The 57,671-nt window shown below is 43.5% G+C and carries 57 protein-coding genes and 1 pseudogene (2 of these 58 running past the window's edge); 23 read left to right on the top strand and 35 right to left on the bottom strand.

Annotated features, from left to right (window positions below; genetic code table 11):
• The 10 genes and pseudogenes from ureG to DBR43_RS31715 all read right to left on the bottom strand — a co-directional run.
• Window positions 1–105, bottom strand: partial view of an urease accessory protein UreG gene (gene ureG / locus DBR43_RS31670; RefSeq protein WP_124587365.1) — the start only. Its footprint begins 510 nt before the window's first position; 105 of the gene's 615 nt are visible here — the first part of the coding sequence; the start codon lies at window positions 103–105; the stop codon falls past the left edge of the window.
• A 9-nt stretch (window positions 106–114) separates the two neighbouring features.
• The gene (locus DBR43_RS31675; RefSeq protein WP_124587366.1) at window positions 115–801 is read right to left on the bottom strand and encodes an urease accessory protein UreF; all 687 of its coding nucleotides are present in this window, start codon (window positions 799–801) and stop codon (window positions 115–117) included.
• A gap of 1 nt (window position 802) precedes the next feature.
• Complete coding sequence (locus tag DBR43_RS31680) at window positions 803–1,294, bottom strand: urease accessory protein UreE (protein ID WP_124587367.1); 492 nt, start codon at window positions 1,292–1,294, stop codon at window positions 803–805.
• A 1-nt stretch (window position 1,295) separates the two neighbouring features.
• The gene (ureC, locus tag DBR43_RS31685; RefSeq protein WP_124587368.1) at window positions 1,296–3,146 is read right to left on the bottom strand and encodes an urease subunit alpha; all 1,851 of its coding nucleotides are present in this window, start codon (window positions 3,144–3,146) and stop codon (window positions 1,296–1,298) included.
• Window positions 3,147–3,233: 87 nt separating this feature from the next.
• Window positions 3,234–3,530, bottom strand: a pseudogene (ureB, locus tag DBR43_RS31690) (urease subunit beta); the annotation flags it as partial.
• An 18-nt stretch (window positions 3,531–3,548) separates the two neighbouring features.
• Window positions 3,549–3,851: an urease subunit gamma gene (gene ureA, locus DBR43_RS31695; protein WP_124587370.1), complete on the bottom strand. Its 303-nt coding sequence runs from the start codon at window positions 3,849–3,851 to the stop codon at window positions 3,549–3,551.
• Between the two features lie 44 nt (window positions 3,852–3,895).
• On the bottom strand, window positions 3,896–5,092 hold the full coding sequence (locus DBR43_RS31700; protein WP_124587371.1) for a porin: 1,197 nt from the start codon (window positions 5,090–5,092) through the stop codon (window positions 3,896–3,898).
• 93 nt (window positions 5,093–5,185) lie between these two features.
• Window positions 5,186–6,568 (bottom strand): sensor histidine kinase, encoded by a 1,383-nt coding sequence (locus DBR43_RS31705; RefSeq protein WP_124587372.1) that lies wholly within the window; start codon window positions 6,566–6,568, stop codon window positions 5,186–5,188.
• Window positions 6,552–7,259, bottom strand: a complete 708-nt coding sequence (locus tag DBR43_RS31710; protein ID WP_124587373.1) for a response regulator transcription factor — start codon at window positions 7,257–7,259, stop codon at window positions 6,552–6,554. The genes DBR43_RS31705 and DBR43_RS31710 overlap by 17 nt, the downstream gene beginning before the upstream one ends.
• Before the next feature lie 282 nt (window positions 7,260–7,541).
• Complete coding sequence (locus DBR43_RS31715) at window positions 7,542–7,976, bottom strand: Hsp20/alpha crystallin family protein (protein WP_124587374.1); 435 nt, start codon at window positions 7,974–7,976, stop codon at window positions 7,542–7,544.
• Between the two features lie 76 nt (window positions 7,977–8,052).
• On the opposite strand from DBR43_RS31715, the gene DBR43_RS31720 reads away from it, so the two are divergent.
• Window positions 8,053–8,544, top strand: coding sequence for an acyl-CoA thioesterase (locus DBR43_RS31720; protein WP_124587375.1), 492 nt, complete (start codon window positions 8,053–8,055; stop codon window positions 8,542–8,544).
• 119 nt (window positions 8,545–8,663) lie between these two features.
• On the opposite strand, the gene DBR43_RS31725 is transcribed toward DBR43_RS31720, so the two are convergent.
• The 6 genes from DBR43_RS31725 to DBR43_RS31750 all read right to left on the bottom strand — a co-directional run bounded on the left by DBR43_RS31725 (window position 8,664) and on the right by DBR43_RS31750 (window position 14,446).
• Window positions 8,664–9,596 (bottom strand): bestrophin family protein, encoded by a 933-nt coding sequence (locus DBR43_RS31725; RefSeq protein ID WP_124587376.1) that lies wholly within the window; start codon window positions 9,594–9,596, stop codon window positions 8,664–8,666.
• A 19-nt stretch (window positions 9,597–9,615) separates the two neighbouring features.
• Window positions 9,616–10,098, bottom strand: a complete 483-nt coding sequence (locus DBR43_RS31730) for a hypothetical protein (protein ID WP_124587377.1) — start codon at window positions 10,096–10,098, stop codon at window positions 9,616–9,618.
• Between the two features lie 237 nt (window positions 10,099–10,335).
• Entirely contained in the window at window positions 10,336–11,697 is a 1,362-nt protein-coding gene (locus tag DBR43_RS31735) for a sensor histidine kinase (RefSeq protein ID WP_124587378.1), read from the bottom strand.
• Window positions 11,698–11,699: 2 nt separating this feature from the next.
• The gene (locus DBR43_RS31740) at window positions 11,700–12,410 is read right to left on the bottom strand and encodes a response regulator transcription factor (protein ID WP_124587379.1); all 711 of its coding nucleotides are present in this window, start codon (window positions 12,408–12,410) and stop codon (window positions 11,700–11,702) included.
• 142 nt (window positions 12,411–12,552) lie between these two features.
• Entirely contained in the window at window positions 12,553–13,950 is a 1,398-nt protein-coding gene (locus DBR43_RS31745) for an FAD-binding oxidoreductase (protein ID WP_124587380.1), read from the bottom strand.
• 109 nt (window positions 13,951–14,059) lie between these two features.
• Entirely contained in the window at window positions 14,060–14,446 is a 387-nt protein-coding gene (locus DBR43_RS31750; RefSeq protein ID WP_124587381.1) for a dihydroneopterin aldolase, read from the bottom strand.
• A 134-nt stretch (window positions 14,447–14,580) separates the two neighbouring features.
• On the opposite strand from DBR43_RS31750, the gene DBR43_RS31755 reads away from it, so the two are divergent.
• On the top strand, window positions 14,581–15,771 hold the full coding sequence (locus DBR43_RS31755; RefSeq protein WP_124587382.1) for an acyl-CoA dehydrogenase family protein: 1,191 nt from the start codon (window positions 14,581–14,583) through the stop codon (window positions 15,769–15,771).
• 18 nt (window positions 15,772–15,789) lie between these two features.
• A complete protein-coding gene (locus DBR43_RS31760) occupies window positions 15,790–16,170 on the top strand; it encodes an SRPBCC domain-containing protein (protein WP_124587383.1) in 381 nt (126 codons plus the stop codon).
• 398 nt (window positions 16,171–16,568) lie between these two features.
• On the opposite strand, the gene lysA is transcribed toward DBR43_RS31760, so the two are convergent.
• The gene (lysA, locus tag DBR43_RS31765; protein ID WP_124587384.1) at window positions 16,569–17,726 is read right to left on the bottom strand and encodes a diaminopimelate decarboxylase; all 1,158 of its coding nucleotides are present in this window, start codon (window positions 17,724–17,726) and stop codon (window positions 16,569–16,571) included.
• A 1-nt stretch (window position 17,727) separates the two neighbouring features.
• On the opposite strand from lysA, the gene DBR43_RS33115 reads away from it, so the two are divergent.
• Window positions 17,728–17,904, top strand: a complete 177-nt coding sequence (locus DBR43_RS33115) for a hypothetical protein (RefSeq protein ID WP_158622652.1) — start codon at window positions 17,728–17,730, stop codon at window positions 17,902–17,904.
• Window positions 17,905–17,914: 10 nt separating this feature from the next.
• Here the strand turns inward: DBR43_RS33115 and DBR43_RS31770 are convergent, their stop codons facing one another.
• Window positions 17,915–19,228 carry an aspartate kinase gene (locus tag DBR43_RS31770; protein ID WP_124587385.1) on the bottom strand — a complete coding sequence of 438 codons (1,314 nt, stop codon included), beginning with the start codon at window positions 19,226–19,228 and terminating at the stop codon, window positions 17,915–17,917.
• Between the two features lie 200 nt (window positions 19,229–19,428).
• On the opposite strand from DBR43_RS31770, the gene DBR43_RS31775 reads away from it, so the two are divergent.
• Window positions 19,429–21,162: a phospho-sugar mutase gene (locus tag DBR43_RS31775; protein ID WP_124587386.1), complete on the top strand. Its 1,734-nt coding sequence runs from the start codon at window positions 19,429–19,431 to the stop codon at window positions 21,160–21,162.
• A 9-nt stretch (window positions 21,163–21,171) separates the two neighbouring features.
• On the opposite strand, the gene DBR43_RS31780 is transcribed toward DBR43_RS31775, so the two are convergent.
• The 5 genes from DBR43_RS31780 to proB all read right to left on the bottom strand — a co-directional run bounded on the left by DBR43_RS31780 (window position 21,172) and on the right by proB (window position 26,276).
• Window positions 21,172–22,185 (bottom strand): LacI family DNA-binding transcriptional regulator, encoded by a 1,014-nt coding sequence (locus DBR43_RS31780; protein WP_124587387.1) that lies wholly within the window; start codon window positions 22,183–22,185, stop codon window positions 21,172–21,174.
• A gap of 31 nt (window positions 22,186–22,216) precedes the next feature.
• Window positions 22,217–22,654: a response regulator gene (locus DBR43_RS31785; RefSeq protein WP_124587388.1), complete on the bottom strand. Its 438-nt coding sequence runs from the start codon at window positions 22,652–22,654 to the stop codon at window positions 22,217–22,219.
• A 71-nt stretch (window positions 22,655–22,725) separates the two neighbouring features.
• Entirely contained in the window at window positions 22,726–23,832 is a 1,107-nt protein-coding gene (locus tag DBR43_RS31790; protein WP_233603300.1) for a sensor histidine kinase, read from the bottom strand.
• Window positions 23,833–23,983: 151 nt separating this feature from the next.
• Window positions 23,984–25,234, bottom strand: coding sequence for a glutamate-5-semialdehyde dehydrogenase (locus tag DBR43_RS31795; RefSeq protein WP_124587389.1), 1,251 nt, complete (start codon window positions 25,232–25,234; stop codon window positions 23,984–23,986).
• Between the two features lie 7 nt (window positions 25,235–25,241).
• On the bottom strand, window positions 25,242–26,276 hold the full coding sequence (proB, locus tag DBR43_RS31800; protein ID WP_124587390.1) for a glutamate 5-kinase: 1,035 nt from the start codon (window positions 26,274–26,276) through the stop codon (window positions 25,242–25,244).
• 408 nt (window positions 26,277–26,684) lie between these two features.
• On the opposite strand from proB, the gene DBR43_RS31805 reads away from it, so the two are divergent.
• Window positions 26,685–27,272: a GNAT family N-acetyltransferase gene (locus DBR43_RS31805; RefSeq protein WP_124587391.1), complete on the top strand. Its 588-nt coding sequence runs from the start codon at window positions 26,685–26,687 to the stop codon at window positions 27,270–27,272.
• A gap of 29 nt (window positions 27,273–27,301) precedes the next feature.
• Here DBR43_RS31805 and DBR43_RS31810 read toward each other — a convergent pair whose 3' ends face one another.
• The gene (locus DBR43_RS31810; protein ID WP_124587392.1) at window positions 27,302–27,712 is read right to left on the bottom strand and encodes an OsmC family protein; all 411 of its coding nucleotides are present in this window, start codon (window positions 27,710–27,712) and stop codon (window positions 27,302–27,304) included.
• Between the two features lie 192 nt (window positions 27,713–27,904).
• On the opposite strand from DBR43_RS31810, the gene DBR43_RS31815 reads away from it, so the two are divergent.
• Window positions 27,905–28,432, top strand: a complete 528-nt coding sequence (locus tag DBR43_RS31815; RefSeq protein ID WP_199757185.1) for a GNAT family N-acetyltransferase — start codon at window positions 27,905–27,907, stop codon at window positions 28,430–28,432.
• 47 nt (window positions 28,433–28,479) lie between these two features.
• On the opposite strand, the gene DBR43_RS31820 is transcribed toward DBR43_RS31815, so the two are convergent.
• The 6 genes from DBR43_RS31820 to DBR43_RS31845 all read right to left on the bottom strand — a co-directional run bounded on the left by DBR43_RS31820 (window position 28,480) and on the right by DBR43_RS31845 (window position 34,911).
• On the bottom strand, window positions 28,480–28,944 hold the full coding sequence (locus DBR43_RS31820; RefSeq protein WP_124587393.1) for a ubiquinol-cytochrome c reductase iron-sulfur subunit: 465 nt from the start codon (window positions 28,942–28,944) through the stop codon (window positions 28,480–28,482).
• A gap of 16 nt (window positions 28,945–28,960) precedes the next feature.
• On the bottom strand, window positions 28,961–29,899 hold the full coding sequence (locus DBR43_RS31825; protein WP_124587394.1) for a DUF5777 family beta-barrel protein: 939 nt from the start codon (window positions 29,897–29,899) through the stop codon (window positions 28,961–28,963).
• Between the two features lie 8 nt (window positions 29,900–29,907).
• Window positions 29,908–30,468 carry a YceI family protein gene (locus DBR43_RS31830; RefSeq protein ID WP_124587395.1) on the bottom strand — a complete coding sequence of 187 codons (561 nt, stop codon included), beginning with the start codon at window positions 30,466–30,468 and terminating at the stop codon, window positions 29,908–29,910.
• Window positions 30,452–31,768 (bottom strand): hypothetical protein, encoded by a 1,317-nt coding sequence (locus tag DBR43_RS31835; RefSeq protein WP_124587396.1) that lies wholly within the window; start codon window positions 31,766–31,768, stop codon window positions 30,452–30,454. Before DBR43_RS31835 ends, DBR43_RS31830 begins: the two co-directional genes overlap by 17 nt.
• Window positions 31,769–31,815: 47 nt before the next feature.
• The gene (locus DBR43_RS31840) at window positions 31,816–32,346 is read right to left on the bottom strand and encodes an RNA polymerase sigma factor (RefSeq protein ID WP_124587397.1); all 531 of its coding nucleotides are present in this window, start codon (window positions 32,344–32,346) and stop codon (window positions 31,816–31,818) included.
• A 120-nt stretch (window positions 32,347–32,466) separates the two neighbouring features.
• Window positions 32,467–34,911 (bottom strand): AsmA-like C-terminal region-containing protein, encoded by a 2,445-nt coding sequence (locus DBR43_RS31845; protein WP_233603301.1) that lies wholly within the window; start codon window positions 34,909–34,911, stop codon window positions 32,467–32,469.
• A 150-nt stretch (window positions 34,912–35,061) separates the two neighbouring features.
• On the opposite strand from DBR43_RS31845, the gene DBR43_RS31850 reads away from it, so the two are divergent.
• Both DBR43_RS31850 and DBR43_RS31855 read left to right on the top strand, forming a co-directional pair.
• On the top strand, window positions 35,062–35,928 hold the full coding sequence (locus DBR43_RS31850; protein WP_124587398.1) for an ABC transporter ATP-binding protein: 867 nt from the start codon (window positions 35,062–35,064) through the stop codon (window positions 35,926–35,928).
• 5 nt (window positions 35,929–35,933) lie between these two features.
• Window positions 35,934–37,508 carry a hypothetical protein gene (locus DBR43_RS31855; protein WP_124587399.1) on the top strand — a complete coding sequence of 525 codons (1,575 nt, stop codon included), beginning with the start codon at window positions 35,934–35,936 and terminating at the stop codon, window positions 37,506–37,508.
• A gap of 60 nt (window positions 37,509–37,568) precedes the next feature.
• Here the strand turns inward: DBR43_RS31855 and DBR43_RS31860 are convergent, their stop codons facing one another.
• The 3 genes from DBR43_RS31860 to DBR43_RS31870 all read right to left on the bottom strand — a co-directional run bounded on the left by DBR43_RS31860 (window position 37,569) and on the right by DBR43_RS31870 (window position 41,305).
• The gene (locus DBR43_RS31860; RefSeq protein WP_124587400.1) at window positions 37,569–38,132 is read right to left on the bottom strand and encodes a hypothetical protein; all 564 of its coding nucleotides are present in this window, start codon (window positions 38,130–38,132) and stop codon (window positions 37,569–37,571) included.
• 140 nt (window positions 38,133–38,272) lie between these two features.
• The gene (locus DBR43_RS31865) at window positions 38,273–39,319 is read right to left on the bottom strand and encodes an NAD(P)-dependent alcohol dehydrogenase (protein ID WP_124587401.1); all 1,047 of its coding nucleotides are present in this window, start codon (window positions 39,317–39,319) and stop codon (window positions 38,273–38,275) included.
• Between the two features lie 480 nt (window positions 39,320–39,799).
• Window positions 39,800–41,305 carry a malate:quinone oxidoreductase gene (locus tag DBR43_RS31870; RefSeq protein ID WP_124587402.1) on the bottom strand — a complete coding sequence of 502 codons (1,506 nt, stop codon included), beginning with the start codon at window positions 41,303–41,305 and terminating at the stop codon, window positions 39,800–39,802.
• 620 nt (window positions 41,306–41,925) lie between these two features.
• On the opposite strand from DBR43_RS31870, the gene DBR43_RS31875 reads away from it, so the two are divergent.
• The 3 genes from DBR43_RS31875 to DBR43_RS31885 are packed head-to-tail and all read left to right on the top strand — an operon-like array spanning window position 41,926 to window position 44,444.
• Window positions 41,926–42,393, top strand: a complete 468-nt coding sequence (locus DBR43_RS31875; RefSeq protein ID WP_124587403.1) for a DinB family protein — start codon at window positions 41,926–41,928, stop codon at window positions 42,391–42,393.
• Between the two features lie 9 nt (window positions 42,394–42,402).
• On the top strand, window positions 42,403–43,038 hold the full coding sequence (locus tag DBR43_RS31880) for a M23 family metallopeptidase (protein ID WP_124587404.1): 636 nt from the start codon (window positions 42,403–42,405) through the stop codon (window positions 43,036–43,038).
• 32 nt (window positions 43,039–43,070) lie between these two features.
• Window positions 43,071–44,444 (top strand): NAD-dependent succinate-semialdehyde dehydrogenase, encoded by a 1,374-nt coding sequence (locus DBR43_RS31885; protein WP_124587405.1) that lies wholly within the window; start codon window positions 43,071–43,073, stop codon window positions 44,442–44,444.
• Between the two features lie 10 nt (window positions 44,445–44,454).
• Here the strand turns inward: DBR43_RS31885 and DBR43_RS31890 are convergent, their stop codons facing one another.
• Complete coding sequence (locus DBR43_RS31890) at window positions 44,455–44,886, bottom strand: hypothetical protein (RefSeq protein WP_124587406.1); 432 nt, start codon at window positions 44,884–44,886, stop codon at window positions 44,455–44,457.
• 113 nt (window positions 44,887–44,999) lie between these two features.
• The gene (locus tag DBR43_RS31895; protein WP_124587407.1) at window positions 45,000–45,659 is read right to left on the bottom strand and encodes a YEATS-associated helix-containing protein; all 660 of its coding nucleotides are present in this window, start codon (window positions 45,657–45,659) and stop codon (window positions 45,000–45,002) included.
• Between the two features lie 549 nt (window positions 45,660–46,208).
• On the opposite strand from DBR43_RS31895, the gene DBR43_RS31900 reads away from it, so the two are divergent.
• The 11 genes from DBR43_RS31900 to DBR43_RS31950 form a co-directional block, all read left to right on the top strand.
• Window positions 46,209–46,967, top strand: a complete 759-nt coding sequence (locus tag DBR43_RS31900) for a polysaccharide biosynthesis/export family protein (protein ID WP_124587408.1) — start codon at window positions 46,209–46,211, stop codon at window positions 46,965–46,967.
• A gap of 32 nt (window positions 46,968–46,999) precedes the next feature.
• Window positions 47,000–49,309, top strand: coding sequence for a GumC family protein (locus DBR43_RS31905; RefSeq protein ID WP_124587409.1), 2,310 nt, complete (start codon window positions 47,000–47,002; stop codon window positions 49,307–49,309).
• A 93-nt stretch (window positions 49,310–49,402) separates the two neighbouring features.
• Window positions 49,403–49,942, top strand: coding sequence for a UpxY family transcription antiterminator (locus DBR43_RS31910; protein ID WP_233603302.1), 540 nt, complete (start codon window positions 49,403–49,405; stop codon window positions 49,940–49,942).
• 11 nt (window positions 49,943–49,953) lie between these two features.
• Window positions 49,954–50,940, top strand: coding sequence for an acyltransferase family protein (locus tag DBR43_RS31915; protein WP_124587411.1), 987 nt, complete (start codon window positions 49,954–49,956; stop codon window positions 50,938–50,940).
• The gene (locus tag DBR43_RS31920) at window positions 50,931–52,373 is read left to right on the top strand and encodes a lipopolysaccharide biosynthesis protein (RefSeq protein WP_124587412.1); all 1,443 of its coding nucleotides are present in this window, start codon (window positions 50,931–50,933) and stop codon (window positions 52,371–52,373) included. The genes DBR43_RS31915 and DBR43_RS31920 overlap by 10 nt, the downstream gene beginning before the upstream one ends.
• A complete protein-coding gene (locus DBR43_RS31925) occupies window positions 52,370–53,533 on the top strand; it encodes a DegT/DnrJ/EryC1/StrS family aminotransferase (protein ID WP_124587413.1) in 1,164 nt (387 codons plus the stop codon). Before DBR43_RS31920 ends, DBR43_RS31925 begins: the two co-directional genes overlap by 4 nt.
• An 11-nt stretch (window positions 53,534–53,544) precedes the next feature.
• Window positions 53,545–54,402, top strand: coding sequence for a glycosyltransferase family 2 protein (locus DBR43_RS31930; protein ID WP_124587414.1), 858 nt, complete (start codon window positions 53,545–53,547; stop codon window positions 54,400–54,402).
• Entirely contained in the window at window positions 54,396–55,514 is a 1,119-nt protein-coding gene (locus DBR43_RS31935; protein ID WP_124587415.1) for a glycosyltransferase family 4 protein, read from the top strand. Before DBR43_RS31930 ends, DBR43_RS31935 begins: the two co-directional genes overlap by 7 nt.
• A gap of 12 nt (window positions 55,515–55,526) precedes the next feature.
• Window positions 55,527–56,765 (top strand): DegT/DnrJ/EryC1/StrS family aminotransferase, encoded by a 1,239-nt coding sequence (locus DBR43_RS31940; RefSeq protein ID WP_124587416.1) that lies wholly within the window; start codon window positions 55,527–55,529, stop codon window positions 56,763–56,765.
• A gap of 11 nt (window positions 56,766–56,776) precedes the next feature.
• Complete coding sequence (locus DBR43_RS31945; RefSeq protein ID WP_124587417.1) at window positions 56,777–57,379, top strand: sugar transferase; 603 nt, start codon at window positions 56,777–56,779, stop codon at window positions 57,377–57,379.
• Window positions 57,380–57,409: 30 nt separating this feature from the next.
• A protein-coding gene (locus DBR43_RS31950) for a glycosyltransferase (protein ID WP_124587418.1) crosses the window boundary here: on the top strand, window positions 57,410–57,671 show its 5' portion. Its footprint extends 821 nt past the window's final position; 262 of the gene's 1,083 nt are visible here — the first part of the coding sequence; the start codon lies at window positions 57,410–57,412; its stop codon lies beyond the right edge, outside the window.

Raw genomic sequence — 57,671 nt, forward strand, 5'->3', positions numbered from 1 at the left:
GCTGTAGTCTCCACACATTGTTCTTGTCAACCTTTCAATAAGGGCAGTCTTTCCGGATCCTACCGGACCTGCCACCCCAATTTTCACATATTTTCTCTTCGCCATTTGATATCGTTATGAAATGTAAATCCTTGTGTATAATTTTTCATGCTGCATGCACCTGATGTCCTGGGCAATGCAACAACTCCCGAGCATTTCCTCCGGCATCTGCTCCTGTGTTTCCTGCAAACGTTCGATCAAACCCTGAAGCTGGAACAAAATCTTCTGGGCATCCATCTGACTGATCGGTACGAGTTTCGCACAATTGGTCAGGATCCCGTTGAGGGTATTGTAGTAAAAAGCATGTAAAGCATCCTTCATCGGGATCTTGGCCGCATGCGCATACATGGCAAAGGCCATGGCATAATGCCCGTTTACTTCACCATTTTTAATCGCCTGAAGGTATTTTGTACAGCGCGGCACGGACTTGAAATTTCCGGTCACCTTTAAAAAACGGATGCCGAGCTTTTTGCTGGCTTCCCTGATTTCATAAGGCGCTTTATAGGCGCTGATCAAATCGTCCAGCTCCCGCACCTTAGCCTTTGTGGCATTGCCCTCGCACATCTTCCAGGCCAATACAAAAAATGCAGCATCGTTGTAATAAAAATTGTGCTGCAGCATGGTCTCAGCGTATATTTTGACGGTTTTACTGTCCTTTACAATCCCTTTGCTCACATACGTCTCCAACCCATAGGATTGCGTAAAGCTTCCGATCGGAAATGCAGAATCATTAATCTGTAACAGTGTCAGTAATGCACTCATCTTACTTGCTTTCTAAAGAAATCACCTGCCCTGATGAACTCCATTTGTAGATCATCAGGGTGGAGGTTCTCTCAATTATTCTATTTTCTTTGCGCGGTTCAAATCCTCCCCTTTTCAGAAACTGATAGAGGGGGGATTCAAATGCGATGATGACTTCTTTGTCCTTATTGATAAATATCGGGGTGTGCTTATTGCCAATTTCAAAACAGACAATCGCCATATCCCTCAGCGTCAGCGGCTGAAATACGATGCAAAGACAGGGTATGATCTGAACCACGATGATATCCCTGTCCTCATGGTACACAATGTCACCATGATAAAGCTGCTCCTGATCCAGATGATGAATGGCGATTTCCCGCCCGTTATCCGTGAAAAGGCGCACTATTTTTTTCGTCGCATCATACCAGTCCAGCTGCAGAATGTCTATTTTGCAACTGGAATAACGCTGGCTGTCGGTATATAGGTTCGCAATAACCCGATCTGTTTTGATCATGTTAAAAAAGGAAATAACGTTGTGCCATAGGCAATACTGCCAGCGGTTCGCAGGTGGCAATCACGCCATCCACCCTTACATCATAAGTTTCCGGATCTACGGTAATGTCGGGGGTCGCATCGTTATGCACCATATCCTTCTTCATCACTGTTCTGCATCCCTTTACCGGAAGACTGGTCCGTTCCAGTCCCAATTTTGCGATGCTTCCGTTTTCCAATGAAACTTTGGAAACGAAGTTATAGCAGATATTGGCCAGCGCCTTTCCGTAATTTCCAAACATCATCCTGTAAACGATAGGCTGAGGTGTAGGAATCGAGGCATTGATATCGCCCATCTTCGCACCCAGGATCATTCCTCCCTTGATGATCAGCTCGGGTTTTACCCCAAACATTTCCGCTTTCCAAAGAATCAGATCGGCAAATTTGCCCGGCTCAATCGAACCTACATAGGTGTCAATTCCATGTGCTTTGGCCGGATTGATGGTGTATTTAGAGATGTATCTTTTTACCCTGAAGTTGTCATTACCTGATCCCTGATCTTCTTTCAAAGCTCCTCTTTGGACCTTCATTTTATGGGCAGTCTGGAAAGTTCTGGAGATTACTTCACCTACCCTTCCCATGGCCTGACTATCAGAACTCATGATACTGAAGACGCCCATATCCTGAAGAATATCTTCCGCAGCAATGGTCTGAGGACGAATTCTGGAATCCGCAAAGGCCACATCCTCTTTTACATTCTTATCCAAATGATGACAAACCATCAGCATGTCCAGATGCTCTTCGGCAGTATTGATCGTATAAGGTTTTGTTGGATTTGTCGAGGCTGGTAAGATATTAGGATACATTGCAATTTTCATAATATCCGGAGCATGTCCCCCACCGGCACCTTCCGTATGGAAAGTATGGATCACACGGCCATCAATTGCGCGAACAGTATCTTCCAGGAATCCCGCCTCATTCAAAGTATCAGAGTGGATCGCCACCTGTACATCATATTTATCAGCCACTCTCAGGGCCATATCTATTGTCACCGGCGTAGCACCCCAGTCTTCATGGATTTTAACACCTAATGCGCCCGCTTCCACCATTTCTTCAATAGGCCTCATCGTCGAGACGTTACCTTTACCGAAGATGCCGACATTGATCGGCAAGGTCTCAAAAGCCTGCAGCATCTTTTCGATGTACCACTTTCCTGAAGTAACCGTCGTTGCATTGGTACCATCAGCTGGTCCCGTACCCCCGCCGATAAAGGTGGTTACTCCGCTATACAAGGCAGTTTCTACCTGCTGTGGACTGATAAAATGGATATGCGTGTCAATTCCGCCTGCAGTAAGGATCATTCCGGCGCCACTGTGTACCTCTGTGGAGGCACCAATGATCATTCCTTCCGTCACCCCGTCCTGAACATCCGGATTTCCTGCCTTTCCTACCCCTACAATTTTTCCTCCTTTAATCCCGACATCGCCTTTAACGATACCCCAGTGATCGATCACGATGACATTGGTAATGCAAAAATCCAATACCCCTTCATCGCCCAATGCACGGGCAGATTGCCCCATCCCGTCACGGATGGTTTTACCTCCGCCAAACTTGTTCTCTTCTCCATATACGGCGAAATCTTTTTCAATCTCGATAAACAATTCCGTATCCGCCAGGCGCACTTTATCCCCTGTGGTAGGTCCAAACAGGGCTACATATTTCGCCCTCGGAATGTATAGCTCACCATCAATATATTTTACAGAACCGGCTTCCAGGCCCAGCTTATCCAGTCCTAAAGACCTCAAACCAACTACGCTGCCCAGGGCAGTCAGGCCGACTACCTTAATCCATTCTCTTCTATTCCACTCTGCCATAATATCTTATTTTAATTTTACGGTTTTATACTTTTCTGCTTTCATCTTTGCGATGGCAGCGGTTTTCACTTTCTCGTTGGTGTATTTGCCATTGGTCAGGCCATTGAATCCATGAATCTCCCTGTTGCCGCCAATCTCCACAAGGATGATGTCTTTACTTTCGCCGGGCTCAAAACGGATTGCTGTACTTGCCGGAATATTGAGCCTCATGCCAAATGCCTTTTCCCGGTCAAACTGCAGGTATCGGTTCACTTCAAAAAAATGATAGTGAGAACCAATCTGTATGGGCCTGTCGCCGGTATTGCTCACAGATAAGGATGCCGTACGGTAACCCTCATTTGCTTTGATGTCTTCTTTTTTTATAATGTATTCTCCTGGTATCATTTCTTATGATTTTAAAGATTAGCGAATGGGATTATGAATGGTGACCAGTTTCGTCCCATCCGGAAAGGTGACTTCAATCTGTACATCATGGATCATTTCAGGAACCCCTTCCATGACCTGCTTTCGGCTCAGCAATTTGGTTCCATAGTCCATCAGCACGGCTACGGTCTTCCCATCCCTTGCTTTCTCCATGATTTCGGCACTGATATAGGCGATGCTCTCCGGGTAGTTTAGCTTTACGCCTCTTTTGAGTCGTTTGGCGGCAAGCTCGCCTGCGAGATGCAGCATCAGTTTTTCAGTTTCTCTGGGTGTTAAACGCATAAAATTTGATAAGGTTAAAAGTTTATTATCTGGGATCGCTGCGCTTAAAAGGCAGCCAGATTAAAATAGGTACCGAGGATAAAACGGTTATTCTTTTCTGATGGCAGGCCCATCCTGTTTTTGTAAGTAATCGCATTGCTGATATATCCCGCAAAAAGCTTCCAGTCTTTATTTGCAAATGGCTGATGCTCCAATGCCGCATAACCGGTCCAGTTTCTTCTGAAATCCTGTCCTGCCTGCTTGTACTTCCTGGCGCTCGCGGTTTCATAGGCCCCTTTCAGGGAAATGCCCCAGTTCTTGTTCAGCTGCTGGTCAAACCTCAGCACTGCGGTTTTATAAACCACATCTCTGAGCATGGTCCTGTCTGTACCTTTAATTCCGTAAAAAGAGTGAATGGAATTAGAAGCCAGCATGGTATGGTCCACACCATAATCGGAATACTGAAGGTCCAGGTACACCTTAGTGCCACCAGATTGGTGCATATTTGCAAGAGAGACCGCATGGTTGTCGCCATCAACAACAAGCTGCGAATAGTTATAAGACCATTTCGTATGGATGGTCTTGTTCAGAAAATTACCTTCCCAGGTCAGGTAAGTCCCAATTGGGCGACCGGACTGTTTCAGTCCGGCAGCGCCATATGCGGCATTCTTAACCAGCTGATCAAAAGTCTCGGTAGCGGTATTGTAAATCTGGAAAGTAAAACGATGTGCTGGATTTACCTTGTAGGAGAAGGTGGCCCCTACCACAAATAGGTTCAGGATGCGGTCTACATAATCCGTAAAAATATATTCATATACCGGATTGTTCACAAACTCATAACTCCCCACTGCGGCGGCCTGCTTTCCCAGAATCACTTCCCATTCTTTCTGCTTCCCAAAGCGGTAATTCACCTGAGCAAAGTCAAGTGCTCTTGAGCCATTGTCCTGAGAAGTGGTATTGAAAGACCTGTTCAGGCGGAAGCGCACTTTATAAGAAAGGTCTGAATGGATAAAACCATGAAGCAAAAGCCTCATTTCGTCCAGCTTAAAACCGGCATTGACCTCATTTTCCGTGTTGCTACCGATGTTAAATGAGGTACGCCCAAGCACATTCAGCTTAAAGGCAGAAGAATCGTTATTTTTAGGCTGGAGGATCTGACCATCAGCAGGGGCTGAAACCGGGCTAACTGCCGAAGTCTGAGCCGATGCCAGTCCCGGGCAAACGGCACACAATATGATCCCTATTCCTGTTCTAATTTTCATGTCGTTATACTTATTGTTACAAGTATAAACGAGCCACCTAATAATCGGCTAAACTGAAGATTAAAACGATATTAGGGAAAAATAAGAGCGAGATTAGAGCCTGGCTATCGGACAGTAAATTGTAACCGTAGTACCCACACCCTCAATGGAATGGATGTCCAGACTCGCATGATGGAGTTCAAATATATTCCTGGCCAATACCAGCCCAAGGCCATTTCCATAGATGTTTCCAATGTTCGAAGCACGAAAAAATGACTCAAAGATGTGAGGTTTATCCCGATCCGGAATTCCTATTCCCCGGTCAATTACCCGGATCACGATTTTTGAATCGACCACGGCGATCCCTACTTTCACCTCCTGTTCATTCCCATATTTACAGGCATTCGAGATGATATTAGAAAGTCCGATAAAAAACAAATCCTGGTTCACGTTCACGGTCAGCAGATTGCTGTCCTCGGGAATATTGGAAAAATCCAGAAAGATCCGGTGGTTGTCATTCAGGTAGCCTTCGGATTCCTTGACGCTGTAAAGCAGTTCATCAATCCTGACCAGGCTCATGTTCTGGTCTTTTCCACCATAACCTGTTCTGGAGAGCAGAAGCAGACTGTTTACAATCATGTTCATGCGGTCCACTTCTTTAGATACCATTTCCACAGAATAATGTGCAGGGTGTTCGGGGTCCAGGCAATCCAGTGCCAGTTCGGATTCCCCGCTAATGATCGTCATAGGGGTCCGCAGGGAATGTGAAGCATTGCTGATGAAACTCCGCTGCGACTTGACCGAAATCTCCAGCCGGCTCAGCATGTCGTTGATATTGGAAATCAGCACTTCAATCTCATCCTTTTCTTTTGCCCCCTTTGCAGGCAGCCTCAGGTTAAGGTTACTGATATTGATCTGTCCGATCCTTTTATTGATCGATGCAATCGGGTTCAACAGCTTATCTGCAAAATAAAATGAAAGCAGAATGATGAATAACAAAAAAATGGCGACCCCTGAGATCAAAGCCTCATTGAGGTCCCGGTGCTCTGCATTCCCGAAATCATCTATCGCAGCAGAAACCACCACGAGGTTTTTTTTATGGTCTTTGTCTTCAAAAAACAAAGCCACGTAAGCAGTACCATCCAGCATCAGCTCGGCCCTGCCATGTTCAATGGTTTCTTCAAAAAAATCGTTGCCCATGGGCAGGAGTGGCTCATAACGGGGTTGCTTTCTGTCTTTCTCTACCCTGACCAGGTAGTTCCGGCCAAACGAAAACTGGTTGATGAACTTATTGCTCAGCTCATAATAGCTCTTGTCTTTATAGACTTTAGAATTCATCACATGCGTTCCCAGCATCCGCGCATTCTCTTCTAATCGTTTAAAAAACTTATTTTCCAGCGTTTTAGAAGTAAAATAAGAAACGTATACAGCAAAAGACAACAGGATTAAACTGGCAATTGCCGAGGACAACAGAATGATTTTAGTTCTGATCTTCATAGCTTTCCTGTACCCTCATCACGTAACCCATACCAATTACCGTATGAATCAGCTTAGGACTGAAGTTCTTGTCTATTTTTTTTCTTAAATAATTGAGGTATACATCGACCACATTCGTGCTGAGGTTGAAATCCATTCCCCATACCTCTTCCAGGATGTCCACACGGGTGATGATCCTGTTCATGTGCTGCATCAGATGTTCGAGCAGCCGGTATTCAGTAGCCGTCAGTACAATGACTTTTCCGGCACGGCTCACCACCTTGCTGTCTTTATCCAGCACAAGGTCTGAGATCGTTAAGATATTTGCAGGTGTGGTACGGACCGTTCCCGATTTGCGGGACTTGCGGTAAACGCGGGCCCTCAGTTCGTCTATTTTAAAAGGTTTGGTCAGGTATTCATCCGCATCGTGGTTAAACGCAGCGACGATATCTTCCGTTTGATTTAAGGCAGAAAGAATGATAATGGGCACATCCGGGTCGGTTAACCTGATGTTCCGGCAGACCTCCAGACCATCCATACCGGGAAGCATCACATCCAGAATAATCAAATCAAACTGATTCATTCCCGCCATCTTTAGCCCGGTAAGCCCGTCCATAGCGACGCTGATGTCCAGCTCTGTATGCTCATCTTTCAAACCTCTTTGTATCAAAGAAACAACCGCAATTTCATCTTCTATTAAAAGTACCTTCATCTTAAACCCCTATCCTTAGTATTGTCAAACTGGACTTGCAAATTTAGTTAAAAATGAGCGCCTCAGTTTTAGTCCTGCTAAAAAAAGACATAAGATCAATAAATAAAGCCATTTTTTTTAAGACAAAAAAATAAGGACACACCTCCCGATATGCCCTTACAACCTTAAACCAAACCAATTATGAAACCATCATGACCTTACAGATCACACAAGAGTTCAACATCAGGATCATGATGGTTTCACAAACGTTAAAAACAATTATTTACTTATGAAAACCTTGTATTAAGAAACTTTTATCTCTTTAGTAGCCGATTTAGTTTCATCTTTTTTACCAATCGTGATGTTTAAAATCCCGTTGATGTATTCCGCAGCGATTTTTTCTGCATCTACACTTTCAGGCAATACGAATGATCTTGCGAAAGAGAAATAATCAAATTCCTTACGGGTATAATCTTTTTTCTCCTCAGTTTCACTAACTTTTTTCTCTGCCCATACCGATAAAGTATCTTTCTTTAAGTTGATTTGAAAATCTTCTTTTGTCAAACCAGGGGCAGCCAGTTCAATTTTATAATCTGCTTCAGTCTCCAGAATGTTTACGCCAGGAACTTTGTTTACAGTTAAATTTTTATTTAATGCCTCACTAAACAAAGAGTCAAATACGTTGTTAAAGTAAGGTGCAGTGTTTCTGGTTCTGTTGTTAAATTTTACTAGTGTCATTGCTTATTTCTCCTTTTATTTAAGTTTTAATTTTATACTAAGCAGCTAATCAACACTCATACCAACCCTATTTTCTATGAATTTTAAGACATTATGGCGCAATAAACCAAAACAACAAGACAAAAAGGCAGACATCATCAACCATTTAGACAGTTTTAAGTATAAAACAGAGATTGAAACCCGATTTGCAGATTTTGATATGTTCGGCCATGTGAACAATGCAGTATACTTTACTTACCTCGAAGTGGCCAGGTCCAAATACTGGAACGTGGCCATTAAATGGGATTGGAAAAAAACCGGAGTGGTCATTGCCCAGGCAAGCCTGGATTACATTACGCCCATATTGATCAACGATAAAATCAGCATGTATGTGAAGACCTCGAGAATAGGAAACAGCAGCTTCGATCTGGAATACCTGCTGGTAAAACACGAACATGGAAAAGAAGTGGTTTGCAGTAAAGGCAAAACCGTTTGTGTTGCCTTTGATTACCATACTAAAGCGGCCTCCCCGATCCCGGAAAACGAAAGGGCGAGGATGATCTCTTTTGAACAGCTGGAAACTAAATAAACCTCGACAATAGGTAAAGCGGCTCAGGGGCCGAAAAAATGGAGAAGCCGGTAAGAGTTTTCTTTTACCGGCCTCCGTTTTACATGGGGATGTATGATCTCAGTGCTTTCCACAGCACACTAAAGAATATAAAAGATATTGGATGCTTTAGGCACGGACTTCTCTTTGAGGTCCTCATCGTGTTTATGGCTTTCTTTAAGCATCTGCTTGATGTCCCTTTCAATCGTCCGGCAAATAGAAGTCGTAGGGGTATCCGTCGGCTTATTCTCAAAAGGGTCCTGCAGGTGAATCGCCATTTTCTCAATCAGGAAAAAAGAGCAGGAAATCGCGATCACCAGGGGAACTTCAATGATCCCAAAAAATTCAATCAGGCCAAACGGCAGCAGCATGATAAACAGGATCAGTGAAAAATGAATGTATACCGCATAGGTAGACGGGAAAACCGTATTCTTAATCCGTTCACACCCGCCCATTTCATTTGAAAATGCAGTTAAGGTTTTATCGATCTGAACCTGCTGAAATTCATTGATCCAGCCCAGCTTAAAGGCATTGCGTAAATCTCTCGCCTGAAGCTCCTGCAGCGCCAGCGGAACGTTACTATACCTTTTGATGTGTTCCATATCCTCTGCGCTGATAAAGCGCTCCAATTGAAAGAGCGGGTCTTCTCTTCTCAAATGCCGGCTCAGACTATAACACCATGCAATTTGTCTTTTCGCCACCCGCTCACAGAAGGAATGCTCGTCTGAGGCCCCGAAAGGCACGTCGATGAAAGTAATCAGCTGTCTGGTCAACGTTCTCGAATCATTCACGATGGCTCCCCAAAGCGTCCTCGCCTCCCACCACCTGTCGTAAGCCTGGTTGGATTTAAAAGCAAGCAGCAAGGAGATAACCGTACCTAAAATGGTGGGGACAGCAATTGGAATAGAGATCCTGGTGATGTGAAAGTTCTCGTATAAAACGGCAATCAATACGGCATAAACCGTAACCCAGAGCATCTCTTTCTTGATCTTCCCTAAAATATAATGAACAGGAATATTTTCTTTTAATAACATAAATTCAGAGTTTAGAATACTATACAACAACTTCTTCACGCAATACCGCTGAGGCATGCGCTACCCGCATTCCCGCAGGTCTGGTCCTGATCGTTACCTCCGGCAGGCCCAGCTTATGCGCCAGTACATTCGGATTGATGCTGGCCGTATTGATGCTGCTCCAGGAGCAATTTGAGGGATGAAGAATGGAGGTTATTTCATGAAATTCTAAAAAAGATTTAAACAGCACCATTGTACTTCCATAAAAGAACTCGATCTTAATCGCCTTGATATTTGGGAACTGAACCTTCAATTCATCGCATTGCTGATAAAATGCTTCACCAACATATTCATACTCTTTGGACCTTCTGGAAAGCATTAACAAATCTCCGATAGAATCAGAGAGCTTAAATAGATGTACAAAAACCAAAGTCAGCTCCTCTGAATGGTTTTGAGAACAAAGAGGAGAAATACAGTCCAGACTGGAAGCGCTAAAATCTGTTGGGATTAAAATGGTTTGCATATTAATTTATTTAATGGGTTAAACTTTAATTAGTTATGCAATTTTACCGGAGAGAGATTAGGATGGACTAAAGAAAAAATTATAATTTGATTAGAGTTTATAATAAAAATTCAGCGCTCCCGGCCCCTCTGATGAGGCCCGAAAGCACTTTATTCCCGAAAGGAATATTTTAAAAAAGCAACTTATTAGAAAGTGATTAGAAAGGGGAAAACGTTACTCAGGAAATCTCCGGACCGATCAGGAACTGATGGGCAATACCACCCTCATTTCTGTTCCCTTTACCACCTCCGAATTGATCCCGATCGAGCCCTTGTGCAGCCGGATGATGTTCAGCGTAAGCGGCAGGCCAATGCCATGCCCGTTAAACTCACCCGTATTTGAAGCGCGGAAAAAAGGCTCAAAGATGTACTGCTGGTCTTTTAAGGGAATCCCAATCCCCTGGTCGGTAACCACAATCAGAATCCTTTTATACTCCAGGCGCAAGGCAATCTTAACGGTCTGGTGACTGGAATATTTGCAGGCATTGAGAATGATGTTACTTAAAGCGAGCTGCAATAAATTGACATTCCCTTCCGTATACAATTGAGATTCATCCTCAGGAAGTGCAGAAAAATCAAGCTCAAGGACACTCTTTTCATCAATCTTCTTAACGAAACCTGCCACCATGACCACCAGCTCATCAATCCTGATTTTCTGCCAGTTCTGTTTCTTTCCGTCAAAACCGGATTGCGCCAACCCCAATAAGCTGGTAATGATGTGTTCCAGTTGCTCTGCATGGGAAAGAATCACCTTGGTGGACTTTTCTGCTGCCGGCGACAACTCTCCGCCTGACAACAATAGCTGTACCTCTCCGGTGATGATCGACAAGGGGGTTTTGAGTTCATGAGAGGCGTTGCTCACAAAGTTATTCTGCGTTTCAAATGCCGTTTCCAGCCTGTTCAGCATGTTGTTAAACGTAAGGACCAGCTCTGACATCTCGTCGTTTCCGCCCAGCTCTTCCAATCTGGAATGCAGGTTATTGGCAGAAATGTTCTTTACTTTTCTCATCACTGTCCGAATCGGATTAACGGTATAATGAGAAAAGACTTTACCGGCAATATAGGTGAGAAACAAAGAAATGATAAAGACAAAAATCATAACCTTCTTCAGGGTCTCGAGCTCCCTGAACCCATAAGGGTCTAAAGCGGTGACAATGACAATATGCTTCTCCTGGTTTTCTTTAAATAGTTTTCCATAGAAAAAGCGGTTATCCTCGTTGTAACCGGCCTTTCCTTCCTTTACAATCCGATAGAAAAAATCACCGGGGATATTTTTGGGAACATCACCATTTAACCGGTTCAGGGAATCCAGTCCGATGATATATTGCTGCTCATCTTCCAGCTTTTCCAGGTATTTGGTACGCATTTCCTTATAAGTGGAGGAAAGTTCATCCGGATGGATGTAAATGTCAGCGGCAAGGTTTACCCTCGCCTCCAGCCGCTTAAAAAAATCCTGAAAATTAAACTGGGAAACAAAATAAAAAATGGTAAAATTTAATAAAATCAGGCCAACCGTTCCAATACCAAAGAAAAGAAGGGTAATCTTAGTTTGAATCCTCATACCTATCGAAGCTCCTGATGTTCAAGCGAATGTTTCATGATGTAACCCATTCCAAAGACCGTATGAATGAGACGTTCTTTACCGCCCTCATCAATTTTCTTTCTCAGGTAATTGACATAGACATCGACCACATTAGTGCCCATATTGAAATCGATATCCCATACATTTTCCAGAATCTGAACCCTGGAAAGTACCTTATTCTGATTTTTCAACAGGTATTCCAGCAAACGGTATTCTGTTGCGGTAAGCTGAATGGACTGACCAGCGCGGCTGACGGCCTTTGAACTGGTATTCAGCTGAAGATCCGCAATGCTTAAGGTATCAGAAGCAACGTTTAAATGCCCTCTGCTCCTCCTCAGCAAGGTCCTGATCCGGGCCACGAGTTCTACGAAATTAAATGGCTTCACGAGGTAATCGTCAGCCCCGCTCTCCAGACCGGTCACCACATTTTCGGTGCTTCCCAAAGCGGTGAGCATGAGCACAGGCAGTCCGGAGTTTTTCAACCGAATCTCTTTACAGACCTGAATCCCATTCATTCCCGGCAGCATGACATCGAGAATAACCAGGTCAAAATCGTATTTCAAGGCCATCTCCAATCCGGTCAAACCGTCTCCTGCCACACTCACTTCCATCTTTTCAGCAGCCAGGCCCCTCACAATCACAGAAACCAGGTCTGGTGTATCCTCGATCAGCAAAATCTTCGTTTTATCCATTATTTTTCTAAAATAGAACTTGCTACATCAAAAACCAATCCTAAACCCCAAGGTCTGACCCTTATCTGACATTAAAGCCCATAAAAAAAGGATGAGCGGAAATTAACCCGGTCATCCTGATCTGATTATAACACCAAAAACCTTAAAAGATTTTTCCCGGATTCAGAATGCCTGAAGGGTCAAATACCTTTTTAATGCTGCGCATTAGGTTCAGGTGAATTTCGCTGTATTTTATCGGCATAAAGTCCTTTTGCACGAGACCAATTCCATGCTCTCCGGAAATTGTTCCTCCCAATGCACTCGTCAGTTCAAAGACTTCGACAATGCCCTCTTTCAATTTGTTTTTCCAGTCCTCATCACTCATCCCGGCTTTGATGATGTTCACATGGAGGTTTCCATCCCCGGCATGCCCGTAACACACACTTTCAAAACCATATCTGCCACCGATCTCCTTAATTCCTTTAATTAATTTCGGCAATGCCGCTCTCGGCACCACGGTATCTTCTTCTTTATAGATAGAGTTGGATTTCACCGACTCCGGCATCGTGCGCCTGATCTTCCAGAGTTCGTCCTTTTGCATTGCGGTATCCGCAAACAGCACATCTGTACAGCCAAACTCTTCCAGCACAACATTCACACGCTCGCAGTCTTTAAAAATAGTGTCCATGTCATCGCCATCAAATTCTATCAAAAGAAAAGCATTCACCCCATCTTTGAGGTCAAATTTGATGTCGTCATATTCAATTACCCATTCCACTCCCCTTCGTTCCATAAATTCCAGGGCAGAAGGAATCACCCCCGCTCTGAAGATGGCCGATACTGCGCCACAGGCCTGTTCATTTTCAGAAAAAGAAGCCATCATGAGCACACTGTGCTGAACTTTTGGAATCAGCTTCGCTACAATTTTCGTAACCACGCCCAATGTCCCTTCAGAACCGATCATCAACTGTGTCAGGTTATAACCCGAAGCATATTTCAGGGTATTTGCACCGGTCCAGATCACCTCTCCTGTAGGCAATACCACTTCCAGGTTCAGAATATATTCCCTGATCGTCCCGTATTTCACTACCCTTGGTCCGCCCGAACCATGCGCCACATTTCCGCCGATAAAGCAGGAGCCTTTACTCGAAGGATCAATGGGATAAAGCAGTCCCTTTTCAGCAACGGCATCCATAAATTCCTGAGTGATCACACCGGGCTCCACTATCGCCTGCAGGTTTTCCGTATCGATGTCAATGATCTTTTTAAACTTCTCCATAGACAGCAATACACCACCGAAGACCGGCAATGCGCCTCCGCTCAAACCTGTTCCACCACCCCGGGGCGTCACAGGAACATGATGTGCATTACATAATTTCAATAAGGCAGCCACTGCAGCAGTGTCTTTAGGTTTAACCACTACTTCAGGGTAATATTTCAAATCTTCAGTTTCATCATGACAATAAGTATTTAAAGAATCTTCATCCGTAAAAACACTTTCTGCACCAACAGCTGTTTTGATCAGCTCCAGCAATTCTGAAGTTATTTTAGTGTATTCCATTATATATTTGGTTTTTTTAATCTTTAAAAAGAAGGTAATCTAAGCACCGGATTTATTGATAAGCAAAGTATTCATTTAACAATAGTGTTCTTTTGAGAACAACGTTGATTTAGGCTTGTTTTTCAGGAGCAGTATAGCTCAGCTGAACGAAAGAATGTCCAACTTCGCCCGGCATTGGCGGGTTCATTTTGCGAATCCCTGCCTGGGCAGTCAATACGAAAGGATAATGGGCAATCACGCGGTCCAGAATCCGCTTCACTACCGTTTCCAGCATCTTCTGTGTATTTTGCATTTCCTCCAGAATAATGGTATTGATCACTTCATAATTCACCGTATGGTTCAGGTTTTCGGTATCTCCGGTATGGACAAAAGTGACCACTACATCTACCAGAAAATAGATCCCGATTAAATGCTCTTCCGGATACCAGCCATGAAGGGCGAAACACTTTACATCTCTTAACGCAACGGTTTGTATATAGCTATTTGCTGAACTCATTTGGCAAAATTAATTTTTTGGACGGTTTTTACCAGCCATTCCCCGAAATTATTACCTTTGAAACAAAGGGCTTTGAAAAAATCCCGGCTCAAACAAAAGCAACAGCTGATCAATAACCAAATATAGTGTAAACAATGAATAAATCTGCCAAAAAAGACCTTTACGAAGCTCCTGATTATTATTTGCTCGACGAATTACTTACGGAAGAACACAAGCTTATCCGCTCTGCGGCCAGAGATTGGGTAAAGAAAGAAGTTAGCCCGATCATTGAAGACTATGCACAAAAGGCAGAATTCCCTAAACACCTGATCAAAGGACTGGGAGAAATAGGTGCTTTTGGACCTACCATCCCTGTAGAATATGGTGGTGCCGGACTGGATTACATTGCTTACGGGATCCTGATGCAGGAAATTGAACGCGGTGATTCCGGAATCAGGTCTACTGCTTCCGTTCAGGGATCATTGGTAATGTATCCGATCTACGCTTACGGTACAGAAGAACAACGCAAAAAATACCTTCCAAAATTAGCTACAGGAGAACTGATGGGCTGTTTCGGACTCACCGAACCGGATCATGGATCTAACCCTGGTGGAATGGTGACCAATATAAAAGACAAAGGCGACCATTACCTGCTGAATGGCGCAAAAATGTGGATCTCCAACGCTCCTTTCGCTGATATCGCAGTGGTATGGGCAAAGGATGAATCCGGAAAAATCAGAGGATTGGTGGTAGAAAGAGGAATGGAAGGTTTCAGCACTCCGGAAACACATAACAAATGGAGCTTAAGGGCTTCTGCTACCGGCGAGCTGGTATTTGACAATGTGAAAGTTCCCAAAGAAAACCTTTTCCCGGAAATCAGTGGATTAAAAGGCCCGCTGGGTTGCTTAAACCAGGCACGTTATGGCATCGCCTGGGGTGCCTTGGGTGCAGCAATGGACTGCTATGATACCGCATTGCGCTATTCCAAAGAGCGTGTACAATTCGGAAAACCGATTGGCGGATTCCAGCTGCAGCAAAAGAAACTGGCAGAAATGGTGACTGAAATTACCAAAGCACAATTGCTGGTATGGCGTTTAGGGGTCTTGAAAAGTGAAAACAGGGCCACTGCGGAACAGATCTCCATGGCGAAAAGAAACAGTGTAGAAATTGCATTGGATATCGCCCGTAACGCCCGGCAAATGTTAGGTGGAATGGGAATCACCGGAGAATACTCGATTATGAGACACATGATGAACTTAGAGTCTGTAGTGACCTACGAGGGAACACATGACATCCATTTATTGATCACCGGAATGGACGTGACTGGAATAAACGCATTCAAATAAACTATATTTGCGCCAGCAATGAAAACATTTAAAAAATACTATTCCCTCCCTGCCCCTCCTGAAGAGGTGTACTGGGCAATGACAAAAGCGCAAAGCATCCAGCTGTGGACAGGTGCAGAAGCAGAATTTACAGAAGAAGTAAACACAGAGTTCTCTTTTTGGGATGGCGATATCGTGGGTAAAAACCTGGAATTGGAATATGGCAAAAAGATCGTTCAGCAATGGTATTTCGGAGAAGAAAATGAACCTTCTATCGTGACCATCAAACTTCATGAAGATAAAAAAGGAACCTCACTGGAATTCGTACAAACGAACATCCCCGACGAGGATTACGAAGAATTCACTTCAGGATTAACCGAATATTACTTCGGAGGCCTGATCGACTTTTTCGAAGACTAAAAGAAGAAAAGGCTACTTAAATAACAGTATCTCGATAGCTGAAAATTAAATTTAGCTTTAAAAAAAGAGGAATATCTTTTCGTCCCCGAATCTTTGCTAAAGGGCAAATATTCGAATGTCCTTAAAGAAACACCTCTTTTTTTTTAAATCCTGCACAGGTATATTGCCTTCTTAATGGCGTACCTATGCAGGATTTCTATTTTAACGACGATTCATTGTGCCTGATTTTGACACTTAATTTCAAAAAAAGAAGGCATTCCAGGAAAAGGCATAGGAATTTTGCCCCCTTCAGGGCAAAGGTTCCAGCCTTTGAGTGGTAATACCTTCTTTTTTAAGCAGAATTACGCTCAGGTTATCCGGCACTATTCAAGTAAAAACTGTCTGGTCCAAACAAGCCTTTATCCTTCCGTGTCGTATACAGAGACGATGTTCTCCCTTAAATTATAATGCGAAGCCATCACTTCTCCATAAGCACCTGTACTGCGCAAAGCAATCAGGTCTCCACGTAAAGTTTCCGGCAATTCGACCTCTTTACCAAAGCAATCTGTGCTTTCGCAAATTGGCCCAACCACATCATATTTAACCGAATCTTCCAAAGCAAGCTTGGAAATGTTTTCAATTTTATGGTAAGCCTGATATAAAGCTGGTCTCATCAGTTCCGTCATTCCGGCATCCAGAATGATAAAGTTCTTTTTCTTTCCGTTTTTCACGTAAAGTACCTTGCTGATCAATGAAGCACATTGTCCGACTAAAGCCCTGCCCAGTTCAAAATGAACCTCCTGGTTAGACCTTACTTCCAGAAAGTCCTGGAACACCTTAAAATAGGCTGCAAAGTCCGGCACCTGCTGTTCCGGGTTGTGGTAATCAATCCCCAAACCTCCGCCAACATTTAATACCTTTACGATGAAGCCACGTTCTTCGAACCATCCGGCAAATTCATTCACGCGGACACATAAATTTTTATAGACATCCAGGTTCGTAATCTGTGATCCGATATGGAAGTGGATCCCTATAAATTCCAGGTTCGGACTTTTCTTTAACATCTCTGCACAGGCCGTTAAATCCCAGGAGTTGACTCCGAATTTGTTCTCATCCAATCCGGTGGTAATGTTATGGTGGGTATGCGCATCTACATTCGGATTAATCCGGATCGCCACTCTCGCCAGCTTCCCTTTCTTTTCCGCAAGCTCATTGATCACTTCCAGCTCCTGAACAGATTCTACGTTAAAGCAGAAAATATCATTATCCAGCGCAGCATTGATCTCACGGTCGGACTTACCCACTCCCGCAAACACCACCTGACTTTTATCAAAGCCAATCTCGATGGCCTTGTTCACTTCGCCACCGCTTACACAGTCGGCACCAAAACCTACCGCCTTGATCTTTTGTAAAACAGCAGGATTGAAATTTGCTTTCATGGCATAGTGCACATGAAAATTATATACCTTAGCGGCCGCTGCGCAATCACTTAACGTTTTTTGCAGTAAAGTAAGGTCATAATAATAAAAGGGTGTTTCTATATTTGCGAAACGTGCTATATCTTTATCGGAAAACATAATGTTCAAGTATCTGATTATATTTTTTATCGTTGTTTTGAGTTTAATCTATTTCGGCAATTATCTCGATTACAAGAACAATAAGATGGACCGTGCGGAATACAACAGAAGGGTCAGACTCTTCTTCTTCCTGGTGGTCATTATCTTTGCCATCGTTGTCTGGTTAAGGAAGCGGTAAAACCGCTTGCCTATTCAAACAAACGGTTATGTAAACTCTTTAAAGCTTCTGTTTTATCTTTCGTATTGATCAGCAGGGAGATGTTGTAATTACTTCCACCGTAAGAGATCATGCGAATAGGGATGTGTTTGATGGAATCCAGTACACGGGCTGCATAACCATGCTTTTCTGCACTAAAATCTCCAACCACACAAACGATACTCTGGTCGTTATCGATCTCTACCGAACCGAAAGCATGTAGCTCTTCTACGATTTTATCCAGGTTATCGGTAAAATCTATCGTTAAGGAAACGGCAACTTCCGAAGTGGTGATCATATCGATTGGTGTTTTATACCTTTCAAAAATCTCGAATACCCTTCTTAGAAAACCGTAAGCCAGTAACATTCTGCTCGATTGGATCTTGATGGCTGTAATGCCATCTTTGGCAGCGATAGATTTGATCTTTCCTTTTTCGCTATCTGTAGAGATCAGTGTCCCTGCTGCTGCCGGTTCCATGGTATTCAGTAAGCGTACAGGAATCTTATATTTCTGTGCCGGGAATACCGACTGTGGGTGTAAAATCTTTGCTCCAAAATAAGCAAGCTCTGCAGCCTCATCAAAAGACAGATGAGAAATTGGCTTCGTTCCTTTTACAATCCTCGGATCGTTGTTGTGCATGCCATCAATATCTGTCCAGATCTGAACCTCTTCAGCTAAGATCGCAGCACCTATTAATGAGGCGGTATAATCACTTCCTCCACGTCTGAGGTTATCTACTTCGCCAAAGCTGTTTCTGCAGATGAACCCCTGGGTGATGAATAACTTATTTCCCTTATGCTGATCCAGCAAAGGCTGTAAATTCCGGGTGCTGTAAGGAACATCAGGCTCATTGTCTTCATCGATCTTCATGAAATCCAATGCAGGAAGCAATACAGAAGCCACACCGATAGATTTCAGGTAAATATGGTAAAGGGTAGTCGACAACAATTCACCTTGTGCCAATACCACTTTCTCTTCTATTGGTGTGAAAATATCGTTCACCAACGAACTTAAAAAACTAAAATGATAATCCACCACTTCCTGTCCCTGCTCACGGAATTCGTTCTCAGGCAACAGTTCAATCACAAATTCATTATATTTCTGGTGCAATGCGTTAATTAAGCTTAACGCCACCTGTTTATCCTCCTTTAAAAGTTTGCCTGAAATTTCCACTAAACTATTGGTTGTACCAGACACGGCTGATAGGACCACAATTTGCTCTTCGGCCGGATTGATGATGTCCAGCAACTTTTTCATGCGCTCAGGGCTTCCTACGGAAGTTCCTCCAAACTTTAATATCTTCATTTAATTGAGGTAAGAATTTTATTTTTTGATAAATTGGCTATATACTTGTAATTGGCCGTGAAATTAAATAAATCGCCGATATTTAGCACTAAATACACAAAATAAAATTTGGAATAATGCATTTTTTTTGTCCTCCCGCAAAACATGGTGTAGGCAATTTTGTTTATCCCATAACCAATCAAAAGTTATAACATTATCATATGCAATTAGAAGCCGCAACCTTAAGCACCATAAACCAATGGCTTAATGGTAATTACGACACGAAAACAAAAGAAGAAATCCAACAGCTTTTAGACAAAGAAGCCTTTACAGAGCTGACAGACTCTTTTTACAGAAGTCTGGAATTTGGAACAGGAGGATTACGCGGCATCATGGGTGCAGGTTCCAACAGGATCAACAAATACACAATCGGTACTGCAACCCAGGGATTGTGCAATTACCTGCTGAAAAAATATCCGGGAGAAAAGATCAAAGTAGCGATTGCGCACGACAGCCGTAACAATTCGGATTACTTTGCCGGCATCACTGCCGATGTATTTTCTGCCAATGGCATCCATGTGTATTTCTTCAAAGCACTGAGACCAACACCGGAGCTTTCTTTTGCAGTCAGAGAACTGGGTTGCAAAAGCGGCGTGATGTTAACGGCTTCACATAACCCTAAAGAATACAATGGCTATAAAGCCTATGGTGCTGACGGCGGACAATTCACTGCTCCTGACGATACCATGGTGATGGATGAAGTCGCAAAGATCAGCAGCATTGACGAAGTAAAATTCGACCGCATTGATGCCAATGTAGAACTGATCGGCGAAGAAATTGATCAGCTGTACCTGGATAAGATCACCGAGCTGTCAGTATCTCCGGAAGCCATCGCCCGTCAGAAAGACCTGAAAATCGTTTACTCTCCTATTCATGGTACAGGAATCACACTGGTTCCTCAGGCGTTGGCACAGTTTGGTTTTACCAACCTGACCCTTGTAGAAGAACAAAGCAAACCTGATGGAAACTTCCCTACGGTAGTATATCCAAATCCGGAAGAAAAAGAAGCTTTGACCCTGGCCCTTAAAAAAGCAGAAGAAATTGATGCGGACCTGGTACTGGCAACAGACCCGGATGCAGACAGAGTGGGAATCGCCGTAAAAAATAACGACGGACAGTTTGTATTGCTGAACGGAAACCAAACCGGAAGCTTACTGATCAACTACCTGCTGAGTGCATGGGAAGAAAAAGGAAAACTAACCGGCGATCAGTACATCGTGAAAACGATTGTGACCAGTAACCTGATCGAAGAAATCGCTAAAAAGAAAAACGTAACCTTCTATAATACCTTAACCGGATTCAAATGGATCGGCCAGCTGATGACCAACCTTCAGGGTAAGAAAACCTTTATTGGTGGTGGCGAGGAAAGCTATGGCTACCTGATCGGTGAACTGGTAAGGGATAAAGATGCAGTGGTATCCTGTGCTTTCATCTCCGAAATGACCGCCTTCTATAAAGATAAAGGCAGCAGCTTATACAATGCGATGTTAGACATGTATGTAGAATATGGCCTGTATAAAGAAGAACTTGTTTCCATTACCAAAAAAGGTAAAACCGGAGCGGAAGAGATCAAAGCAATGATGGAAAAATTCAGAAACAACCCGCCTGCAACTCTTGGAGGTGCCAAAGTGGTGACGCTGAAAGATTATGAACTGGGTACAGAAACAGATCTGCTAAGCGGAGAGAAAACCAAGCTGGAGCTTCCAAAATCGGATGTATTGCAGTTCATTACTGCCGATGGCAGCATTGTTTCTGCAAGACCATCCGGAACAGAACCTAAAATCAAATTCTATTGCAGCGTTAATGCGCCGTTAAAAGATAAGGAAAGCTTTAAAGACACTGACGCAAAATTGGGCGACAAAGTTAAAGCAATCATGAAAGATTTAGAGGCTTAAGCCTCTAAATCATCTTTCTATTAGTTTAGTAGGTAAAATCACCTTACTTCTTTCAGACTGGGGTAATGATCGATCCGCGGAAAGTTCCTGAAGAATGATATCAATGATCTTTTCAGCGATCTGTTCTATGGGTTGATCAACCACACTGATTGGAGGGGTATGAATCCGGAATACATCCTGATCATCATAGGCTACAATCATAAAGCCATCATTAATCGGTTTCTGAATGCTCTTCAGGAAGAATAAGCCGCGCACCGCAAGGTAATTCGTAGAGAAAAACACCGAGTCAATCTGAGGATTTTCTTCAAACAAAACCTTTAACAGGTTGTTCGTATCTTCCTCTGTGGCATCGAAAGGAATTTTCACCAGTGTTTTCTCATTGGCGGTAATTCCATGATCCCTTAAGGCCTTCTGATAACCCAGAAAACGATTGTTGATCTGGTCAACTTCTACGTCTACCGTTACAAAAGCAATGTTCTTTCTTCCCTTATTGATGAGGAATTCTGTAGCAGAATACCCTCCTTCAAGGTTATCGACCACAACATAGTTAACATCCAGATCAGGCAGGTTCCTGTCAAAAATAACGACTGGAATGCGTTCGGCCAGCAATTGTCTGATGTCTTCTTCAATCCCCGGAACGGGTGCGATGATATAAGCATCTACTTTCCGCGACTTAAACATCTCGATCAGCTCTCTCGCTTTAACCGGGTCGTTTTCCGTACTGGAATAGCTGATCTTATATCCTTTTTTATACGCTTTATCTTCAATAAGTCTGGCAATGGCAGAAAAAAACGGGTTGGAGATGTCTTCAACGATCAGACCAATGGTCTTTGTATTTCCGGTCCTCAGGCTCCTGGCCACCTGGTTTGGCTTGAAGCCAAGCTCCTGAATGATCTCTTCCACCCGCTTGATGACCTCCTTACTGATGCGCATCTTTTCTGCTTTACCGTTTAAGATAAAGGAAACGGTAGTGATGGATACTTCTGCTCTTTTTGCAATATCCTTAATAGATGGAGGTTTCATTTTAAAATTAATTTACCGCCAATCTATAGATTTAATTGTTAATCTCCTCAAAATATTTACCTGCAATTTTAACAAATGCATCCTCATTGAGTGGTTTATGCATATAATTCACGATTTCCTGATTTGCAGAGGCCATTAATTCATCGTCAGGATTCAAAGAAGTGGTCAGCATGACCACAATTGTTCTCGACTTATGTGCGGCATCAATTTTACGGTATTCTTCCATAAAATCCCAGCCACTCATTCCCGGCATATTGATGTCCAGAAAAATAATGCCAGGTCTTTCGGTATCTTCATCGTTCTCATATTTCCCCGAAAAAGTCAGATAATCCAATGCCTCCCTTGCCGAAGTAATCGACTTTACACTCACCTCAATATTGGTATTCTGAACTATTTTACGATGGATAAAATTGGTTGGGATGTCATCATCTACCAGCAACACACAGTTAAGGTTCTTAAATTTTTTCATCAGAATATATCTGTTTTTTTTCGTGTTTTTTATTGATTCTTAAAGGTGCTCAAGAACTCCTAAACCTGGTTTCATCGGTATACATTGGTTTTCAAGCTAAAACAAAAAGTACTACCCTGCCCTAAGACAGATTTTACAAAGATCTCCCCGCCATGAAGCTCCACTATTTTTTTACAATGAGAAAGCCCGATTCCATGGCCTTCATAATCTTCATGACTATGCAGGCGCTGAAAGATCGAAAATATTTTCTCTTTATACTGAGCTTCGATACCAATCCCATTATCGCTGAAATCGAAATTCCAGTATTGATCATCCTCAGTCGCCGTAATCTGGACTTCCGGAAGTGCCTCTTTTTTCCTGAACTTCAGAGAATTGCTGATCAGGTGATGAAAAAGTTGTTTTAATTCTGCCGCATATCCATAAACTACGGGCAGGCTATCGTATTGAATCGTCATTCCAGTGGCTGCAATCTGCTCGGAAAGTTCCTGTTTCACTGATTCCACTAAAAAATTGCAATTCACCGGTTCCTTTGGTGCCGGAGTTCCCAGTCTTGCATAATCCAGTAAACCTTTAATTAAATATTTCATTTTCTCTGTAGATTCAGAGATGTATTTCAGATATAAGGCCCCGTTTTCATCAAACTGATCCCCATATTCCTTTTTCAGTAAACCTATAAAATTGTTTACAGTTAACAGGGGTTCCTGCAGATCGTGGGAAGCAATATAGACGAATTGTTCCAGTTCTTTATTTCTGAATTCCAGTAAGCGGGCGTATTCTTTTAATGCCTTTTCTGCGTTTAGCTTGTCGGTCAGGTCTCTGGTAAACTTACAGAAACCGATCACTTCATTCTGATCATCGTAAATGGTGGTAATGGTTACATGCGCCCAGAAAGTCTTGCCGTCTTTTTTAACCCGCCATCCCCGGTGCTGGGCCTTCCCTTTCAGCAGGGCTTTTTCCAGCAACAATTCCGGAACCCTGTTCTTAAGGGCTTCTTCTGTATAAAATATTCTGAAATTACGCCCGATAATTTCGTCAGAAGAATAACCTTTAATCTTTTCGGCACCCTTGTTCAAGCTGGCCACATTTCCAAGCTTGTCAAGAAGCAGAATTGCATAATCCTCTATTCCACCGAGCATTTTTAAGAGCAGGGGTTGAGGATTGCTTAAACTATTTTGCATTTATCAGGGATGGTTTTTCCTGATGATATTCAAAATTCAAGCCACAGCCAAATAAATAGGTAATAATACCTATATTCAGGTATTGCCCTATAATTATGAGGAAAATATTGTCCTTCTTTTTTCCCCAAGTGGGGAAATAAAGAACTACCGGCTAATTCCTGATTTGCCCATCTCCCCTCACGATCCATTTCTCTGTCACGAGTTTCTCCAGGGCAAAAGGACCTCTGGCATGAAGCTTTTGTGTGGAAATTCCAATCTCCGCCCCCAGTCCAAACACTTGTCCGTCAGTAAATCTGGTCGACGCATTCAGATAAACGACAGCAGCATCCACCTCTTCCAGAAAACGTTCCGCCTGTGTGGGATCTTCGGTAACGATCGCCTCTGAATGTTTCGATGAAAACTCCGAAATATGTGCCAGTGCTGCCCCTGTATCTTTGACAACCTTAACCGAACATTTATAGTCCAGAAACTCCCTTCCGAAATCTTCCGGAGCAGCCAGTACGAGCTGAGGATAATTGTTTTTTTCCAGGATGCCGAAAGCAGTTTCATCGGCAAAGATCTCTACGTTTCCTTTCGCCAGTAAGGGCGACAATAGACGCAGAAAATCATCCGCTACTTCCTCTGCCACCAAAACCGTATCCAGGGCGTTGCAAACCGATGGACGGGAAACCTTTGCATTGAATACGATCTCTGCCCCTGCCTCCAGTTTCGCTGTTTTCTCGATATAGGTATGACATACCCCCGCACCGGTTTCTATCACCGGGACAAGCGCATTTTTACGCACAAAATCGATCAGCTCATTTGAACCCCGGGGAATGATCACATCAATGTATTTCTCCGCTTTCAGAATATCGAGGATGTATTTTCGCTCTGCTGGCAGCTGCTGTACCACATTTTTATCCAGTCCCGATCCGACCAGTACTTCCTGTATGATAGACACCAGAAAAAGATTGGTATGGTAAGCATCCTGTCCGCCTCTCAGCAGGCAAACATTTCCTGAGCGGATGCATAAGGAAGCCACGTCAATAGTCACATTGGGCCTGGACTCATAGATCACGCCCACAACGCCCAAAGCGACTGTTTTCTTTTGTATAAAAAGGCCGTTGGCCATGGTCTGCTCAGAGATAATTTTATTGGTTGGGTCTGGCAAAGCCGCCACATCTTTAAGGCTTTCTGCCAGCGCAAAAATCCGCGCTTCGTTTAAGAGCAGGCGGTCCTTTTTAGGGTCCGTATCCGGCATCTTTTCCAGATCTTTTAAATTTTCTGCGATGATCTCCGCCGATTGGGCAAGGATGACATCAGCAAGATGAACCAGAATTGCTTGCCGGCCGCTATCACTTAACAAAGCAATGGAATACCTGGCTTTTTTCGCATTGATCAATTGATTTTCTATAGTTTCCATTTGCTGTTTATAAAATCACGATGTCACTGGCATTGGCAATTTCCAGGTTATGTTGTTTTGAATCTTTCAAAATGGCGGCCGAAGATGCTTTTGCCCTGGCTACCGCAACGATGTTCTGTTCCGCATCAATGACCTCAAAAATCTCCCCGTTCCCGAACTGTTCCACCACAGCTACTACACCTACAGCCAAAAGGCTTTTACGCTTTCTGATCGCATCGCAAGCCCCTTCATCTACCATCAGCCTGCCTGTTACCAGGCTTCCGCTGGCCAACCATTTATTTCTGGCAGAAATGGATGCGTTTTTAGGCGTGCAGGAAGTTCCGGTTTGCTCTTTAACCGCATCAAGAATCCCGTTGACGGTCCGGATCCCAAAGATCACGACCTTAATGCCCATTGTCGAAGCGAGATGTGCAAAGGTCAGCTTGGAAACCATCCCCCCCAGTCCAAGGTCCGAAGTTTTCTTATTGGCAAGTGAAAAGACATCACTATTAATGGAATCAATCTTGTCAATAACTTTTCCCTCTTTATCCAATACGCCGGGAACAGAAGTACCCAGTAAAATCATCGAAGCACCAAAACCTACCCCTAACAAAGTTGCAAGCTCATCGTTGTCGGAAAATTTAATCTCCAGATCGCTGACCACATCGTTCTCATTGGCAATAGGGATCACCCCATTTTTCCACAATTCCTCGTAAGTATCTTTCAATTGAAGGAATTGAGTCCTGTTCGAAAAATGCCGTCGCTCGCAAAGACTCTGCGCCATCTGAATGCCGTAGGGGTAAAAATATTTTGAATAGGTGTTTAACAGAATGGGGTTTCCAATTGCCGCAGCGGCTTTTCTTTCGGAGATTTTACCTTTGTAATTTTTGATGTATTGCTTTCCGGCGGCAACAGCACCCGAAGAAACCAGAATTAACCGGTAATCTTTGGCCAGCTTTGCAACCTGTGCAGCAACATCGGCAATTACCCCCTCATCAAGCTCCCCTTTTGGAGTTGTAATAGAGGCTGTACCTAGTTTCAAAACAAGTATCGGCTTATTCATTTGTTTGTGGTTGAGATTTTTATGGTTGAAAACCCGAAAATAGAAAATTTACCCCGGTTTTTTAGGAATTGATTTAGTTTTGACAGGATCATTTGACCCAAATTTACTGTAGTAAGAGAAAAAAGAGAATATAAAGGGTGAAAAAGAAGCATTACTACTCAAAGGCTGGAATGTTTGCCCTGAAGAGGGCAAATCTTCCTATGCCTTTTCCTAGAAAGCATCTTTTTCCTGGAAGGCCCCTCCTGGTTTCAACCATATGAGAACCGTAAAAGATCATCATTGACGTCATCACTATCGATCATTTGACGTAATTGTCCTGACAGAACAAAAAAATAAGATGATAATGCAGAAAAATCACCGCTCATTTTTACTTTTAACCGGTAATAAAACCTAAATTGACAATTGAATATGTCGAAAAAAGAAAACACTCCGGAAATCATTTTTCAAGCTGCAAAAACAGCTCATGAATTTGAGCAGATCCTCAGTTTGCAAAGAAATAACCATATTACAGCACTGACTGAAACACATCAGGAAAACCAGGGCTTCTTATTTGCACAGCATACACTGGAATTACTACAGAAAATGGCTGTTATGGAACCTCAGGTGATCGCCCTGCATGAAGACAGGGTAATCGGCTACAATTTAGCCATGCCTCTCGCATTCAGAAATAAGATCCCCTCTTTGATTCCCATGTTCGATGAGTTTGATAAAGTCAGTTATCAGGGCAGGCCGCTAAATACCTACAGATATATTGTAGGGGGACAAGTATGTGTCTCGATCGAATATCGAGGGTTGGGCTTGCTTGACAAGCTATATACGGAAACGAGAGGTCTGGTTCAGGACCGCTATGAACTCTGCGTAACCGAAATAGCATCCAGAAATTCAGTCTCTATGAAGTCACACCTGAAAGCGGGATTTGTGTTGGCGGCAACCTATCATGATGGTTCGCAACAATGGAATATTGTTATTCAAGACTTCAGGCAAAACACTACCTGAAGCTTTGAATAAAAATCAATTACTCTTGATTAAACTAACGTAGCATCCAAAGTAATTTCCATATTGTAGGCTTTACTTACCGGACAATTTGCTTTTGCACCTGCAGTAATCTCCTGAAACTGCTCTTCCGTAATTCCCGGAATACTCGCTTTCAATACCAGGTGGGAGCTCGTGATTACGCCGTTATCCAAAGAGATCGTAGCCTTGGTTTCTAAAGTTCCGGGCGTAAACCCTGCTTCCGTCAGGTCCAGGCTTAATTTCATGGTAAAACAACCGGCATGTGCAGCGGCCATTAATTCTTCCGGATTTGTACCTATCCCATCCGCAAAACGGCTGTTAAAAGAGTATTGCGTCTGATCTAAGACTTTACTATCCGTACTCAGGTGACCTGCACCTTCTTTAATTGTGCCATTCCAAACGGCTGTTGCATTACGTTTCATGTTGTTCTTTTTTAGGTGGTATTTTTTAGGGTGGTCTTTCTACTCAAATTTATCATTTTACAGGAATTTCCAGGCACAAAGGCCTGGAATATCTTCGGGGAAATAAAAACTGTACCCGTAAAAACAATCAGATTTGTATCTGTCCTGTTCCAGATAAATTTACGAATTTGCCATTAATTCAATTTAAGCAACATGTTAAAAAATATGCAGGTAGTTCCTTCTACTTTAGACGATATAGAAAAGATTTTCGAATTGTATGACGATGCCATCGCCTACCAAAAGACTGTATTCAACAAGCATTGGCAAGGTTTCGAGCGCAGCCTGATTGAAAGAGAATTAAATGAGCAAAGGCAGTGGAAAATCCTCATAGACGGAGAAGTGGCCTGTATTTTTGCGATAGATTTTAACGATCCGCTGATCTGGAAAGAAAAAGACGCAGATCCTTCCATATACCTTCACCGCATTGTGACCAATCCCAAATTCAGAGGGGCGAACTTCGTCAATGAGATCGTTTCCTGGGCGCATGTTTTCGCTGCAGGGAAAGAAAAAGAATACATCCGCATGGATACCTGGGGAGACAATCCAAGACTGATCGCTTATTATCAGAAATGTGGTTTCAGCTACCTCGGAAATATCATCCCTGAAGCCTCAAACATTCTCCCTAAGCATTATGAAAACATCGAACTGGCACTCTTTGAAATTCCGGTCGACAAAAAATAGAAAATAAGGGAAGAGACAGCCGCCTCTTCCCAATCCCCCCCACAAACCTAAGCGATAGTTGCTGTCAGCGTTCCATTGTTCACAGCAGTACTGTATATTTTTAAAGTCCGGGTACTGCCTGTCGTATTTTGTGGTCCCTGAAGTACGGCTCCATTTGTTCCGTATTCTGAAAAATGCAACTGGCACTGGATCTTATTTAAAGCTTGTTTCCAGACCAATGCACCTTGCTGATGCGGGCAAACCGCCTCAGTAGCTACAAATGAACTGCTTACATCCCCTGCTGCAATTCTAAAAAACAATACGCCATTTGCGGTCGCCTGATCCCCAACTGCCAGCAGTTGAGAACCCAGGTTAACAGAAGCAGTACTTCCGCCACCACCACCTCCGGGAGGGTTGGGATTAGGGTCCGGCGTCCCCGTATTGCCTTTTCCACCACATGCCTGAAAGCAGGATCCAGTGCATACCAGTGCCAGTCCAAATCCTAATGATTTGATAAATTCGTCACGTTCCATAATTTTTAGTTTTAGTTTAATAGATATCTGACCGCTTTTCGGGGTCTTTATTTTTGGATTTAAACAGTGTAAAATTCCTGGAGATCGTAAAGCCGAATCTGACCCCACCCTTGGTCCATGATTTTTTAGTGTTGGTAATAAAATTATTCTCCAGTATATATTCGGAATTCATAAAATTGAGAGAAAATACATGCCCCCCGGTTTCAATTTCCAGCCCCACACCTAAAGGATTGTAGTAAGCCTGACTCAGATCTGTGGGTCTCGACAACCCGTTAACCAGGGTATAATCGGCCACAAACGAGAACCTTTTGCTGAGTTTCATTCTTCCGGCAAAACCTACCGAAACCAGAGTTTCCGGATCGCGGGTATCAGAGACATTCTTTCTTACCGTCAGCCCCGGCATCACCTGCAAAGAAAACCTGGAAGAGATTTTCCGGGAGATGATCGATTGAAAAAACCAGGAAAAACGATTGGTATATTTAGAAAATTCGCTGTTGCTAAAAGGTTCGCGGGCAATCCAGCCCATCTGTGCAAACAGGGTCAGGTTTATGGGCATGGTCTCATTCACGTTCTGCTGCAGGAGCTTATATTTTCCAGAAAAGTTATACATTTCATCTTGCTTGCTTCTTCCAACACCTACCGTAAAGCGGTCGGAAACTCCGTAATCCAGACCAATAAAAAGGTCGGAAGCTACATCAAGGCCATATAAGGTATGGGCACTTCCAAACTTCCCGCCGATATCTCCGAAATGATGGCGAATCCTCAGGTCCAGGTCATGTTTTTTTTCTGTTTCAGAGGAGTGAGACAGCACCACATGGGTAGATTTAAAGGTCGTAGCTACGGTTTCTTTCTTGTCTGTGGGATTCAAAGTCTTTAACAATGAATCCGTATTTTGGGCATGGGCTGCGCCAGCCATGAGTAAAATGGCGACTGGTAATAGTCCGAACTTATTCATGATTTCTCTTATTTTAACTGGTTAAATTTCCCTGTTACTTTGATATTGATCTGCTCTGCAATTTTCGTAAACACCAGCTTTGGAATCTTAATCCCGTGATCTACACAAGCGACCTTAAACTCCGTGCTGACCTCCGCCTGTCCGTTGCTGATGCTGATCTTTCCGGGAACCGTTCTCTTTTTATCCACCCCATGAACGGTCAATATTCCCGTTACAGTGACGTTATACACCCCATCTTTAGTCCAATCGACCTGTTGATCCAGAATGCCTTTAAATTTTGCATAAGGATACCGGTCACTTTCCATGTAATTCTCATTAAAATGTTCCTGCATCAGCTTCCTGTCGAACTCGAAACTCTTTATCGCCACCTGGAAAGCAATCTCCCTTCTTTCCCTGACGATTACCCCTGTACATTGATCCGTTGCCGCCCGGATATCTTCCAGAGGGGTAGAAGAATATAGCGACAGCTTGATATTCTTGCTGGTGTAGGTCTGTGCCATCACGTTCAGCTGAGTGACTAAAAAGATTCCCGAAAGGAAGAGTCTTTTGATGTTATTTGTCCAGGTCATAACGTATTTTTAAAGAAATTCCACTTGATTTCAGGTTCACTCTGCCTTCACCAACTCCCGTTAAGGGGATTTTAACGAAAGGCTCAACCCCTATTTTAAACTTCTCGGTTTTAAGCTTTATAAAGTAAGTCGCAGAAAGATCAACAACGCTCAGCAGGTGCTGATTGGCATTGGTTTTCTCGATCAGACGGTTCGAAATCCCTGATGCAGGGGTATATTTAAAGGTATAATCCTCCTTTAACATCAGATAACTCGACAATCCAAGGTTCAGGTCTATACTTCGCTTTCTGTCTTCCATCACTGTATAAGAAGCGATCACAGGAATTTCCAGCACGGCACAGGAAGCATCGATCCCGGAAATCATTCCCTGAATTTTAGGGTTTCCGATTCGGTAAGCATAGCTGTCGGTCGCGTAATCTTTGGCACTATATTTCAATCCGGTTTGAAGTCTGAAATTCTTTGCAACCCCCACACTAAAGGTCAATCCCGCACTAAAGCCACCTTTCCCCCCAATCAATGCAGCCGCAGAATTGAACTCAGGTCCGGCACTCAGGGCCAGGCTCATGGGCACCCGCTTTTTGAAATTCAGTTTCTTTTTAGCCGCACTGCCTTTTTGTGCCGCCGGAGTATCTTCTACGGCCTGATTTTCTACTACTTCATTTCCTGCTACCTGATTTCCTGCTACCAAAGCTCCAGGCTTTCCCGAATTCGGAATCAGAGAAAGGGATCCCCCGCCAGGCTCCCCTATTGCCTTTGCAAGGTTAAAATCCCCGCTTTGCAAATCATCAAGATTACGATTTGCAAGCTTGTTCCCGGCCATTAACACTTCATGCCCGTCAAGTTGTTCTTTCGGAGATTCTACTCCTTTTTTAACAGGCACCGGGTGATGAATCAGACCTCCTTCATTTTTGACTGCGTGATCCTTACCATTTCCGGCAATTGCAACCTGTTCTTCTGTTCCGGCGGCATTCTTTTGATCTTTAACCATCAAATCTCTTTTCCTACCTGCAACTGTATCGGCCTTCGACAAATCAGCAGCAGCCCCCTCAACAGACTTCCCTGTTGCTGCCAGCTCAGGATTCATTTTCTTTTCTGTCTTTTTATCAAATGAATAATAACCGATCAACCCGATTAAAAGTAACAACGACAACACCACAGTCCCCTTCCTGAAGAGCACAATCCGTTCCCTCCTTTTGAGCTTGCCCTCCATTTTGTCCCATGCTGCTTCCTCAAACTGAGGATCAGCATCAAACACCCTTTTCCTAAAGGCGGCATCAAACTCGTTATCGTCTAATTCCATAATGGTGTTTTAAAACGTTTATATGATATTTTATTCTCAAAATCTAATCAGGTTGTTTTCAGCATCTTTTTCAATTGTTCCCTTGCCTTAAAGAGGTTCGACTTCGACGTTCCTACAGAAATGGAGAGCATAGAAGAAATCTCTTCATGAGAGTAACCATCTATGGCAAACAGGTTAAAAACAGTCCTGTAAGCAGCGGAAAGCTTTTGAACCAGTATGATCAGTTCTTCATAATGTATGTGACTAAGGATGCTTTCCTGATCCTCCAGTTCATGTTTTGCATTTAACTCTTCCATTTCCATTCGCCTTATTTGCTTTCTGTAATGATCTATTGAGGTATTGATCATGATCGTACTCAGCCATGGCTTAAAGGGCTTTGTCATATCGTATCTGTGGATATTGATAAAGACCCTCAAAAAACCATCATTAACGAGTTCGATAGCTTCCTCCTTATCTTTCGCGTAACGAATGCACATTCTCATGGCATAGCTGTAATACCCCTGATAAAGTCCTTTCTGACTTTTCCGGTCTTTTCGCTTACAGCCATCTATTAGTTCCTGAATGATTGATTCGTCCACGTAAAAAATTTAAATCATCTATACCCACAAGTACGGAGGCAACCTGATTTAGGTTGCCTCCGTATTGAAATTTAATTAAATATTTTTTTGGAATCCAGAGGATGCGGCAGAAATGCCTGTTTATTTCCCTTTATTGCGGTTTCTGTTGAGCTTGATTTTAATCTTCCCGTCTTCGCCGTCCGTGGCCAGTAAATGAAGCACAATTCCGTTCATCCTGCGGGCCTGAATTTCTTTTTTGTCGGTCAGGTCATCATCCTTTTTAGGATTTCTAAGCGGCACATCAAGTGCGATGTTTGTTCCGGTAGACATGGAATAGACCCCGGCGACATCCATATTCAGAATACTGGAATTGATCTGCATCGGGTTAATCGTAATCCTTGGTCCGCGGATGTCAAAATTACCGTTCAGGTTGTCAAAAGTAATATTGTCAAGGTCCCGGAAAGGAAACGCAAATTTCCCTACGTTTTTGATCGGATCAAAACTCAGTAAAGCTCCTTTTTTCACATCAAATACCACCTTTCCATTCAGGGAGTTCGTTACTAATTTCCCCTGGTCGGTAATGGTACCACCGATTTTTGTTTTAGAATAGAGAAATCCTTTCAGGTTCTTTGAAGTCAGGCTGGTCATCCCGAAGTTATCAAAAGAATAAAAGAAATTCCTGATGTCTACATTGCTCAGCGTTGTATTGATGGAAAAATGATTTAAGTTGCCTTTCTGAGAGATATTTCCATCTACTTTCAGCGAGCCTCCCCCATGTTTAACACTGATATTTTTCAATCCTATGCCCGCCTCAGAGAGAAAGAGGTCTGCCGTAGCATCAGTCGCCACAAATTTATTATAATATACTTTTGCCACCCTCAAATGCATGTCAACCATACTTTTTTCAAAGAGGTTGCTCATGTCTTCAGAAAAACTGCTGTGTTTGGCCTGTCGTTTTATTTTCTTTGCCGGTTTTCTGCTCCCCAGAAAGCCGAGAAATTCGCCCAGGTGCAATTCCGGGCTTCGAATCTGCCAGTTCAGCAAGATCTTTTCCGGTGCGGTATAATAAAGGTTCAAAAAGTTACGAACCGTTCCATCCATCGTGATCACACTTTTACCACTTTGCAAACGGATATTTTTGATAAAAAGATCGGTACTCGTAAAGTTCAGTGAGATCGCTGTATTCGTAAAATTCAACTTCCTTGGCACATAGCTCACATCGGCATTGCTAATATCAACTACCCCTGTAACGATAGGTTTCGATAATTTAAAATCAACGATATCCGCTTTGTAAGCCAGTTTCACATTTGCCGTTCCTTTGGTAAAATGCAAAGTTTCTTCTCCAATTGCCTTGTTCAACTTCGAGATATCAAATTTCGATTTGAATACCCCAGTAGCGATGGGTTTATCCAGGTTATGAATAAACATGGTATCAATTGAAAAAGGCATTTCTGAATAACTCCCTTTAAACTGGTAAAGTTTGATCGCCGAATTTTCATCGGTAAACCCCTTCCCATTCAGGTAATTATTGGTAAAAACCCCTCTGAAATTACAGCTGTCAATGACCGCACCAGGGGTGGTCAATACATTGTTTTTTACCAATGCGGTTACATTGATGGCGGGATCACCACCAGGCCCCATATTTCCGGCTAGCGTACAGGTCACATCTATCGGCACTTTCAGGTCGAACATATTTAACTTCGAACTGATATTGGGTGCCAGTAAGACCGCAGCATCCCTCCAGAGGATTCCCGGAGCCTTTATGTTGATAGAAAAATCAGTGTTCTCTTTGGAGGTGTCAAATTTAGCGCTGATCAGGAAGGGATCTTTTCCGATGTTCAATTGATTTTGCGCCACTTCAATGACTCCGGAATCCTCATTATAATTGATCCTGAACGGTCCCTCCAGCATTTTATCCTTAATAAAACTACCTCGTCTGGTATTGAAAGCCAGGCTTCTGGCCATGGTCTTTAACTTCAGCCTTGCTTCCCATCCTGAAAAAGAATAGTCCATTTCCCCGTTCAGGCTCTCTACATCAAACTGAAAAAGTTTATGCCCCTTTTTATTGTCGACCACAAAACTGACTTGTTTTAAGCTGAACTTTCTGAGCCTCGCATCTGAACCCCCTTCTTCTGTTTCCGTTTTTTTCTTTTTGTCTTTCTTTCTGAAGATCGCCGTATTGCTATAGCCGTTGCTATCCGTAAACAGATAGATCTTCGCATTGCTGATGCCGATCTTTTTGATCTCAATAGTTCCGGTCAGCAGGGCCATGGTATTTACCGCTACGTCGAAATCTTTTGCTTCGAGCAAGGTATGCTGGTGCGTTTTCCAAAGGCTGTCCTTCATTACTACATTTTTGAGACTAATGGAAACCCCGGGGAAACCTTTAAAGAAAGTGGGCTCCATATTTCCGATCGTCAATGTGCCGTTGAGGTTCTTATTCAGCTGTTTCGTAATCGTTTCCAGCAGCGTTTTCTTATTGGCATTGACGTACAACCCAATCGCGATAAAGACAATTAAGACCAGACCTACAAGGCCTCCGAATATTTTGAGCGTAATTTTAGACCAGCGAGGCATTTTTTCCATGTAGATAGCTAACGTTTTAGGGCAGTAAATTGTTTTTAAGCAGGATAAACGCAGAGTTATACCAATAATACAAAAAATATGCCTTAATTAACCGGCATCCTGTAACCTTATTGCCTTTCCTTGTGTCCTAGCTCTATAACTACGAAATCAATGATCTTAGAGATTAAAAACCTAACCAAAAAATACAACAAACAAAAAACAGGATTATCCAATTTTTCCATGGCCATGGAAAAGGGCGTACTGGGATTGTTAGGACCAAACGGTGCAGGGAAATCAACCCTGATGAAAATCATTGCAACGATCAGCAAACCAACCCAGGGAACTATATTTCTGAATGGAGAAGACATCGTTAAAAATCCCGATGCCATCCGAAAGATACTGGGCTATCTGCCTCAGGACTTCGGTGTTTATCCCAACCTGAATGCCTATGAATTTCTGGAATATATTGCCGCGATGAAAGGTGTTGGAGGCCCTGGTTTGCGGAAACGGATCGACATGCTGCTCGACGGGGTAAACCTGACCGCAGATGCAAAACGACCTATAGGCAGTTACTCCGGAGGAATGAAACAGCGGATCGGAATTGCTCAGACCCTGCTCAATGATCCCAAAATATTGATTTTTGATGAGCCTACGGTGGGTCTTGACCCGGAAGAAAGGGTTCGCTTTCGTCAATTGATCTCGGAGATGGCCAGTGATGCCATTATCATTCTATCCTCACACATTGTTTCTGATATTGAAACACTGGCCGATGAAGTCGCCATTATGAAAAACGGGACATTGATTGGTAAAGCCATTCCTTCAGAGATCATCAAAAGAATTGACAACAGGGTCTTTGAAACTGCCATTGCAAATGCCGACCTCGCTGCATTTAAGGCAAAACACCTCGTGATCAATACCAGCAGACAAGCAGATAAAACACAATTGCGTTACATTTCCAGTTTCCAGGAACCGGAACCAGGGGCCAGGAATGTGAATGCCGGTTTAGAAGATGCCTATTTATTTTTAACTCAAAATTAAAGGTCTTGAAGTATCTATATCCCATCATTAAAGCAGACTACCTGCAACGCAGCCGCAGTTATGCCTTTCTCATTACCATTGCGGTGACCATTTATGCCGCCTGGTCTTTCGTTCCCCCTCCTGAGGCAAACTACACGACCCTGACGATGTTCGGTTATAAAGGCGTTTACAACTCCGCCTGGGTAGGTCATGTAAGCGCCCTGATGAGTACGCTCGTCCTTTCCCTGTGTGGTTTTTTCCTCGTGATTGGCGGAATAAAAAAAGACATTGACACGGAGGTTGGACTCATCATTGCCACCACGCCCATTTCGAATTTTGGCTACCTCCTCAGCAAGCTTTTCAGTAACTTTTTGATTCTGCTGACGATTTCAGGCCTGGCCTTTCTGGTCGGAATACTGATGTTTTTTGTCAGAAGTTCTGGTTATCCTTTTCATATCGGCGACTTTATCCTCCCCTACTTATTCATGGTCCTTCCGGCAATGTTTCTGGTCTCCGGGATGGCGATACTGGCAGAGGTATTTCTGGGTCGTAAAAGTATCCTGCAATACCTCATCTTCTTCGTTCTTTTCGGTGCGTTGATGAGCAATGTCAATAGCAGCAGCAAAAACCCTATCCTGCCGGTTACCGATGCCCTTGGAATAAGGACAGTATTCAACAGTGTGAAAGAAAAGGTGAACACCGAATTTAAAGAAAACATTGACAAGGTATCTCTTGGTTATGTCATTCACAAAAACAGAACGTTTAAGACTTTTGTCTGGGAAGGGGTCTCCTGGGACGGATTATTCCTGCTCAGCAGGGCCTTATGGATTAGCCTGATGATTGGCCTTGTCTATTTATCGTCTTTCTTCTTCCACCGTTTTGATTTTAAACAGGCGGTCAAAAAGGAAAAGAAAAAAACTCAGGAAGACTTTTTGGCGAAAACAGCAGCACCCTATTCCGGATTTAATAAATCTCTGCTCCCGGACATCAGCCCCGCCTACGGCATTATTCCATTCATCAGAACAGAATTACTGCTCATGGTAAGGAAAGATTCAAAATGGCTTTGGGCGCTGAACATTAGTATCTGGGTGGCGACGTTATTTGTTCCTTTATCCTTCGCTTATTCCTTCCTGTTGCCGATTCTCCTGTTTCTGCAAGTCAGCAGGATCTCAGAGTTGGCTACAAAGGAGAAAACAAACCGGGTTCATTATTTTACTTATGCTTCGTATAAGCCTTTACAAAGAATGCTTCCTGCACAAATCATTGCTGCTTTCCTCCTGTTTGTGGCCCTAGCTTTGCCAGTCATTGCCCGTTTGCTAATGGCCTCAAATCTGATGGCTGTGCTCCAGGTTATGAATGGGTCAATGTTAATTGTATTGCTCAGCGTTTGCCTTGGAATCCTTACGGGAAGTAAAAAATTGTTTGAAATCCTCTTTTTCGCATTGACTTATATTATTTTTCAGGGAATCCCTCAGGCACACTACCTTGGCGCAATCGCTTTTGAAAACTATGGAGGCATGATGGTGATTATTCTTATGATCAACATCTTATTATTGATTGGCAGCTTTGCGGTGAGAAATTACCAGACAAGAAATCTATAGAAGCACCTATATTGTAAAGCGAAGGCGGATGAATCTTCATCCGCCTTCGCTATTTATAAACTACACAACTATTATCTGCGTATAAAAAACATCATACAATCTCTTTATTAAATGGGCCGTCGCTTCATCTGTAATAGATTCCATCACCGTCCCTTCTTTCTTTTTCCAGAAATGATCATTGTACATAAAATCCTTTAAACCGACCATTACAGGATCATCAAAAAACGGCAAAAGCAATCTATCCTTAGTTTGAATTGAAAAATCCTGAATCAAATTTAAACAGCCTAAAACCTCTAAAGCTGAGAATTTATCATTCAATAACTCTAAATTAAAGTCGGACAACAGCTTCAGTTCAATGGTATTATAGCACTGATCTAATTCCTCCTCTACTACCCATTTCTCGAAATTTTCAACATCCAGAAAAGGATGTTCGATATTGCTCAGCTTTTGCCTAATCTCATTCAGCTGCTTAAAGCAAAGCAGTTTATTTCCCTTTATCAGGAGCTTATCTTCTTCCTCATCCAGCATATCAGTCCCCCAAACGGTATATACATTCACCTCGTTAAACTGAAGTCCTATGAGGTATTTTCTATACTTTTCAGAGACGCTAAAGTCTTCTATCATTTTTACCAGTCTATTTCCACAATAATTTCATCAGGCAATATAGCTATAGACAGGGCTCCTGCAAAACCAAAAATGGCTATTAATTTCTGTTCTCCCGGGAAAACAAAAATCAATAGCCATCAGCGTTTAATCGCTTCTTCTTAATCTATAGAAGCCATATCAATCACGAAGCGATAATGAACATCTCCTTTTAAAGTTCTTTCATAAGCTTCATTGATCTGGTCCATACGAATCATTTCTACATCAGAAGTGATGTTATGTTCTGCACAATAGTCCAGCATTTCCTGAGTTTCTTTGATCCCTCCCACCAATGATCCGACAAGACTTCTACGTCCCATAATCAAATGAAATGCCTGTACATCTGATGGCGTTGGCGGAACGCCAAGCAGTACCATCACACCATTGGTACCCAACAGTGCCAGATATTCATTATAATCATGTTCGGCAGAAACGGTATCTATGATGAAGTCGAAGGTATTTGCCAATTCCTTCATTTTTTCTTTATCTGTAGTCAGCGCAAAATGATGTGCACCTAACTCCTCTGCATCCTTTGCTTTTCCCGGAGATCGGCTCAGCATGGTCACCTCAGCCCCCATAGAAGAAGCTATTTTCACTGCCATGTGTCCTAAACCACCCAGTCCTACAACCGCCAGTTTATCTCCCTTTTTCACGCCCCAATATTTTAACGGAGAATAAGTTGTAATTCCTGCACACAACAATGGCGCAACCTTTTCTAAAGGAAGCTTATCTGAAATATTCAATACAAAACCTTGGGTCACTACAATATGCGTAGAATAGCCGCCATAGGTAATTGTCTTTTTATCCTGCTCAAATGAGTTATAGGTTTGAGAATGTCCGTTTTCACAATATTGTTCCTGATGATCTTTACAGTTATTGCAATGACCGCAGGAATCTACGAAGCAGCCTACCCCTACCGTGTCACCTACTTTAAAACGGCTCACGTTGGCACCTACCCGGCTAACTTTTCCAACCACTTCATGGCCGGGAACGACAGGATACATCGTACCTCCCCATTCATTCCTCGCAGTATGAATATCCGAATGGCATACACCACAGTATAAAATTTTGATCTCCACATCGTCGGCACCTGGCTCACGACGGGTTAACTGATAAGGTTCAAGTGCTTTATCTGCCTTCTGAGCGGCATATGCTTTTACTAGGGTCATATTATGTTTTGATTAGTTAGGATAATATAATACCTAAAATAGGAAAAATGTTTGCGGTATTTTTATTCATTATCAAGCTCCCCGGCCTTTTTATAAATTTCGGTTATCCAATCATCCATTTCTATTTTTTTTTCTGGCGTCCTGATTATAAGTTAAAAATCAGGACACGGATTTCCTGACAATTTTTATCGTTAAAAAAGCCCTGAACATTCCAGGCCAATTAACAAGGTCATAGCAGGATCAATAAAGCTAAAAACAGCAATCAAAAGTTTCCCATAAATGTCTACAGCAGATTCCAGTAAAGAACAACCTAAAGTCTCACATTAAAAAAAAATCAAATAGTTAGATGATTTATCGTGTTAAATGTAAATAACACACTTAACAAATAGCGGTTAAATTCATTTCAAAAAAGCAACCATAAAAAAAGGCCTTTGGCTTTTACAACCAAAGGCCTTTTCCATATATTAGATCTAATTTTTCTTAACCTGCAGCCTGCAAGTTTAAAGTCTCTGTTGTATTTGACCTGATTTCTTTCGTCATTTCTACATTATTGCTGAGCAATTGTCCATAAGAAGGGATCATTTGTTTCAGCTTCGCCTGCCATTCCGGGCTTTTCACCTTGTCGCCGAAGCAACGTTCCATTAAAGTAATCATGATGGACACTGCGGTAGACGCACCTGGAGAAGCGCCCAGCAATGCAGCGATAGATCCATCAGCAGCCGTAACCACTTCTGTTCCAAACTCCAGAATTCCACCATGCTCTTCATCTTTCTTGATCACCTGAACACGCTGACCAGCAGTTTCCAGTTCCCAATCTTCCATTTTAGCTGTTGGCAAATATTCTCTTAAAGCCTCCATCCTGTCTTCCGGAGATTGACGCACCTGATTGATCAGGTATTTAGTTAAGGGCAGGTTATCCAGTCCGGCGGAAATCATCGGACGGATATTGTTTACTTTAATAGAGAGCGGAAGGTCCATCAAAGAACCATGTTTTAAGAATCTGGTTGAGAAACCGGCATAAGGACCAAAAAGCAAAGCTCTTTTTCCATCGATCATTCTGGTATCCAAATGTGGAACAGACATCGGCGGCGCACCTACAGAAGCTTTACCATATACCTTTGCATCATGCTCAGCGATGACATCCGGATTGATACATTTCAACCATTGTCCGCTTACCGGGAAACCACCAAAACCTTTTCCTTCAGGAATGTCAGACTTCTCCAATAAAGGAAGAGATCCGCCACCTGCCCCGATAAATACAAATTTCGCTTTTACGACTCTTTTATCTCCCGTTGCTTCGTCCTTTACCTTTACTTCCCAAAGTCCGTTTTTCTGTTTTAGTTTTTTAACCTCATGGTGGAAATGCATGTTTACATTTTCCTTTTTCTGAAGGTGGTTAAACATCATTCTCGTTAAAGCACCAAAATTTACATCTGTTCCCAGCATCATTCTTGTTGCGGCTACCTTTTCGGCAGGATCACGCTGATCCATCACCAATGGCATCCATTCCTTTAACTGTTTAGGATCTTCAGAATAGCTCATCCCCTGAAAAAGAAGGCTTTCCTGAAGCTTCGCATAACGTTCCTTCAAAAACTCCACATTCTTTTCTCCCCAGACAAAACTGATATGGGGAATGCTCTTAATAAATGTTTCCGGTGATCCAACAAGGTTATTTTCAACCAGGAAGGACCAAAACTGTTTGGATACTTCAAAAGATTCTGCAATAGCTACTGCCTTTGCGGTTTCTACTGAACCATCGGCCAATTGTGGGGTATAATTTAATTCACAAAAAGCAGAATGCCCTGTTCCTGCATTATTCCAGGCATCAGAACTCTCTGCAGCAGCAACGTCCAGTCTTTCAAAAATTTCTATGGTGATATCCGGCTGCAATTCTTTGAGTAACATCCCTAGTGTTGCGCTCATTATCCCTGCTCCAATCAATACAACATCCGCAGTTTTTTCCGAATTACTATTCTTACGAGTCATTTATTTGAATTTTTGTGCAAAAATACAATACATAATCAAATAATACTTCAAAAAATCAGATGTTTTCCTAATTATTTCTATCCTTTTTTGAACAGCTCCAAAAAGAAGAGATCAATTTAAGGTAAAATTTCATTGCATCTAATTTTATTGCGTATATTGACACCCTTCTTTCCTGCTATCTCGTAATATTCACAAAAAGAAGAGAATAGCCTCCTCCTCTACCTCTTGTTCATCCCTCTGTCATTTTTATTTAATCCCAGACTGAGGTCGCTTGTGCGCTCGTCCACAGCTCATTTTGAGCATCAGCAGACGGACTGGCACATGACATCGTGATGATCCTGATTTACTACGAATGAAGCAGCTGGTCCGGGGCTTACATATCAGTACCAAGGCATTCCGAACGCTGGAAAAAGAATACCAGGTGCCGAAAAACAAATTTGATCAGCTCCCAGAAAAACCAGTCTAAACCCAGCTAAATCTTTCTGCTCCGGCTATAAACATGGCTAAAATTTAATTCATGATATTATTTCAGGGAATAGAGCGCTAAAATCAGAAAATAACTATCTTTCAAAATAATTATAGTTACCAATTTTTGATTTTAACCATTATACCCCATCCTCATGTCCAACGAAAGTTTCCCTCAGGTAACTACGCTTAAAAAATTAAGGGTTGCAGTATTAAAAACTGTAGAACAATTGACTCCCGGGCAGTTAAATAAAGTTCCCGATGGCTTTAACAACAACATCATCTGGAATGTCGCACATTTGATCGCCAGTCAGCAGAACCTTTGCTATATAAAAGCAGGACAGGAAGCCCTGGTTCCTGAGTCATTCATTCAGGCCTACAAACCGGGTTCAAAACCGGAAAAAGAAGTCTCAGCAGCAGAAATTGAAGACATAAAAGCCCTCTTGCTCAGCACAACGACAGAACTGGAAAACGATCTTAAAGCACATCATTTTGATCAGTACACCCCATGGGTAAACAGTATGGGTCTGGAATTAAACAACATCAACGACATCATCAATTACCTGCCGCTTCATGAAAGCATGCATTTAGGATATATTCTCGCATTGAAGCGCCTCATTTAATCAAAGCACATGAAATTATTATTGTTACCCATGTTACTTTTATGGCTGGCTCCCGACCAGCCCATGACCATTGAACGCGATAAAGACAGATGGAAACCTTATTACATAGATACCGCACCCGCAGCAGTTGCAACGACCTGGTATCTTCCTTTTGATGTAGCCAACCGTAAAGACCCTAAACAGCTTAAAGTGGTCAGCATTTTCGGAGATCACCGCGACAGTTACCTGAAAGGGCATGTACATACCGCAATAGACATCAATCCTTTAAAACCCAAAAGCAAACTGGTGAGCGTTTATCCAATGGCAAAGGGTATTGTTTGCTCGGTACACCTGGGCGAAAACCAGAGAACGGTAGTCCTGAAACATAAATTACCCGATGGTAAATTCATATTTACCTCTTACAAACACCTAAAAGAAGTATATGTGAACCAGGGACAGCAGGTAGATGAGAATGTAAAGATCGCCCGCTTGTTTACCCCTGCAGAATCAAAGAAATATGGTGGTGATTACCATCATTTGCACCTGGAAATCCGGAAAAGTTTTGACGATTATGGGTGTGCCAGCTGGTTAACCATGAATAAAAAACAACTGGACCTCCGTTTTTTCAACCCACTTGTTTTTATTAAAGAAAACCTGAAGCCATAATAACTGTTATCTTATGACCAATAACATTTAAAATGAGCATTCTTTCCATCAATCCTACCAACGGTAAATTAATCAAATCCTACAAAGAAGATTCCGAAAAGCAAATTTCCGGGAAAATCGAAAAAGCACATAAAGCCTGGCTGAAATGGAAGAACACCTCCTTTTCAACCCGTGCAGACTTGTTAAAAAATGCGGCTTCTATCCTGTTGGCAAGAAAACAGGAACTGGCCACATTGATGGCTAAAGAAATGGGGAAACCCATTCCTGCCGGGATTGCCGAGATCGAGAAATGTGCTGCAGTATGTGATTATTATGCCGCAAACGGAGCAGAATTCCTGAAAGACGAAACGATAAAAACCGAAGCCTCCGAAAGCTATGTCAGCTACCAGCCCTTAGGCCTGGTACTGGCGGTAATGCCATGGAATTTCCCTTTCTGGCAACTCTTCCGTTTTCTGGCCCCGGCATTAATGGCCGGAAATGCAGGATTGCTAAAACATGCCTCTAATGTAACCGGATGTGCGCTTGCTATTGAGGAAGTCATTATCGAAGCAGGTTTCCCAAAAGACATCTTCCGGGTTTTGGTCATCAACAGCAAATTTGTAAAACAGGTGATTGCCCATCCTTTGGTAAAAGCTGTTACCCTAACCGGAAGCACAGAAGCGGGCAAACAGGTTGCCCAGCAGGCAGGATCTTATCTAAAAAAGACGGTCCTGGAATTGGGCGGAAGCGACCCCTACCTGGTATTGGCTGATGCAGACCTGGAACAAGCCGCAGAAATCTGTATGCAAAGCAGGCTGATCAATAATGGCCAAAGCTGTATTGCTGCAAAAAGATTTATCCTTGTAAAGGAAATTGAAAAAGAGTTTACCCGGATCTTTCTGGAAAAAATGCAGTCGAAGGTTACAGGTGATCCTTTTGATGCGGATACCGACCTCGGCCCGATGGCAAGGATAGACCTGAGAGATGAACTCCACCAACAGGTAAAGGCTAATATCAAAGCCGGGGCAAAGTGTATTCTTGGCGGTGAAATTCCGGATTTTAAAGGCAAACATGCTTACTATACACCTACTGTACTGTCGGGAATCAGGAAGGACATGCCCGGTTATGAAGAAGAAATTTTTGGTCCTGTGGCCTTGATGTTCTCTGCAAAGAATGAAGAAGAAGCCATCAGAATTGCCAACGACAGCCCCTTTGGTCTGGGTGCGGCAGTATTCACTTCCAATGTGAAACGTGGAGAAGAAATCGCGGCCAAAAGCTTAAATGCAGGTTCCTGTTTCGTAAACTCACTGGTAAAGTCTGATCCAAGGTTACCATTTGGGGGGATCAACCAAAGCGGCTATGGAAGAGAGCTCAGCGCATTTGGCATCAGGGAATTTGTAAACATCAAAACGGTTTATGTAAAATAAAACATTCTTTTCAGGTTTCGTTCCAACGTGGGAGATGTCCATAAATCCCTCTGTAGATCTGGAGGATTTTTGATTTAATAGTTGCAGGAAGATCGTGGTTCTTTTCGTCAGAAGTCACATACCAATGGACGTGCAGTGCTTCAATGTCTTCAATCATCAATTGAACCGGCCAGGAATTTTTACGTTCAATTTCTCCGAACTGGAAGCCATTCAACAGGTTTTCCCTGAGGTCATCTGCAATGTCCCTGGGGTCTTTTACTGCGTCTTTTTTTTCCGGTGGACCTGATTTATTGATGTAAACCAACTCCACCCTTCCCTTGCTCAACGCATACACCAGATATAGGCCATACTTATTTTTGGGAACATTACAGACCTCTACCAAACTGTCTGTGGACTGGAAAAAGAAACTTCCCTGTTTATATTTACTCAGTTCATCAAACATAAATTCAAAAGTTTAGACAAAGGATCAGTTTTTTAGTGTAATCCTAATATAAAAAATTTGAACTCATATTACAAATTAAGATCGATGCAGGAAAAGATAAATTGACAGAAGGATCAGCTTCCGGTTAAGGTATAAAGCATGTGCCCTCTTTTATTGAATTTGGTCCGCAGCTTTCCTTCTTCCACCAAGGCCGACAAGGTATCTTTAACCAGGATACGGTCCAGTTTCAATTCTGATGCAATTCCCGAACCGGAGCGGTAAAGGTATTTTCGGTTCGTAAAGGTACTCAGCACTTTATCTTCATCCGTCAGGTCTTTGGCCTTAAAAACTGCGGAAAGTGCTGCCACCCCATCCTGTTCTTCTTCGCTAAGTGATTCTTCTACGGCCTCCAGTTTTTCAATCGCCTCAGCTGCCTTATCCATCGCCCGATTGGCATTGGCCTCCGCCTTCATCACTTTTTCATATAAACCCTCGATGAAACGTTTTGACAGCACTGCGGCAAGCAAACAAAAGCCTGCTAACACAAAGTAATTCTTATCGAAAACCTCATCTTCCGGTTTAGCAAGGATATCACTGGAAATGGTGGTCAGAAATAAAGGCACCATAAGTGAAGCGGTAACCCCAAGGATCAACGATTTTCCCATCAGGAATCCCTTTCCGGATGTTGCTGTACTTCCGCCTTCATCGGAAAGAATAAAGTAATTGGAGAGTCCTCCAAGTAATCCTGACCCCAACATGATCAGGATTAAAATAACATAATGGTTATACTGCATAATTTAAAGTTTTTTGATTTGACCCTATTTCAGATTTTATAAGCCGGCTCCCCCTTTTACCGGCTGTTACATTTATAAAAAAGAAATACAACACTAAGCTAAATAGCAGTAACGGGTTAAACAAATTTCTTTTAAACAAATTTTTATTCAAAAAATCAAATTATTGTTTACATAAACACCATACAGCACATTGTATAAAAATATTTTTCATTTTCATTTCTTCTGACAGCGGAAGCGATCAATTCCCTGGTTCCGGTTATAACTTTCCAGCTTTGCTCAACAAAATCCCAAAAAACCAATTTTCTGACAGAAAAACTGACAAAACAGACTCCGGCCTCTCCCGTTCCGGCTCTTCTTTCTGTACATCATTCCTGTAAAACACTGTAAATCGGCTGCACAGCTGCCCCCTAATTCTGTCAAATCACCTGACCATTTTTGACAGTTTACCTGCAACATTCTGAGATCAGATTCTTCTGATTTATAAATACATAACTTTAATTCACCTTATAGAAAGGATATTATTTATTAAAGAATAACCGCCGTATCATCATGAAAAAACTACAACGCTCACTGGTCCTATTCGCATTGGCATTATGCGCATGCACACCACAAAGAAACCTGGTTTATTTCAGCAACCTGTCTGAACTTTCCAAAAGTCAGATCCGGACGTATGAATCAGAAATCAAGATTCAGAAGAACGATTTATTGAGCATCTCTGTGAATAGCTTAAACACAGAATCCAATATCTTATTTGCCAGCAGTACCGGGACGGCAGATGCCGATGGCAGCAATAAAAGATCAGGGTTCAAAGTAGACAATAGCGGCATGGTGACCCTTCCTGTAACAGGGAGTTTGAAAGTGGAAGGCTTACGCATTGAGGAAGCTCAGAAGCTGATCACCCAGGAGCTGAACAAGTTCGTTAAATCTCCCGTTGTAGATGTGCAGCTCCTTAATTTCAAGATCACGGTAATTGGGGAAGTCAACAAACCCGCTTCCTTCACTGTTCCCGGCGAACAGATTAACCTGCTCGAAGCTTTGGGAATGGCTGGAGACATGACGGTTTATGGCAAACGGGAAAACGTACTTGTGATCCGCGAAACCAACGGAGAGCGCAATATGGTCCGCTTAAACCTCAACAAACAGGAAGTCTTCCAGTCGCCATATTTTCATTTGAAACAGAATGATGTCATTTATGTAGAACCGGACAAATCGAAAGAGAAAGAATTCAGTCCGAATAACCGTGCACTGCCCATTGTCACGGCCTGTATCTCCGCAGTCGCCGTCCTCGTTACCGCCTTAATCAGGTAAACCACATCTCCAAAAACGTAAAATCAATCACCATGACTACCAACCATAGAATGACGGGCCTGTCGGAAGACATGAAGGAATCGGTAATGCAATACCTGAGGTACTGGTATGCTTTTCTGATCGCTATTGTAATCAGTATGGCCGCAGCCTTCTTTTACCTGAGCACCGTTACCCCAAAATATAAAATCAGCAGCACCTTATTAATGCAGGACGACAAAAAAGGGGATGGTGAACTCAAAGGAACCGCTTTCAGCGACCTGAACATGTTCCATACCGACAAAAAAGTAGACAATGAAATGGAAGTCCTGCGTTCCAGGGAACTGATCTACAAAGTACTCAAAAGCCTCTCTCTGGAAACCTCCTACTTCAGGAAAGAAGGCTTGAAAGACAAAGAACTTTATGCAAATACATTACCCTTTAAGGTAACCGTCATTGCACTCAGTCCGCTGGCCTATACCAAGACCTTAACCATAGAGCCGCTAAACCAAACCAGCTTTGTCCTCCGCGACAAAAAGGAGCATTGGATTTATGAATACGGAAAAGAAATCAGGAAAGCAGGATATGCATTCAGGGTTCAGAAAGGCCCTGCGGCCTGGAAGAACACAACTCCTGTCCGGATTAAATTCAACAATATGTACACCATGACCGAAGCCTACAGTCAGACCAGGCTCAGTGTACTGCCCATCATCAAAGACGCCAATACCGTGGTGGTGAGCCTTGAAGACCCCATTCCTCAGCGTGGAATCGACATTCTGACCACATTAATAAAGACCTATAACGATGAGAATGTGACCAAGAAAAACATCATTGCGGTCAACACCATCAATTTTATTGACAAACGGCTGGCCTACCTGAGCCGGGACCTTTCGAATGTGGAACAGGATGTAGAAAGCTACAAACAGGACAACATGGTGACCGATGTGAGTGCCGATGCGCAAATCAATATGGTCAAATCCGGAGAATACCGTCAAATGTTGTCTAATGCAGAAGTGCAGCTCCGCGTGATCGAATCCCTGGAAAAATACCTCGGACAGCACAACAATCAATTTAAAATGGTGCCCAGTTCCCTCAGCATCAACAACATTACACTGAACGAACTGACCAGCAAATTCAACGCCCTGCAACAGGAACGGAACAGAATGCTGCGCACCTCGAATGCCAATAACCCTTTGGTTTTGAACCTCACCGATCAGCTCATTACCCTGAAATCCAATATTGAAGAAAACCTGCACAACATTAAACAGGGTATTTTGATTGAAAGAAATAACCTGAGCGCTATGGCCTCCCAGTTCAGCAGCAAAATCCATTCTGCACCAGCCGTGGAAAGGGGTTTACTCGAAAGGAGCCGTGAACAGGCGGTAAAGATGAGCCTGTACCGGTACCTGCTTCAAAAAAGAGAAGAAACCACACTTTCTCTTTCCGGAACTGTACCTACTTCACAGGTCATCGATAAACCCGCCTACCATTCCATTCCGGTATCGCCCAAAAAGCAGCTGATCTACCTCTTTGCCTTTCTCCTTGGATGCCTTGTTCCTGCAGCAAGCATTTACGGGAAACAACTCCTCAACAATAAGGTCAAAGATGCGAAAGACATTGAACTCTTAACCGGTGTCAGGCTGCTCGGTGTGCTCAGTCATCTCAATAAAAATGAGAACAAAGTGATGGAAAATAACAGCCGTTCCACCATGTCGGAATTGTTCAGGTACATCCGCAGCAACCTTCATTTTATGAACTCCGGAATGCCCAATCAGGTGTTGCTCGTTACTTCCTGCATGAAAGCAGAAGGAAAAACCTTTTTCAGCCTGAACCTCGGCCTTACGCTTGCCTCCGTCAACAAACGGGTGGTGATTCTGGAATTTGACTTACGGAAGCCCGACCTCCTTGAAAAAATGAAAATGAAAAAAGGCATTGGGATCAGCGATTACCTCGAGCAGAAAGACCTGGAAATAGAAGACATTATTCAGCAGTCGGAACACAGCCCTAACCTTTCGGTGATCGATTGCGGTAAGCTCCCTGAAAATCCTGCAGAAACGATGATGCACCCAAGGATAGGCAAAATGATCGAGGCCCTGAAGGCAAAATTTGACTATGTCATCATTGACACTGCACCCGTCGGACTGGTTGCGGATGCCTTTAGCCTCGCCTCTTATACCGATGCCAGTATTTACCTCGTGAGGTACAACTATACAGACAAACTTCAGCTGAATATTCTGAGGGATATCTATGATCATAAAAAGTTAAACAATCCTATGGTTGTGCTTAACGATACAAAAAACGAGAACAAACGCAATTATGGCTACGCCGGATACGGTTATGGCTATGGATTACAACTGAACAACTAATACCCAAAACATTGCCCTTTTCTGCCCGACAAAACCCACTCATGTGACTGAGGTAGCGAAGCTATGCCCTTTTCTCAACAAAACGCCTTCATTATGAAACAACAATGGTTAGTGATTTATACCCGTCCGAGATGGGAGAAAAAAGTAGACCGCCTTTTGCAAATGCAGGGAATTGAATCCTACTGTCCGGTTAGAAAGGTAATCAGCCAGTGGACAGACCGGAAAAAGGCTGTCGAGCTTCCGCTTTTCAGCTCCTATGTGTTTGTCCGCATCAATGAACGCGAAGAATATAAGGTCCGCCAGACTTTGGGGGTGCTCAACTTCGTCTATTACATGGCCAAACCTGCGGTAATCCGTGATCAGGTGATCGAAAAGGTGAAACATTATACCCGGCACTGTACGGATGCAGAAGTGGTCAGCTTACGTGAAATCAGTACCGGCGACAGGATTCGGGTTAAAAACGGTCTTTTTTTCAACCAAGAAGGTACCGTCATTAAGGTTCAGGGCAAAAACGTCATCATGGTCTTTGATCACCTGGATTGCGCACTGCTGAGCAATATCCCGGTCAGCGATGTGATGTTGAGCAGTAATAATGCCGCAGCTCTTCCTTCAAACACATTTATCCGCCATTAACCTGAATTCCGATGAAACACCTTAGGCTAAGAATCACAGAATTAGACGGATTAAGAGGGATTGCTGCGCTCGCCGTAGTGCTGTATCATTATACCACCCGCTTTGGGCAGAAGTTCGACAGCAAGCTGACCACGAGCCTCTGGGAATTCGAATACGGCCGTTATGGCGTAGACCTGTTCTTCATCATCAGCGGCTTTGTCATCTTCATGACGATAGAAAAGCTGAAGCATCCCGGAGAATTCATCTACAAACGCTTTATCCGGCTTTATCCCACTTTCTGGTTCTGCATGGTCCTCACGTTTTTCCTCATGAAATACTTTGGCCCGGCGCTTTTGAAGCGGAGTACCGAAGAGCTGCTCATCAACATCAGCATGGTTCCTTCGTTATTTGGAACCCGGGCAATTGACGGCGTCTACTGGTCTTTGCTCATTGAATTGTGTTTTTATGGTTTTATGCTGCTGTTGCTCCTGCTGCAGCTGGTTCCGAAAATGAAATATGTTGGCCTGGCATTCCTCCTTTTCTACTTTGGGGTTTGTTTCTGGCATAAATACCATCCCGAATTGTATTACGGCAGTTTATTCCTGATGGGCATTGGCTTTTACAAGATCTGGAAGGGCGACAAAAGCTGGTTCTGGCATTTTCAAATCTTTATTTCGCTTTTGCTCAGCTTATATTCCCCGCATCGCCTTGATTTTATAGTTACCGCACTGCTTTGTGCCTTGTTTTACCTCTTTGTGTACCGGCAGGCTGGTTTCCTCCGCTTCCGTCCACTGGTTTTTATCGGAGAGATCTCTTATGCGCTGTACCTGATTCACCAGCATATCGGTCATACCATACAATTGTGGCTCATCCGGGAAGGAATTACCAATTATTACCTGCTGTTGCTCTGGCCCATTTTCATCATGGTCCTGGTGGCCTATCTGATTACCACCTGGTTTGAAAAACCGGTGATTGCCTACCTCAGCAAGGTTGGAAAAAAGACTTCTTTATGGAACTAAAGAAAAAGACCATTTCCGGTGTATTCTGGTCGCTGGGACAACAGTTCAGTATCAAGATTGTGGGCTTTGTCATCACCATCCTGCTGGCCAGAATCCTCGCCCCTGCAGAATTCGGACTGATTGCAATGCTGTCTGTCTTTATCTCCGTAGGCCATGTACTGATGGACAGCGGCTTAACCTCTTCCCTCATCAGGACGAGGGAAGCAGATCAGAAAGACTATTCGACGGTGTTTTTTGTGAACCTCTGCGGAAGTATCCTCATCTATTTCTTCCTGTTCTTCATTGCTCCCCTGGTGGCGCAGTTTTACCGGCAGGAAGTGCTCAGCGCAGTGCTGAGGGTGTACGGCCTGATCATTATATTAAACGCCTTTTTTGCGGTTCAGAATACGATCCTGACCAAGGAGATGAACTTTCAGAAGCAAACCAATATCCAGATTCCGTCGGCCATCGCGGGGGGATTGCTGGGCGTGATCCTGGCAAAGATGGGCTATGGCGTCTGGAGCCTGGTCTGGATGAACCTTTTTACCGCCATCTGCTCTACTCTGATGCATTGGATGACCTCAGCCTGGCGACCATCATGGGCCATTGACCGGGAGAAGTTAAAATATCATTTTGGATTTGGTTATAAAGTTGCCCTTTCCAGCATCATTGACAGCATTCATCAGAATATTTATGTGCTGATCATCGGGAAGTTTTATTCCGTTACCGCATTGGGCTATTACTCCAGAGCGGAGGCCATCAGTCAGCTGCCGGTTTCCAACATCTCTTACGCCATCAATAAGGTGACCTATCCGATGTTTTCCGAGATCTCAGACAACAATGGCCAGCTGAAGACGGTCTATAGAAAAATCATGCAGCAGGTGATATTCTGGAATGCCCCGGCATTGATCTTCCTGAGCATCATAGCCGAGCCTTTGTTCCGCTTTATGCTGACAGAGAAATGGCTTCCCGCAGTACCTTATTTTCAGATTCTTTGTATCGCCGGGATCATGTATCCCCTGCATGCCTATAACCTGAATATCCTGAAAGTAAAGGGAAGAAGCGACCTCCTGCTGAAGCTCGAGCTCATCAAGAAAACCATCAGCCTGATCGGCATCCTCAGCGTGATCCGCTTTGGGATCTATGGCCTGTTATACTTCCAGCTGCTGTTTAACTTTTTAGGGTATTATATCAATTCCAATTACAGCGGCAAACTCATCAATTACCCGACCATGGAACAGGTAGCAGACCTGTTGCCCATCCTTGGAATGGCCGCAATCACTGGACTGTGCTGCTATTTCCTGGATGCTTACCTCGCCGGATCCTTACAAATGAAGGATTGGTCAAGGATGCTCCTGAGCGGCTTATTTTACGCCCTGAGCTACCTCTTTATGAGCAACCTGTTCCGGCTTACTGCAATAACAGATTTCAAACAACTAATCGCTAAAAAATGATTCCGGTAACTAAACCATTTCTTCCAAAGGCAGAAGATTTTAAACGCTATGTAGACAACATCTGGGAACGCCAGTGGCTGACCAACAATGGCCCCCTCCTGAACGAACTGGAGCTGAAACTTCAGGAATACCTGGGCATCAAACACCTGCTATATGTATCCAACGGTACGATTGCCATTCAGCTTGCCATCAAAGCACTTGGCATTCAGGGCGAGGTCATCACCACCCCATTCTCCTATGTCGCCACTACGAGCAGTATCGTCTGGGAAGGTTGTACCCCTGTATATGTAGACATCGATCCCGAGACTTTCAACATCGATCCTGCTAAAATTGAAGCCGCCATTACGCCGGAAACAACCGCCATTCTCGCCACACATGTCTATGGAAATCCATGCGACATTGATGCCATACAAGCCATTGCCGACAAGCATCAGCTGAAAGTGATCTATGATGCAGCCCATTGTTTCGGCACGACCTATAAAAACAAATCCGTGTTTGCCTATGGCGACATCAGTACCGTCAGCTTTCATGCCACCAAACTATTTCATACCGTTGAGGGCGGTGCGGTATTTACCAAAAATCCTAAACTACTGAAAATCATGGCTGGCATGCGCAATTTCGGCCACAATGGGCCTGAATCCTTCTCCGGACCAGGTATCAATGCTAAAAACTGTGAATTCCGCGCGGCGATGGGGCTTTGTAACCTGAAGCATATTGAAGAGATTCTGGACACCAGGAGAAAGCTTTCCTACCATTACTTCAAAAGGTTAAAAAACATCAAAGGGAAATTCCCGAAGCTGAATGAAGACATGGACTATAATTTCGCTTATTTCCCGGTTCTTTTTGATACAGAGGTCCTCATGCAGCAATGTATGAAAAAGCTGGAAGGCGCAAATATCTATTGCCGGAGGTATTTCTACCCTTCCCTCTCCAGTCTGCCTTATGTGAACCAAACCCCGGTGCCGGTATGCGATGATGTCGTGAAACGCATTCTTTGCCTGCCGCTCTACCATACCCTCACCACTGCAGATCTCGACCTCATCTGCAGGTTGATCATGAGGGTTCAAAACTACCAGGAGCCGGTACTGCTGAAGCGAAAGGAAATCAAAACCAACCCATCCGACAATAACCTTCAAAAAATCAATGGTCATACTTTTTAACCCGAACCGATATGGAACCTCAGTCAGAAATTATGGTCAGCATTTGCTGCATCACCTATAATCATGAAAAATACATCGCCCAGACCATAGACAGCTTTTTAATGCAGGATTGCAATTTCAAATTTGAAATCATCATTGGTGAAGACCATTCTACCGACAATACCAGAAACATCCTGGAATATTACCAGCGCAAGCATCCGGACATCATCCACATTGTGACTTCCGACAGCAATGTAGGTTCCATCAAAAACCAGTTGCGTACGATGAATGTGGCCAGTGGAAAATACATTGCCATGTGCGACGGGGATGATTTCTGGACCGATGCCTTTAAACTGCAAAAGCAGGTAGATTTTTTGGAAAGTCATCCGGAATACATCATCTGCTGTCATTATACCCGGGTGATCAATGATTACGATCAGACGGTCTATATGCACCCGACTCCGGTGAGCATGGAATTCAGCTATGAAGACCTGCTGCTCGGCAGAAGGGATGAGACGAGAATCTGTTCCCTGATGGTTAGAAACAGCCGGGAAGTACGGGAGATCGGATTGAAGAAATGGTATTACCAGACATACGGTTCGGATACCCTGTTCAAATTACACGCCATCAGTACCGGGAAGAAGATTTATGTTATCCCCCAGGTGATGGCCTGCTACCGCCTTCATACCGGAGGAATCTGGAGCATGATCGATCCTAAAATCAGGAAATCAAGAATGGTCAGTGATTTCAACCTGATGATCCGCAATTTCAAATGCTCTTCCCTTCAAAAAAGGGCGCTTTTGAAAATCTACCTGCGCCAGTATTTTTTTTTTGACCTCCGCTATTTCAAGTTTAACAAAGCCATTAAAACCATTACCGCATTATGGTAACGGAATCTCCTGAAAAACTACTTTTTGCCATCAGTTCCCTTCGTGGTGGTGGTGCGGAAAGGGTCATTTCCAACCTCGCCAATTACTATGATGCGGCAGGTTTTCAAGTGAGCATCGTTTGCCTGAATGCCTCAAGGCCAGCCTATTTTTTGTCGGAGGGGATCAAGGTCATTTCACTCGTCAACACCCCGAGAAAAACAGGACTTTTCTTTAGGATCTGGTATGCCGGTCTTTCCTTTTTCCGGCTCCGGAATTTCCTGAAAAAGGAAAGACCGGAATGTGCCATCTCTTTTATGACTTCGGCGAATCTCTGGACCGGGTTGACCTGCCTGTCTTTAAACATCCCCTACCTCGTTTCCGAGCGCATTACGCCAGACTATACCCTGAACCGGCTTAACCCCGTACTGAAATGGCTTTCTTTCGCGGTTTACAAACGTGCAAAGGCGGTTGTACTTCCCTCCAGGGGAATGATTGAAGGCTTCAGGAAGCGAAGTCCCTTTAAGAAGCTCAGCAATTTCGAGGTGATCAACAACCCGATAAACGAATTTCCCATCCCTTCAAAGGAGCCTGTCTATCCCGCCAGGTTTATCCTTGCCGCCGGCAGGTTGAGTCCGCAAAAAGGATTTGACCTGCTCATTGCGGCTTTCAGAAGAGTAGAAGAAAAAAGCGTACACCTGCTGATTTCCGGTGAAGGGGAACAGCGGGCAGCCCTGGAAGAACAAATCAGCGCACTCGGTTTAAGTCAGCGTGTAAAACTCATCGGCTTCCGGGAAAACATGCAGGATTATTACCGTCAGGCAGAGCTGTTTGTCCTCTCTTCGAGGAATGAAGGTTATCCCAACGCCCTGCTGGAGGCCATGAGCATGGGTACGGCCTGTATCGCCACCGATTGCGAATATGGTCCTTCAGACATCCTGGAAAGCGGGAAAAACGGCCTTCTCATCAGACCAGGAAACATCTATCAAATGGCATCTGCCATAAAAATGGTCCTCGACGACCCCATCCTGAGGGCAAAGATTGCCCTCCATGCCAAACGAATCAATGAAACCAACTCTCTCGCCAACACTTCGGCCAAATGGCTGGAGCTGATCCGCAGGAGTACTAAACACTAAACCTATAAAACTATGAACATCTCATTCTCACCTCCGTTTATTGATCAAAATGTAATTGATGAAGTGGTTGACACCCTGGAATCAAGATGGATTACCTCTGGCCCGAAAGTGAAAGCGCTCGAAGCAGAAATGATCGAACTGACCGGGTCCAAAGCCACAGTATGTGTAAATTCCTGGACTTCAGGGGCCATCATGATGCTGAAATGGTTTGGCATTAAGGAGGGAGATGAGGTCATTATACCCGCCTATTCCTATTGCGCCACTGCTTTATGCGTATTGCATTGTGGTGCAAAACCAGTGATGGTTGATATTTCCGACGACCTTACCATAGACCCTGCGGAGATCAGGAAAGCCATCAGTCATAAGACCAAAGCCATCATTACCGTAGACCTTGCCGGATTGCCCTGCGATTACCAGGCCATCAATGCCCTGATCAACGAGGCGGAGATTCGGGAACAATTTATCCCTGCAACAGAAAAACAACGTGCTTTGGGAAGGATTTTACTCATTGCAGATGCAGCCCATTCTATCGGTGCCTGTTATGGCGGTAAATCTGCAGCATTGGCCAGCGACATTACCATTTATTCCTTCCATGCCGTGAAGAACATCACCACCGCTGAAGGCGGCTGCATCTGTCTGAACCTGCCGGAACAGTTTAACCACGATGCGGAATACGGATTTTTAAAAGTATTTGCCCTGAACGGACAAAATAAGGATGCCTACGCCAAATCCAGGGGAGCCAACTGGAAATACGACATCCTTTACCAGGGTTTAAAAATCAATATGCCAGACATTTGTGCCGCTGTAGGCCTTGCCCAGATCAGGCAATATAAAGACCTGCTCCTGCCATCAAGAAAGCACATTGCACTCAAGTATTGTCACCATTTCAATGCCTACAGCTGGTTTACCGCTCCCGTATTGAAAGACAGTACCCGGGAATCATCTTACCATATTTTCCCTTTAAGGATAAAGGGCATTTCCGAAGAACAGAGAGATCAGATTATTGAACAGCTCGTTGCACTCGGAATCGTTGTCAATGTTCATTTCATTCCCATGCCCATGCTCAGCTATTTCAAAGAGACCGGATACCGGATCGAAGATTATCCCAACAGCTATAAACAATACGCTTCTGAGATCTCCCTGCCCATTTATCCGCAGCTTAGCATTGAGGAGGTCGATTACATCATCGAATCAGTGATCAATACCGTGCAGCTTCATCTCGGCATTTCTCCTTTGAAAACAACCGCTTAAACCGATGGATCATGGACCCTAAACGAATTTTCGACCTCCTGCTTTCGCTCGGCGCGCTGATCCTGCTCAGTCCCCTGTTTATCTTCATCTCCATTTGGGTAAAGCTGGATTCCAAAGGCAGTATCTTTTACAGTCAGACCCGTGTGGGAAGGAAAAAAGTCTGTTTTAAGCTCATCAAGTTCAGAACCATGTGCGGTGGTGCCGACAAACAAGGCCTGCTTACTGTTGGCGACCATGACTGCCGCATTACAAGGGCTGGGTACTGGCTCCGGAAATATAAGATCGATGAGCTTCCGCAACTGCTGAACATCCTCATGGGCGAGATGAGCTTCGTTGGCCCCAGGCCGGAAGTCAGCAAATACGTGGCCCTGTACAACCCCGCACAGCAAAGGGTCCTGAGCGTAAGGCCGGGAATTACAGACTGGGCTTCCATTGAATACATTGATGAAAGTGAGCTCCTGGCCAGGGCCAGTGATCCCGAACACTTTTACCGTACCGACATCATTCCGAAGAAACTCAAACAAGGACTGAAATACATTGACCATAAAAGCCTCTGGACCGACCTGCACATCATCCTTATGACCTTGAAATGCATTGTCCTGAAACACCATTAAACCTTCCATCCCCTCCATCTGCAGACCATCATGAAAACACTAAAAATCCTGGACTGGCCTTCTCAAAGGTTCTTTTCAGAAACACATCCTTTCCATAAATGGCGACGGGAACTGAGAGAAAGCGGGATACAACTGGAATTCCATACCGACCATACCAGCAGTAAACTCCGGCATGCCGATTTCCTGCTCATCCATTCCAGATACTTTATGAATGGCTGGCAGGACATCTATAAACGAACACCTGAAAATGAATACCAATTGCTCCTGTTCCTGTCGGAATTAAAGAAAACCG

The sequence above is a fragment of the Pedobacter sp. KBW06 genome, from assembly GCF_003852525.1.
Classification (GTDB): domain Bacteria; phylum Bacteroidota; class Bacteroidia; order Sphingobacteriales; family Sphingobacteriaceae; genus Pedobacter.

Coding starts and splice junctions, on each gene's coding strand:
- DBR43_RS31675 (WP_124587366.1), bottom strand. CDS start 801: ATGAGTGCATTACTGACACTGTTACAGATTAATGATTCTGCATTTCCG.
- DBR43_RS31680 (WP_124587367.1), bottom strand. CDS start 1,294: ATGATCAAAACAGATCGGGTTATTGCGAACCTATATACCGACAGCCAG.
- ureC (WP_124587368.1), bottom strand. CDS start 3,146: ATGGCAGAGTGGAATAGAAGAGAATGGATTAAGGTAGTCGGCCTGACT.
- ureA (WP_124587370.1), bottom strand. CDS start 3,851: ATGCGTTTAACACCCAGAGAAACTGAAAAACTGATGCTGCATCTCGCA.
- DBR43_RS31700 (WP_124587371.1), bottom strand. CDS start 5,092: ATGAAAATTAGAACAGGAATAGGGATCATATTGTGTGCCGTTTGCCCG.
- DBR43_RS31705 (WP_124587372.1), bottom strand. CDS start 6,568: ATGAAGATCAGAACTAAAATCATTCTGTTGTCCTCGGCAATTGCCAGT.
- DBR43_RS31710 (WP_124587373.1), bottom strand. CDS start 7,259: ATGAAGGTACTTTTAATAGAAGATGAAATTGCGGTTGTTTCTTTGATA.
- DBR43_RS31715 (WP_124587374.1), bottom strand. CDS start 7,976: ATGACACTAGTAAAATTTAACAACAGAACCAGAAACACTGCACCTTAC.
- DBR43_RS31720 (WP_124587375.1), top strand. CDS start 8,053: ATGAATTTTAAGACATTATGGCGCAATAAACCAAAACAACAAGACAAA.
- DBR43_RS31725 (WP_124587376.1), bottom strand. CDS start 9,596: ATGTTATTAAAAGAAAATATTCCTGTTCATTATATTTTAGGGAAGATC.
- DBR43_RS31730 (WP_124587377.1), bottom strand. CDS start 10,098: ATGCAAACCATTTTAATCCCAACAGATTTTAGCGCTTCCAGTCTGGAC.
- DBR43_RS31735 (WP_124587378.1), bottom strand. CDS start 11,697: ATGAGGATTCAAACTAAGATTACCCTTCTTTTCTTTGGTATTGGAACG.
- DBR43_RS31740 (WP_124587379.1), bottom strand. CDS start 12,410: ATGGATAAAACGAAGATTTTGCTGATCGAGGATACACCAGACCTGGTT.
- DBR43_RS31745 (WP_124587380.1), bottom strand. CDS start 13,950: ATGGAATACACTAAAATAACTTCAGAATTGCTGGAGCTGATCAAAACA.
- DBR43_RS31750 (WP_124587381.1), bottom strand. CDS start 14,446: ATGAGTTCAGCAAATAGCTATATACAAACCGTTGCGTTAAGAGATGTA.
- DBR43_RS31755 (WP_124587382.1), top strand. CDS start 14,581: ATGAATAAATCTGCCAAAAAAGACCTTTACGAAGCTCCTGATTATTAT.
- DBR43_RS31760 (WP_124587383.1), top strand. CDS start 15,790: ATGAAAACATTTAAAAAATACTATTCCCTCCCTGCCCCTCCTGAAGAG.
- lysA (WP_124587384.1), bottom strand. CDS start 17,726: ATGTTTTCCGATAAAGATATAGCACGTTTCGCAAATATAGAAACACCC.
- DBR43_RS33115 (WP_158622652.1), top strand. CDS start 17,728: ATGTTCAAGTATCTGATTATATTTTTTATCGTTGTTTTGAGTTTAATC.
- DBR43_RS31770 (WP_124587385.1), bottom strand. CDS start 19,228: ATGAAGATATTAAAGTTTGGAGGAACTTCCGTAGGAAGCCCTGAGCGC.
- DBR43_RS31775 (WP_124587386.1), top strand. CDS start 19,429: ATGCAATTAGAAGCCGCAACCTTAAGCACCATAAACCAATGGCTTAAT.
- DBR43_RS31780 (WP_124587387.1), bottom strand. CDS start 22,185: ATGAAACCTCCATCTATTAAGGATATTGCAAAAAGAGCAGAAGTATCC.
- DBR43_RS31785 (WP_124587388.1), bottom strand. CDS start 22,654: ATGAAAAAATTTAAGAACCTTAACTGTGTGTTGCTGGTAGATGATGAC.
- DBR43_RS31790 (WP_233603300.1), bottom strand. CDS start 23,832: ATGCAAAATAGTTTAAGCAATCCTCAACCCCTGCTCTTAAAAATGCTC.
- DBR43_RS31795 (WP_124587389.1), bottom strand. CDS start 25,234: ATGGAAACTATAGAAAATCAATTGATCAATGCGAAAAAAGCCAGGTAT.
- proB (WP_124587390.1), bottom strand. CDS start 26,276: ATGAATAAGCCGATACTTGTTTTGAAACTAGGTACAGCCTCTATTACA.
- DBR43_RS31805 (WP_124587391.1), top strand. CDS start 26,685: ATGTCGAAAAAAGAAAACACTCCGGAAATCATTTTTCAAGCTGCAAAA.
- DBR43_RS31810 (WP_124587392.1), bottom strand. CDS start 27,712: ATGAAACGTAATGCAACAGCCGTTTGGAATGGCACAATTAAAGAAGGT.
- DBR43_RS31815 (WP_199757185.1), top strand. CDS start 27,905: ATGTTAAAAAATATGCAGGTAGTTCCTTCTACTTTAGACGATATAGAA.
- DBR43_RS31820 (WP_124587393.1), bottom strand. CDS start 28,944: ATGGAACGTGACGAATTTATCAAATCATTAGGATTTGGACTGGCACTG.
- DBR43_RS31825 (WP_124587394.1), bottom strand. CDS start 29,899: ATGAATAAGTTCGGACTATTACCAGTCGCCATTTTACTCATGGCTGGC.
- DBR43_RS31830 (WP_124587395.1), bottom strand. CDS start 30,468: ATGACCTGGACAAATAACATCAAAAGACTCTTCCTTTCGGGAATCTTT.
- DBR43_RS31835 (WP_124587396.1), bottom strand. CDS start 31,768: ATGGAATTAGACGATAACGAGTTTGATGCCGCCTTTAGGAAAAGGGTG.
- DBR43_RS31845 (WP_233603301.1), bottom strand. CDS start 34,911: ATGGAAAAAATGCCTCGCTGGTCTAAAATTACGCTCAAAATATTCGGA.
- DBR43_RS31850 (WP_124587398.1), top strand. CDS start 35,062: ATGATCTTAGAGATTAAAAACCTAACCAAAAAATACAACAAACAAAAA.
- DBR43_RS31860 (WP_124587400.1), bottom strand. CDS start 38,132: ATGATAGAAGACTTTAGCGTCTCTGAAAAGTATAGAAAATACCTCATA.
- DBR43_RS31865 (WP_124587401.1), bottom strand. CDS start 39,319: ATGACCCTAGTAAAAGCATATGCCGCTCAGAAGGCAGATAAAGCACTT.
- DBR43_RS31870 (WP_124587402.1), bottom strand. CDS start 41,305: ATGACTCGTAAGAATAGTAATTCGGAAAAAACTGCGGATGTTGTATTG.
- DBR43_RS31875 (WP_124587403.1), top strand. CDS start 41,926: ATGTCCAACGAAAGTTTCCCTCAGGTAACTACGCTTAAAAAATTAAGG.
- DBR43_RS31880 (WP_124587404.1), top strand. CDS start 42,403: ATGAAATTATTATTGTTACCCATGTTACTTTTATGGCTGGCTCCCGAC.
- DBR43_RS31885 (WP_124587405.1), top strand. CDS start 43,071: ATGAGCATTCTTTCCATCAATCCTACCAACGGTAAATTAATCAAATCC.
- DBR43_RS31890 (WP_124587406.1), bottom strand. CDS start 44,886: ATGTTTGATGAACTGAGTAAATATAAACAGGGAAGTTTCTTTTTCCAG.
- DBR43_RS31895 (WP_124587407.1), bottom strand. CDS start 45,659: ATGCAGTATAACCATTATGTTATTTTAATCCTGATCATGTTGGGGTCA.
- DBR43_RS31900 (WP_124587408.1), top strand. CDS start 46,209: ATGAAAAAACTACAACGCTCACTGGTCCTATTCGCATTGGCATTATGC.
- DBR43_RS31905 (WP_124587409.1), top strand. CDS start 47,000: ATGACTACCAACCATAGAATGACGGGCCTGTCGGAAGACATGAAGGAA.
- DBR43_RS31910 (WP_233603302.1), top strand. CDS start 49,403: ATGAAACAACAATGGTTAGTGATTTATACCCGTCCGAGATGGGAGAAA.
- DBR43_RS31915 (WP_124587411.1), top strand. CDS start 49,954: ATGAAACACCTTAGGCTAAGAATCACAGAATTAGACGGATTAAGAGGG.
- DBR43_RS31920 (WP_124587412.1), top strand. CDS start 50,931: ATGGAACTAAAGAAAAAGACCATTTCCGGTGTATTCTGGTCGCTGGGA.
- DBR43_RS31925 (WP_124587413.1), top strand. CDS start 52,370: ATGATTCCGGTAACTAAACCATTTCTTCCAAAGGCAGAAGATTTTAAA.
- DBR43_RS31930 (WP_124587414.1), top strand. CDS start 53,545: ATGGAACCTCAGTCAGAAATTATGGTCAGCATTTGCTGCATCACCTAT.
- DBR43_RS31935 (WP_124587415.1), top strand. CDS start 54,396: ATGGTAACGGAATCTCCTGAAAAACTACTTTTTGCCATCAGTTCCCTT.
- DBR43_RS31940 (WP_124587416.1), top strand. CDS start 55,527: ATGAACATCTCATTCTCACCTCCGTTTATTGATCAAAATGTAATTGAT.
- DBR43_RS31945 (WP_124587417.1), top strand. CDS start 56,777: ATGGACCCTAAACGAATTTTCGACCTCCTGCTTTCGCTCGGCGCGCTG.